Below are 49,015 nucleotides of genomic sequence, written 5' to 3' on the forward strand. Positions count from 1 at the left end.
GGGGGAAGGGGTTAGGCAGGGGTTGGTGATGGGGTTTACCAATGTGGGCAGTGCGGAGCAGGCGTTGACGGTGGCGCTGCGGTTGGCTCGGATTATTGGGTGAGAAAGGGCAGCGGAAAAGCGGGGGCATATCGGCGCTGCGGGCCCCTTCGACAAAGTGCCCTTACTGCTCAAGGCAAACTTGTCATCAAAGCGGCTGAAGGCATTCATATTGATATGGAAATTTTGATCGAGGAGGGTAGATGACGATTATCCGGAAAGGAGTTGTTGTATCTGGGGAGTATTCTGGATGGAACATATCTATTGATGACGATCGTGAAGGGGGAACAGGTGGGTATTACTTGTTTTTGACTAGTAGCGATGGTCGAGCTTTTAATTTTTGGTTTGAGCTAGAGTTGCATCTTGATAATCACCTTTCTGAGTTTGATATTGGTTGGTTGAGTTGAAGTAAGTTTATTTTGGATTGACTTTTGCAAGATATTACTCCTATCCGCACACGCATACCTACGAATAGGTTGCTGGCTATGGATTCGAGGGGAAGGGGCGAGGATAAATAATGATTGAAGTTCCGCAGTTGAATGAGTTACTTGTCGCTCATAATTGCTTGCACGCGATTGGTATTCAGTTGAACGAAGATGGGGTGGCTTATGATTTGTCTCTATCGATTTCGGACTCTGAAAAGGCAGGGGCTGATGTCGTGTGTATCAAATTTATTGATGTCAGCCATTTTACGACCAGTGGTATTGGCGGCGGGCTGACTCAGTTGATGCACATGAACGTGAGTAAGTTGGGTTCGGGTTTTGACAGAATGCGTTATCAATTGGTCGATCTTGAAGATAATAAGCTGTCATTTTACTTCTCATCATTTTCGGTTGAGTAGAGGGGGCCAAAGAGAGCTAGCCCGTGGTTGGAACTGTGGTGTAACTGGTCGTCTCAATGCAGTCAGGTGATGCAGGCATTTGGCAGGCCACACCCCCTGTGGCGAGGGAGCTTGCTCCCGCTTGGTTGCGCAGCAACCACAACCGCCCTCACACCGCTTGGCCTGCTCTCTGGAGCCGCTTTCAGCGCCCGAGCTTTTCCATCGTGGCATCGGCCAGGAAGGACGACCGGCTCTTGATGTTGTGCTCGCGGACAAAGCGGCCGATCTGCTGAATTACATAACCCAGCAAGGTAAGGTTGGGCTTCTTGGTCTTGCCCAGGTAAGGCGTGATGCCGATGTTCAGCATGTCTCAGACCATGCCTGCGAAATCGGGGTGGGGGATGGGTACATATCCGTTGCTGCGGTCACGGCGGCATATGGTTTCGCTCTTACAGCGAGTCACTTTGAAAAGCCCAAAGTAACCAAAGGCTTCTGCCCCTCCACTCGGTGCCTCGCCTAGGCTCGGCATGCCCGAACTCCGGCATTGATCCGTGGGCCGCCGCCACAGGCCATCCATGGCCTGGGGCGGCTAACCCGGCGTCCTGCCGGGTTACCCACGGCTCAATGCCTGCGTTCGGCCATCGTGGTTAAAGGGGCAGGAAGATCAAAAGCAAAAGCCAGATCAAAGGCCAAAGCAAAGCCGAGCGCGTTTTACGCGCTTCTTGAGTTCAATGGCGTTCAGGATCCTTGCGCTGTTCGCCACTGAATCACCTCCAGCACCGCGCAACCCTCCCGGGTGAGCAGCTGCACCCCTCGGGTGACCCGCGTCAGGTTGCAGTCGGCAATGTCTTTCAGGTTAAGCGTGGACAGCGTGTCCATCAGATCCCGTACCACGGTGAAACGATGGGCCGCACTGCTGGCCAGATCGCTCAGGGAGGCTTGGGTGTCGAGGTAGAAAACGGCTTGGTTGGCGTCGTGGGTGTCGACGGCGGTAAAGCGCGAAAGTGGCTGGTCAATCATCGGTACAGCTCCTGTGCAGGGAGCAATCACCTGGGTTGCCGACGACGAAGAAAATGACCGCTGTGCGCGCCTATGACGACCGGAGAATCACCGCGCACAGCCGTCATCACATTCTGTCGCGGGCACCGGAAAGGCGACTGCAAAGGTGTTTGGGACGCTGATGCTGCGTTGTAATTCGACCGGCTAAGGTCGTCGCGGATGTTGCTGCGAGGGAGAACTATAGGAGCGGAGGTTGGGACAGGCAACGGGATGCTGGAGGGGATATTTGAGTGAGTGTGTCCAGCGGCAGCATTGGCTCCGGTAAGAAAGTAAAGAGAGTTTAAATCGCGCCCTGCTTTTTAGGGAGGTATGAGAGGCAGCTATCGGCCAGAAGCAGACCTCAAAATGAGCCTATGAAATTAGGGGCGACTCAGCATTGGTGCCCCCATTAGAAATGGCTAGACACCTAAAGAGCTTATTTCAAATAGATATGTTGACGATACGGCTCTCTCACCTAATATTAAAAAACACTGTTTTGGTCTCAGTTCAGTTGCTAGAGGAGAAGATATTGGAATGTTTAGCTTCCAAACCTCAAAGCGAATGCCTTCGCCGTGCTTGTTCGTACTAGGACTGATCCTCGTTGCACTTTTGACTCAAAATTCGTACGCATCCAATCAGGGCACGAATGCCTTCTCAAATTTATTTCCGCTGCTGGCGCAGATATCCGATCAGAATCACCCTGTTAATCAACCACTTGAAACTGAAATAAATAAAATTGCTACTATTTTTTCGGCAATTGCCAAGGAACTGGATGGCATGGGCAAACCGGTACCTGCTCCTTTCCTGTCTTCCATTGATGCCTACCGGGAACAACTTCTGCGATCGCTTAACTTCACCAGCGCAAATGAGACCACGGCGCTGCTTAAGGAGGTCAGCGAGGACGCTGAAATCAAAAGAAGATATCTGGTAGCGACTTCTGGATTTTCCGCATTCGATCGACCGATGTTGGTAGTGGTTAGCGTTTTGACATTCCGTGGAGAAAAAAGCGAACCTGGCTATACAGTTACCTGTAATTCATTTCGTGATGTCATGGCGAAGGGGGACGCGCGATTCCCCTTCTCTTCAGACACTAACAATGCTTCTTTGCCCTTACCACCAGGCCGTTATCGGCTGCAAATTTATAAAGGACAGACATTGGTACACAGTCGAGACATTCGTGTGGGACTAAGTTCGAATACATCAGAGGAGGTAAAAATAGATGTCTCGAACTTCTAACGCCCCTCAGCCTGATGTCAAGCGTGTATGGATGCCACTTCTCTCCCTGTCGGCATGGATAGTAGCTACTTTCTGCTCAGGCTTCAGCTTTGCGATAAAGTTATCATCTCGCTCTGATATCGACGGGACCATTCTGCTCTGCGCAAATATATTAGTCGCCTTACTGGTTGGACTTCTAACCCTGTTTGCATACAAAAAGCGTGACCAGAGGGGCAAAAATATTTGGCTGCGGCTTTCCTACATAAGTGCCACGATATTTCTTATCACCTTTGCTTTATTCCTAATCCTTCGAGCGACCTGGACCTGCCAGTACACTTCGGATGTTCGACTTGTGACCGGCCCAACTCCTACCCTTGACTTATCAAATTACCTATCAACTTTCGAGCCTGCGAGCCAACCTTCCTGTTCTGACCTTCTTTCCGACTATGGTGGCGCTACCGATCGCATGTATTTTCAAAATGATTTGACTATACGCTTCGTTACTCTGGTACTCACTTTCTTCGCAATGTGGTGCTCATTGGCTTGTGCCGTTGTTTCAATAGCTTATGGCCTCGGCGCGAAAAAAACCACGTCGTACAAAAAACGAGGTGTGCCTTGATCGGTATAACGCGTTTTCCGATAGCGCCATTCGCCGTTCTTTTGATGCTGCTTTTGTCGATAAATGCTCGTGGTGATGATATTGGCGAAGCATTCGCACAAGCCCAGCGCATTGGCGCGCAACGCTGGAATGTTTCAACGGTAACCCTGCAGTCAGTAGAGGGAGAAAACGTCGCTGCTGGAACGGATGGCAACGTACTTGTGGGCCGCAACTTTGCTACACGATTTACGCGGGCTATGACACCCACCAACAGGGCTTTGGCCCTTGAGTTTGTCATGCTTCACGAAATGGTTCATGTGGCACAAAAAAAGGACATGCCGGACACGTCACCGGCCGACCCCGCACGTAAACCTTTTGAATGCCAGGCTGACATGCTGGCGTCCATGGCCATTCTTGATTCGATGTTTGAAGACAAGTCGGAAAACCCGGAAAAAGGACCAAAAGCAGTTTTGAGCACTGCGCGATTGCTTAAACAAGTTGGAGCTGGTGAAGAACCGAGTTTGCCAGTTTCCGCCAATGAGTCTGGCCATCTGAATAAACGTGAGCGTGCACTGGCTGTTCACTTCGGCTTTCTAAGAGCGTTGCTCAAGTGGTTAAATACTTCCGGACAACAAGGTGATCGTGTAGAGAAGTTACGCGCGACAACGCTCAGACTGCTAGGCCCGAAAAATAGCGAGGACGAGTACGACTGGAGCTTAGGTTTGTGCAATGCCATTACACGTAGCACTAAGGACGCTGTCGATGCAATTTCCTTGAATACAACCTTTGACTTAAACAATGATGTCAAGACGGCCGACTTCGACAAAAGCGAAAATCTTGTTTTCACAAACAACACATCCAGGACGTTGATCGTTCAACTTATTGCACTAACAGGAGGTTACCCAAAGGAATCTCCTGAGAAATATGAAGATTATATATTCACGGATGCCTCTTACGGCTCAGTAGAAATCGCCCCCCATTCAAAAGGCAAAATATCCACTGGATATAACTTTTCATCGCTAGACTCGGAACGTTACACTCCAATATTCTGGGACTATCCATTCGACAAAAACACCTTGATATCTGCCTCGTATACAGGCAGCGAAGTGCCAGATCCGAACTGCAATAGCGGCTGGAAAAATCTTGGGTCTAGCGAAATAGAGCAAATGGCCGCGGCGATGGTTAAAATCGGACTCGCAAGTAAAGATGGGTTTGCGTCTATTCTCGCAGCCCCGGTAACTCCAGGGCTAGATATTGCCGCCTACTACTCGACCACTAAAGTCCCTGGGGCTAAAGAGGTTATCATCTACCACAAATCATCCAATCCGTTTACATCAGCGGAACTCTATGATGGTGACGATTTCAAACAGGCAACACGCCTCTTCGAACAGACCGCTGAGGCCTTTAAAAAGCTATGTAGCACAGAAGGGGTAAAATTCTCATCCAAAGATACTGCGGACGGTTCCTCTCGACGTTTGCAGGTCGCCAATCTAACCGGCTACACCGAAGCTGACTTGATATTACATACACGTGTATACACTGAAAAATCCGGAAATATAACAAAAACCTATCAAGTTTCATGGAATATTTACGCCAAAGATTAACGAGTAGCATTGGCTGGAGAGGATCATGAAGTACAGGCTTGCGTTGCTTGACGACCATCCGACTACCCCTCTCTGCGGCCTCTATTGGCAATTTTTACGCATCCTTTTCTTCATATTCTATGGATCATCCATCTCGCTCGTGTCCTCCGCACAGGAATCAGAATGTAAAAATCCTTTGCTTATAGAAGAGCCGAGTACCTTGGGTATGCAATTTGCTGTTTCGTCGGACGGTACTTTGGTTGCAACCGATGCTGTAGACGGTTCTGGCGCTGTCATGGATATCACTGTCCGAAATTTAGCCTCTGGTGACGCTATTCGACGCTGGTCTTTCCCCAAGGAACACCTGCAGAAATTGTGTTTCGTCGATAAGAGCCGACTTCTGGTGGCCGGTAACAACTCAGGCACACTTCGTGTGCTTAATCCAGATACGGGCGAGGTTGTGACCAAAACTAGCGAAGCCGTGCTGTCTCCGATACTCGGTTTTGACTGTCCTGCGAATGGCGGTACTACGCTTACGCAATTTGCCGTTCCACGCGGAACGATAGAATGGCTATCGGCAAAACTGGAACCATCCGGAAAATTCGAGATCGGTCCCGGGACAACGCTGATAGCGTCAGCCACCCTGCAAAATCGAGCGCTAGTCCTAACAAAAACCGAGCTATCAGAGCAGCCTCCGGACTTACAGGATGTACTGAACGGCGAGGAAAAACCCACCACACGCTATGCACTACTCATGGTAAGCGCACAAAACAATGCGGTGTTGTGGCGCAATGAGTTAAACGTAACGCCGTGGGATACCGTCATGCTGGATTCGTCAGGCAGTGTGGGCGCATGGATGGATGAAGAGGGATATCTTCACATTATTAATGCACTCAACGGTGAAGAAACCGCGCGGTCACAACTTGCACCACTTTCATCCCCACGTTTTACCTTCAGCGAACAGGGGCGATTTCTCGCTATTTCAGAGTTGGGTGAATGGCATTCGTTTGTCGTTGATACAAGCTCCGGCAAAGTAATTGACCAGACACAAACGGAAGAGATTCTGGCCCTTCGAGAAGATGGTAGCCCCCGCTTACTGCGGAAGTCGGGAAACGAGGGTATTGAGATTTCCTCCAGCGGGACAGACGGCGCCGACGCACAGAGCATTCAGGGTCGCTTGCAGATCCCTTCGCTTGTTCCCCAGCCACCAGGCCGCCTCTTCCTCAGTGGCCAAAAGTTTGATTACTTACTCAAAATGAAGGACCGCAAAATTACGCAGCTTGTCAAGCCTTCCGAAGTGATTGTCACGCTTGCGGCGAGTATGACGTCAGAGAACATCTTGCGGATATACGAGCGGTCCGACGGTAATTGGTCTATCGGAAACCAAGATGGCAAGGATGAACCTGTGCGTCTCCCCCCAGACTCCAGAGGTCTGTCAGTCGCTACCCTAGGCGAAGGCTCTGGGCTATTGATGGCGTCCGTCAAGGCAGACGATCTTGAGCGAATCAAAACGGCCTTGGATGCGTGGTCCGATACGATAGGGAATGATGGTCAATTGTCTGAGCTGAGCAGCGTACTGGTCTCAACCAATACCACGCTCTACCAAGTAGAATTTACGGGCGCAGTCAAGAAAATTAAATCATTCAAAGGAGCTGTTTCGGCTATGCAAATTAGCGATGATCAGAAATCAGTCGCTAGATTCCAACCTCCTCATTTACAAGTCTTCGATTCCCAAAGTGGCCGAAGCGAGTTCAAAACAGTCATTTCCGACGTCACGACTACTATCAAATTTTCCCCCTCCCATCCATGGATAGCCTTTACCCGTGACTCGAACATTGAAGTTAGAGACTGGCGCAACGACGTTTTGGTGACCAACATCACTCGTGACCGGGCACTGGGAAATGGCTTCGAATTTTCCACCGACGGGCAATCGCTCATTTACGCCGATGGAGCGACGGTACACATTACTTCGCTACTACCGCCCCGCCCCCCCAAAAAATCCGAGCAAAGCCAAAAAATCATCAACTACACGGCCGATGGCGCAGTTGAGTCAATAGCTGCGCTTAACGACAAGTTCTTTGCTGGCATATCTAGTTCAGGGGCAGTCAATATCTGGAAAATTGGGCAGCCTTTGCCCGTAGCGCGGTTGGTCTTTGAAAAAAATGGAGCATGGACGGTAATTGACGACAAAGGTCGCTTCGACACGTCCTCTATCGAGACCAATCACGCGGTCCACGTTTTCAGTAAGGGAAGTGCAGCGAATCGACTGACACTACGTGATTGTCGCAACATCGCTTGGGTTCCAGGGTTGCTGGACGAGGTACTCGGAGAAGTTATACCTGAAAAATGAACTGATACATCGCCTTAAGTTCATTCGCGTACATTCTCTGTTTGGAGAACCCCGTGATGGTGTAGTGGCCTAATACCCATATTACCGGCCTGACAGTTCGCATCTGGCCGGTAGTAGCCTGTGATGAACCGCTGCTATCGGCCGTTCTCTGCCTGTCATGTCTCCACTAATCTTGCTGCTCAAAAAGCGGGCACATGAATGGTTAAGTCGAATGCAAATAGGTGTGAGCCCCCCGCAATTACCCACCTGTGACCTGAAGATGGCCAAGAGCAAATTGTGGCTCTAAGGCATCCATTCAAAGTATCTGGTCAACCCATGTAACTGAGTGGTGATATGCAACGCAAAAGGGGTGGTTAGGTAGTGTGCAATTTCCCACTAGAGCGCCGGTAGTCGGTCCAACGCACAAATGCGGTCCATTTTCGGCGCATCAGCCATGGGGACGCGCGCGCCCGAATCGACATTGAATATGTCAATGTAACAACCGCTCAGCGCGCCCGGGTTGTCGACAATTCCTCCTTTGATCACGTAACGTGAGCCCGGCGTAAATTCGCTGACGAACGCTACGTTGCATGAGCGATTGGCGTTGGCCATGCCGCGCATTATCAGGTGCAGCGGTTTGCCGGCTTCAATCGGGAAAAAGCCTTCTGGCGTCGATACATTCTTGTAAACGGAAACCAGTTGCCGTCCCTGCCCACCCTGCGCAGTCGCCACGGCTCTGCCGTATTTGCAGCTGATGGCAGGCGCCTCGTCCAGAGACACGTGGTTTCGATGATTCTCCATCGACACCAATTCGCTGCGGATAAGTGCCTGAGGCGCCCCTGCAGGCACAAGGTATTTCGGCACTGGGGCACAGCCTGCAAGCAGCAGAATTGAACACAGGTAAAGAGGTTTCATAATTTCCTTATTGATGTGGGAGCAGGGCGGTATTAACTAGCCTGATGAAGCTCCCTAGTTTATTAGGTGGGGGAGCGGCCGCTCTTGGCTGATTGTGTTGAAAAGTTCGGTCCTTCCAGACTGCTCGCGTACAGACTGCTGAAAAAGCCTTTTTTGCTCGCACCTACGCGAAGTTTGAGCCTGGAATTCTCTGTTCAAAGTAAAGATTTCAAACTCAAGCCTGTACTTTTCTGTCTTGGCACACATGGCCGATTTTCTCAACAAAATCGGCCGAAATCTGTCCATCACGAATGTTAGTAAGATGGCTGTTTGCTGTTTGCGGTGATCATTGCTGTACGCAATATTTTCGCATTCGTTGATTTGCCCTTTTGTTCAGTCAGGGCGAAGGCGGCATACGTGCGTCGGCCAGTATTTTCAAGCCGGACCTCGATTCAACGTTGCCAGCAGGCCGTGAAACGCTTGCACACCTCAAAGCGCTGATCCAGATCGGCCATGCGTGCCTGATGTGCGCTCAGTGTTTCCTTCAGCAGTGCTTGCTGGGTTCGGTAGTAGTACTCGAGCATTTCATTATTGGTCGACATTGCCTTGCTACGGTCGGCCGCTTCGCTGTCGGGCAGCAGTTCCTTGATCGCCGGGGTGTCGAGCAGACCCAGACGGTTGCCGTAGTAATCCTTGTACAACTGCAATGAACGGGCCTTGGTGCTCCTCATCTCATTGGCGAACTGCTCCAGGTTCTGCTGATACTCAGTCCAATAGGCATCGGGCAGGCTGAAGGCGAGGCGCTGTTTGCGTTCCGCTATCGATTTGTCGAGCAGTGTTTTCTGGACCGAAGGGGAATCGTCGGCGTCGGGCTTCATTTTCGCGACGACACTCGCGTCGACGATCTGCGCGATCAGCGCTGCACGTTCCGCTGACTGCGGTTGTGCTTCGGCGGGCTTGGGGAAAATAGGGTTGTGGCCAGCGCAGGCGGGCAGGCCTTTGTTGGTCAGCACGATCGGCGAGCGCACAGTCTTGCCATCGATCTGGCGCAGACGGCTAAGGGTGACCTGGCAAGTGCGACCTACTTGGCGGAAGTCCGCTTCGTACTCGCCGCCGCTCTGCGGGGTAAAGTTGAACCCCACGGTGCACACGCTGCCGGTGCTCAAGGTATTGGCTCGCGCGAATAGCTCATGACCCGGTTGCAGCCGCACCTCCAAGTAGGCCTTGGCATCCTCGGGTGCAGCGGCACTCATGGCTGCCCGTCGCCGGGTATTGGCGCTGAACAGGTTATTGAGCAGCCCCGTGGTTTGGCCGCCGCAGTGTTCGGCATCGAACAAGTCGAGCGTCGAGCTGTCACTGCTGCTGATAAAGCGCAGCTTCGCCGCATCGGGTGCACTGGCGTCCGGGTAGGAACCGTTGAAACTGCACCCGCCAAGTAACAGCGCGGCAATGCTTACAGCGCCACGCACGCGCCATTGGGAAAAACAGAACATGTTGATAGATCGTCCTTGATGCACGGGTGGGCGAAAGGCCATCATGCTAAAGAAGGCAGTCGCCGCCGTCCAGCGCGCCTGTCGTCCCTGAATTTTTTTGGGGATTTTCTTTGTCTCCCACCGAGGTAGCGGAATGCTTGACTCGCGCAACATCTTTGCAATCGGCCTGATCGGATTACTGGCTGGTTGTTCGTCGATGCCAGCTCAAATGGCGTTGAATTCGCCTGTTTATAACGCGCAAAACGCGGGTCTAGTGGTCGGCACGCTGCTGGAAGGCGGCCCCTACGGAACCTACCTTGAATTTCGCGATATCAAGAGCGACAAGACTTATGGCTGGGGACCCAAGGATGATTACTCGGCATGGCTACCTGCCGGTGACTATGAAGTGAGCCGCCTGGGTCACCGTCGCGGGGTCATGGGGGCTTACTCCAAACCGCTGCGTTTCACCGTCACCCAAGGGCAGCTCAATTACCTTGGCGAGATGGTCTACGGCTGCTCGGCCGTCGCGCAACCGGCTGCGGTGTACGGCGTATTGAACTGCGGGGTCCTAGCGCTTGGCGAATGCACCGTCCCCAGCCCTAACGTGAACGTATGCGTGGTGGATCGCCAGGATCAAGCGATCAGGCATTTTTTGCAGCAACACCCCGAGCAAGCCCCTTTGCCCGTGCGTAACGCGGTCATGTCGGCAGCAGCCTCTGGATCGAGCGTCCGCTTTCCCTAGGTTTTGTGCGAAAAGTCGGTGTGGGTGGAATTACCGCCATGATTGGCTGAAGGCCCACATGACAAGGCTCTACGAACTCCCCGACGCATCGTGGGAATTGATCAAGATCTGGTTTCTCCAGAGCAGAAACTGGGTCGTCCATGTAGCGATGATCGTCTAGTACTCCACTGTGGGTTCTGTGCTCGGGCGCTGCTTGGCGCGACGACGGTACGTTTGACCGGATACTGGAGCGCTTGCACATCCAATTGAACCGGGAAGGGCTGATCGATCTGGACACCTGGATGATCGACTCTACTGCGGTACGTGCAACCCGAGCCTCTTCAGGAACCGGAAAAAAGGGGGGCTGAAGAACCACTGGATCATGCGTTGGGCCTAGTCGAGGTGGCCTTACTACCAAGATGCACATGATCTGTGACGCCAATGGCGTGTCGTTACGCTTCATGCTTTCTTCAGCCAAGCCAGCGATATCGCCCATGCACAACCGCTGCTGGATCAGGTACGAATTCCCGGTAAGCCGGGGCGACCACGCAAGTGCAGTCGCTGGTTACTGGCTGATAAAGGCTATGACGCAGAACACCTGCGTCACTACTGCGACCGGCATCGAATGCAGCCGGCGATCCCACTGCGGGCTATGCCACGCAAGCCCCGGCTCTTTGATCGTAGAAAGTATCGGCAGCGGAACATCATTGAGCGGATGTCTGGTTGGCTAAAAGAGAACCGCAGGATAGGCACCCGCTACGACAAATTGGCCAAGAGCTTTGCAGCTATGGTCACCTTGGCTGCAGCCTGCGTTGTATGCGGCAGTACTTTCGTACAAAACCTGCATCGTCCCTTCACGCGGACGGCCACGAGTGAGCAATGGCAACCGCTACTCAGAATGGCTGTTTCGAACGCTGAAATACTGCTCGAAACGGCCCAAGGATGGCTTTGCAAATTTCGACGCCGCTCGCAGCCGGGTGCGAGATTTTATCCGCTGGTACAACCATGAGCTCCGCCACAACTGCATCCGCTTCGTACCCCCTTGCGCAGCGTCATCGCGGCGAGGATCAAGAGGTGCTGGCCATGTAGCAGCAAGTCCCTTATCGACCTAAGCATCGCTGGTCAGGTGCGACGCGTAATTGGCAGCCCATCGGCGCCGTCACACTCAATCCAGAACGGAAGTAACAGGCCCTGAAAACAGTGACATAACAATACGACTGACGTAATAACAAACTTGCAAAGCGCTGGTGGCGAGTGTAGAAGGTGGAAAAATTTCTGGAAGTGCCGAAGTACATTTAAAAAATTAGTAATAGATGGAGATGATGATGGCTGAAGGGAATCAGGCTATTGGGGAAGTGTGGGCGTTAGTTGGTGGTGGTAGTGGCAGGCGCGGAACTAATGATCGCCTTGTTTGCCCCCGTTTACTTGCCGATCAGCACGGCATGAGTGCTCTCTGTTACGCCCGTGTGTACAGGGTGGCGTATGCGTGAGTTCATGAAATTCGATGCGGCGGAACCTGCTTTAGTTGCCCGTAGGCGCACCGCCCGTGCTTTGTGTTCCACCATCAGCAATAACCCTGATGGTCGGGAGCCGCTTTATAAACTCCTGTTTGGATCAGTGGGTGAGGGGTTTGAACAGTGGGGCAATTTCTTTTGTGAGTTTGGTTCGAACATAAACATTGGTGACGGTGTTTTTATTAATGCCAATGGGGTGTTCCTCGATGCGTTTGAAATAAACATCGGGAACCGTGTGTTTATCGGGCCTCATGTCGGTATTTATACCTCTAACCATGCCAAGGATCTTGAGCAGCGGCGTCGTTATATAGAATTGGGTGCACCTGTAGTCATTGAAGATGATGTATGGATTGGCGGCGGCGCAACAATCTTGCCGGGCGTCACAGTGGGTAAGGGGTCAATTATCGGTGCGGGTGCTGTCGTGGCAAAGTCGGTTCCGCCACACAGTAAAGTGCTGGGCGCTGGTTCTCAGGTTTATCCGATCTAATCAATAGAGGGCATAAAGGGATGTTTGTCTATCAGTCACGCGTGAAAGACCAAATTGTTGGCTCTGTTAAAGATGTCAGTGTTCATGCAGAGGGTGGCATCTACACGGATGCGATTTCGGGCATGTTTAACGTACCGTTCGGGTATTCGTGCGACCCCATCAAGCAGCATATTTCCAAAACGTTGACGGATCTGCCTTTCCACCCCAAGGATCATTTCTATTCGTCCGAGCTGTTTGAAACTTCAGAGCTGCTGCTCAAACGCGCCAAGATGGAAGATGGCGGCTTGCTGTATGTCAACAGCGGCTCGGAAGCCATCGAGTCGTCGATTGCCATGGCCTTGGAATATCACCAGCGCAAAGGCAATACGTTCAAGAAGAAAGTGATCTGCCGCAAGCACTCCTATCACGGCGCCACCTTGGGGGCCCACAGTATTACCGGCAGGAACGATTTCAAGGACCTGCGTTGCAGCGGTTACGACACGATTCGGATCAACCCGCCATTCCCTGTCGTTCACGAAGGTCAGGCGTTGGAAATGCACAGCGTGGCGGATGTGGAGAATATTATTCTTCATTATGGTGCGGAGCAGATCGCTTGCATTATTTTCGAGCCGGTCAACCATTTGAAGGGGATGCGGCAAACTCCCCGCGAGTACCTGATCGGTATTCGTGAACTGTGTGACCGTTACGATATTGTGATGATTACTGATGAAATCGTGACCGGCGCCTCTCGAACCGGAGAGTTCTTGAATACCCATCAGTTTGGGGTTTCTGCCGATATCGTCGCGCTCGGGAAAGGCATCAGCGGTGGTTATTACCCGGCATCCGCTATGGTGACATCCCATAAAATCGCCTCGGTGTTTGACAAGCCAGAGCCGTGGATCCCGTTTTCCTACTCGCATACCTATGCAAGCAACCCGGTTTCGATCGCGGCCATCAATGCGTCGATGCGCGTGCTGGAACAGATAGAGGCCGCAGGGCAGTTACAAAAACTCATTACAAAGACTCAGGCGCTGTGTCAGGAAATCGCCGGGAATGAGCGGATCGCCCGAATTGAATCCCACGGCTTGCTGATCGGCATAACCCTGGACTCAAGCCTTGGGGAGCAGGCAGGCAAGAAATTGGGTGGGCTGTGCTTTGAAAGGAAGTTGATTATCCGAGGTGAGGAAGATTGGGCTTGCCTGGCGCCCGCCTACATCATGTCAGAAGAAACGCTAAGTGACGTGTTCGAGGTGTTGAATGAATCAATTAGTCAGTTATGACCTCGAGCCAGTTGCCAGCCTGTTGACGCCGTTATATGGCATTCGTCAAAGCGTGCATAAACGGAAGGCGTACCTGACGGCCGATGAGTATGTGCGTGCCAATGAGGAAATTGAAGTCGGTATTGCCGAGTCGTCGAAGTGCCAGACGATCAACGAACTGTCGGTAGCCATCGCCAGACAATTTACGCCGTTCTATTCAGACGTAAGGGTCTGCCTGGAGCGGATTCATGAAATTGCCGGTTACGGAACCCTGGCATCTTGCCTGTCGTCACTGAACATTGCCGAAGCACTGTTTGCATTGGAACTCTGCAATGCGGCAGGGGTGGCCAATCAGGATCTGGTGATTGGCAGGGGGCATATTGCGCCATTGTTTTATGCTTATCGTCATGTGCTCAACGGTATGCCTTTGGCTTTTTTGGCTGCGGTTCACGACAAGATTCCGGCTGTTGTCAATAAACACTACGGTTTTGCCTACAGCATGCGGCATAGCCTGGGCGAGGGAGTGGGCATTGCGCTGGGGCGGGCGAATACCAATCGTGATGCACGTGTTATCTGTGTGGCGGGTGACGGTGAGTTGAACGAAGGGGTGTCTTTCGAGGCGATTCGCCTGATTGGCGAACTTGAGGTCAAGAACCTGACGTTGATAGTGGACAACAATGGCAGAGGGATTGACCCACTTCCCGGGAAGTTGAGGCCGGAGTATTTGGCCGCCTACTTCTCTGATGTTTATGAAGTGGATGGACACGACACCCAGGCGATCAGTGAACACATTCGCCAGGCAGAGAAGGACCATCGGTCGGCCGCGATCATCTGTCATACCGAAAAAGGCGTTCACTCCTTCAAACGTGCCAGCCATCAGAGTTTGATGACGTCAACGGACGATCAGCAGAAGAATGATCTGAGGAAAGCTTCCAGTTGCAGTCGAACGGCCGACATTATCGAAGAAGTTCGGTCAGGGGCACCTGTCCATGTATTCACCGCGGATCTGGCCGCTCGGTTTGGCCTTAAGTCATTGTCCGGTTATTGCAACACCGGCCTGGCCGAGTCAGCGTTGCTGACCTGCGCGATGGGGTGCCCGGATGATGAACTGAAGTTTGTCCTGACCGATGACAAGTATTACCTCAACGCGATAGATGTACTGCACTCTGCTTTGATTGCCTGTCGTAATTTGCATGTCATTGGCGCTCGGAAGAACGGTGTGTGGGGCGGCGCTACGTACGCCTCAACCGTATTCAGCTTGCTGACGGAAGAAACCGTATACGAACTGACAGACCCTCTCGATCTGTTGGCCTGTATTCATCGGCAGAAAGCACTGGGTGGAAACGGCCTGTACTTAATGTACGACCAGCCCATGGAAAGAGTGTGTGCCCTGAGAGAGAAGTACCGGAAGCTGTCTGAAGATATCTATATTTTTCAGCCCGAGTTTGCCGCCGGTTCATTGATAGTGTCATCGGAGTCGATGGCGTACGAAGCCTTTCAGGTCGCCACGACAAAAAGATGCACACATATTCGTTTTCTGTCCGTTCGGCCGGATCTTGAGTTGGTTAAAGAGATGCTGAGCCAATGTGCCGAAATTATTGTCGTAGAACATAACAGTGGTCGCTTCAACCTGGCTGAATACATTGAGTCCAGGTTGCTGGTTCGAGTTCGCAAGGTCTTCGGTGATGCCTATGAGTGGCCAACAATCGAGACTTTCCAGGCAAATGTTGCACCTCAAGTACTGGGTGCATTGTTGGCTGACCCGCCGTACGCATTAGTTAATTAGACTCCGCACGTTTAAATGCAGTTTCAACTATTTATTGGTTTTTCGAACCCTGTATAGGGTTCGGCAGGCTTTCTATGGATTCAGGAGCAGTGGTTCATGACGCAGGGAAATAAAGCGCAAGGCAAGTTGTCCGGTAAAACCATGATCGTTGTGGGCGGTGCCAGAGGCATCGGCGCCGCGATTGTTGAAGTACTGGCCAAAGAAGATGTTCATGTCTACATCTTTGATACTGACCGGACACCCAATGCAATCAACCACTATCAAACTCAGGAGGTCAGTGGTTATCAGGCGGCTCGCACGCTGGCGGCGGATCTTGTGGAGCAAGGGCTTTCGGTAAAGGCCATTGCAGTCGACGCAACGTCTGAAGCCCAGGTCATAGAAGCCGTAGGTGGCGTTGTCCATGAGTCAGAGCACTTTTACGGCCTGGTCAACGCCATTGGCAGCAGCCATCTGATCAACACGGTTGAATCATCGCTGAGCGAGTTTGACGCGATCGTGCAAACCAACCTTACAGCACCTTACCTGACGTCACGTGAAGCTGCCCGCGCACTGATCCAGAGAGGCAAGGGCGGCGCGATCCTGAACATCAGCTCCATTGCCGCAAAAGTCGCCTTTCCTGGAATATCTTCCTACTGCGCCGCGAAAGCCGGGTTGCAGGGCTTCTCTGGCGCCTTGGCGCTGGAGTTGGCCACTCACAATATCCGGGTCAACTGCGTTTGCCCCGGCATCGTCAAAACCAATATGTGGAAGTACCTGGAGAACCGCCTCATCGCGCCCAACGAGTCGCTGGATGACTTGTGGGCTCGCATGGAGGGCCTGATCCCGTTGGGTCGTACACAGATCCCGGAAAACATTGCCCGGTTCTGTCTGGCGGTGCTTGAGAACGAAGACATCACGGCTCAATCCCTGTCGGTCGATGGCGGAATGAACCTGTATGGATGACGCCGTTGGCACTACGCCTCTTTTGCGCGAAGACCCGAACACCGTACTGAGGATCAGTGATCGTGTGTTCGCTGCCGAGCATTGCGCACAGCTGCGTTATGTAGCGCCGGTTCTGAAAATGCGAAGCGAACCCGGTAGCGATTCGTTCAATATTCCAGGGCTTCATACGGTGGACAGCTTGGGCACTTTGCTCACATCCGTGACGGGAGAGTTTGCCCTTGGCGCTGACATCAAGTTATTCAGCCTGGCCAAGTTTGATGCTGCAGGGCTCTTTCTTGAAGTCGGGCTGCACAAGCTGAAGTTCGGTGTTGAAGAGTACGGCAGCAACAAGAAGATCGTATCGGTGCATTCATCGCCCTATAGCGATGAAGTCAATGGCATCGAGGTAAACGATGAGCCTGTGCGGCTGTTCATTTCGCGAAGTGGGGATGTGTTCTCGTGTTATCTGAGTGGCTCTGAGGGTGCCGTGGTTTTTCATCGGGCGTTCTATGTGAGCAACTGCCCGGATGAAGTGCGCGTCGGGTTTAGTGTGCAGTCGCCCTTTTCCGAGGGAGCGGTCGGGGAGTTTTCCCGGATTGAAATATCCTCACAGTCCATGGGACTCATCAGAGAGTGAGCAGGTATGACGAGCAAAGACACCTGGTTGATAGTTTCTGATTTTGACGAGACGTTTATGCCGGTCTTGTCGTCTCGAGAGGCGGATGCCGGGATAGACAAACTGGAAAGCTGTTTGAATCAACTGAAACGCAAGCACCACCTGTTATTTGGCTGGGCCACGGGAAACAGTCAAGCGGTGGTCCTGGACAAGATGAAGAGATACCCCGAATTTCCCTGGGACTTTGCACTGACCAGTCTGGGAACCGAGTTGTACTGGAATCACCCGGACCGTGTTCTGGAGGATGAGGGTTGGCCGTTACAAGGCGCAGGCACCTTTCCAGAGCGGGTCATAAGGCTGAGCGCCCTGTTCGAGCAAGAGGGTATTGAGTTGACGTTGCAGTCGGAGGCTTTCCAGCAAAAACGCATTCGGGGTTATTACTTGAATGCCGATGGCAATGAAGCGATCGCCATCGAGCAGATCCATAGACTCTGTTTGCAGGTTGGTCTTGAGGCCTCGATTACCTACGCCAGTGCCGCCGCCGGCGACCCTGAGAATGTCTACGATGTAGCCATCATGCACCCGGGGTGCGGAAAGAAGCAGGGGGTCGATTTCATCGTCAAGAAACATGAGATTTCCCCCGCCAGGGTCATCTCGTTCGGGGACAGTTGTAATGACATCGAGATGTTGAAGGCCTGTTCACATGGTTACCTGGTGGGCAACGCTTCGCATGAGGCCAGGCAGGCGTTTGATCGTGTTGTTGAGGGTTTCTATTGTCATGGCATCGTTGATGGTCTTCAACGGCATTTTTGAAATGGGATATGCATCTACATGGACAGTACAGTGCACACGGAGCATCACAGTGATAAACAGATATTTGATATCTACTTCGGGTTTATCAATACCTACACCTTGTTTTTTGCGGATGAAGTAAAACTGTTTGATCTGCTTGAAGGCAAAGCGCTGAGGCTGGGTGAAATCGGCTCGGCATTGGAACTGGCACCTCGGGCGGCACAGGCGCTTGTGGCTATGTGCACCAGTCAGGGGCTGCTTGAGAAGAGTGGGGAGTGCTATGGCCTGACGTCTTTGGCGCAAGCGTTTCTGACCCGAAAGTCGGAGACCTCGTTCAGTGGGGTCCTGCAATCCGCACGCCACAAAGAAGATGCGTTCTCTTATGCATTCTTCAAAGAGTCGATGCTCAGTGGAGAGTCCGGGTTGTTCGGTGAGACGGATCTGTTTGAGAACAATGCGCAGGACCAGTTACACAGCGAAATTTTCACCAAGGCGATGCACAGTAAAAGCAAAGGACCGGCTCGGGCCTGGTCGGGTCGGATTGATCTGTCCGGGTATACCTGCCTTCTGGATGTGGGCGGTGGTTCGGGTGTTCACTCTATTTGTGCGTTGGAGAAATGGCCTGAACTGAATGCCGTAATCTTTGATCTTCCCTATGTCTGCGATATTGCCGATACCTACGTCGAGCAGTACCGGATGGCGGGGCGCATCACAACCCATAAAGGAGACATCTGGGCGTCTGAGTATCCAGCCGCCGATGTGCATCTTTACAGTGATATCTTTCATGATTGGCCGCTGGACAAGTGTCTGTTTCTGGCCAAAAAGAGTTTTGATGCACTGCCCAGCGGCGGCCGTATCATTCTTCATGAGATGTTTTTTAATAAAGACAAGACCGGCCCACATAATGTCGCGGCTTATAACGCGAACATGTTGCTGTGGACCCAGGGTCAGCAATTGTCAGAGACCGAGATAAGGGAGTTGCTGACGATCGCCGGTTTTCGCGATATTACAGTTTCCCGCACGCAATACGGTGACTGGAGCCTGGCAACCGGAATCAAGTATTAAGGTTGCTGACAACCAATGCCCTATGAGGGCGTTCTGATTGCACAGTGTGAACTCAAGGTCCGGCGCATTCGCCCCGGACTTCACTTGTGTCTTCTTGCGGGAGATTAAAGTGATCCCAGTACGTTACCGTATTCTTTGTATTTACTCCGGCATGCTGGCGTTGACCCAGTATGAGTGGATGCGTTTTGCGCCTATCACGGATCAGGTGTCCACCCAGTACGGTATTACTTATGGGGAAGTCGGTTCACTGTCTTTGGCTGTGACGGCACTTGCATTACCGCTGGCACTTCCCAGCGGTGGCCTGATTGACCGGATATCGGTGCAAACAGCCTTGCGTATCACAGCCATTGCCATGTTGTTGGCGGCATTGATCCGGGTGTTACAACCCCATTATGAATACCTGCTTGCCGGCCAACTGTTGTTCGGGTTTGTTCAACCGTTGACCATGTCGCTGCTCGTCAAGTTGATGATCACCTGGTTTTCTGAAGATGAACATGTGCGGGTCACAACGCTGTTCAGTACGGTGATTTTCCTGGGTATAGGCTCCGCGTTCATGATTGTCCCGTTGACGGAGGAGGGGAACGTCAGCAGTTCGTTGTTGATTGACGTCGCGATCCTGGGGCTGATTGCGCTATTGACCTTCATTTATGTCCCGCGAGATGGCCCTCTTGTGCAAACAACGTCCGCCCCGACCAAGTCCGGCGGCCGTTTACTGGCGGAGGGTATCGATTTATTGCGCACGGCTCCGTTCACGGCTGTTTTGCTGATGATTTTTTTAACCAACGGCTATTTCTCCGCCATTACGACATGGCTGGAGCCGATCCTGTTGCGTCAGGGGATCGATGCCCAGGTTTCAGGATTTATCGTTGTTCTGATGTTGGCCGGTGGTATCGCGGGTATGACGTTCATGCCTTTACTGGTGCGCAGCGGTGCAAGCGTGGGGGGCATTCTGTCCGGGGTTTCATTGTTGGCAGGGGGAGGCACGGTACTGCTTTTCACCTCTGGTTCCCCTTGGATATTGAGCCTGGCAGGGATCGTGATCGGTGCCGCGCTGTTATCTCCGCTGCCTCTTTTGCTGCAACTGATAGCCGACACTGCCGGACTCTCCAGGTCTGGGACGGCGACCTCAATTTTCTGGTTAGTCGGCAATATTGGCGCCACGATAATGATCGCGACGTTGGGGGTTATCGCCGACCACGGTGACTGGGGAATGGCAGCGGTATTGCTGTGTCTGGTTCTGGTCGTCCAGATAACGATTTCTCTCATGGGCTTTCGAATGGTCGGTGCTCGTACCACCTGACTTCATACGGTTCTGTGTACATATCCGTTGCTGCGGTCACGGCCGCTTAGGGTTCCGCTCTTACAGCGGGTCACTTTGGATAGCCCGGAATGCCGGCCAACCCAAAGTAACCAAAGGCTCTCTGCCCCCGCATCCGGCGCCTCGCCTAGGCTCGGCGTTCCCTCACTCCGGCATTGCTCCGGGGGCACGCCGCCACAGGCCATCCATGGCCTGTGGCGGCTAGCTCGGCATCCATGCCGAGCTGCCCCCTGCGCAATACCTGCATTCGGCCTCCTGAAGGGGCAGGAAGATCAAAAGCCAGATCAAGAGCCAAAGCAAAGCCAAGCGCGTTATACGCGCTGTCGTAGGAGCCGGCTTGCCGGCGAATTGGCCCGTAAGTCATACATCGCCCTTGCTGACGCTTGCACAATGCCTGCACTCGGCTTCCTGAGGAGGCAGGAAGATCAAAAGCCGGAGAAAACCCATGCGCGTTTTACGCGCTTATTGAATTCAATGGCCTTCAGGGCTCCTGCCCAGTTCGCCACTGAATCACCTCCAGCACCGCGCAACCCTCCCGGGTGAGCAGATGCACCCCTCGGGTGACCCGCGTCAGATCGCAGTCGGCAATGTCTTTCAGGTTAAGCGTGGACAGCGTGTCCATCAGATCCCGCACCACGGTGAAACGATGGGCCGCACTGTTGGCACCTAAGGGATGCGAATGCCCAATGCGTTTAATGTTGGTGTGTCCATCTGCCCGTTCACGGTCAGGCCGTTGTCCGTTTGAAAAGACATCAGCGCTCCTCGAGTCCCTTTACCCATCACTCCATCGATTGCTCCTTGGTAGTACCTGCGCACCATTAAGGCCGTTTGCACTCGTATGACCAGGTTGCTTTTCTGTACTTCGCTAGGTCGTGTTCGAGTAGTCGTTGAGGTCGTGCCTGTCGATGTACCAGATGATTGGTAAAAAGAGTTGCTGGTTGATGAGCCGGAAGAGCTGCTTGAACCGTAATTCGAGCTGCTTGGTGTGTTGTAGCTGCGAGTGCTCGTGGCAGGAGGGTTGTAGTAGCGAGGCGCGCTATAGCCACTTGATCCACTGTAATGAGAGCTATGGGAGCTGTGCGAGCGGTGTGAACTATGCGAGCGGTGAGCTGCGTACATATTGGTCGCGTCAGGGGCATTGAGCGTGTCGGCAAAGACTGGTGGCTGACTCTTCTCCCGTGGCTCCCAATTTGCATCGGCAAGTGGCATTGGGTTGGCCTGGGCAAGGTTGATACTCGCGACCGGCAACAGGGTTATGCCCCCAATCAGGATTTTCCAGCGATCAAGCAGTTTCACTGTGCGCTCCTTGCGTAGGCATTGAATGCCTCAGTTGATAGTTTTTTTATCCCACGGCTTTGCCAGCGCGCGGTATGAGATTTGAAAAAGCCCGAGCATTGATGAGCTGCGGCGCATTGTTGGCAGGTGTCGATGAACAGATTCTTCCAGTCTGAGATGCTCTGGCGTGCAAAGCGTGAGAGATGCGCAGGCACCAGGCACAGAGGGAGGTTATAGATTGAGACCGGCAATCCTCGGTTGTGCAGAAAGTAGATGGCCTGACTTAGCGACTCCTGGTAATCCAGAGGATCAATCCACAGCTCCTCATAATGCTTTCGTGCTAAGCCAGTACTCTCTATACCCATCAGTGCAATATGTCGTACGAAGGGCAAATTACGGAAAATGTAGTGAGCGAGCTCTGGAAGTCGTGGCGTGGTCAGTCGGTTGAGGACGACGCGAATCTCGATGATCTGGTTGGCTCGAGCGAGGTTGTACAGCCCTTGGAGTGTTTCGCTAAAGGCCCCTGGCGCCTGCACTACGTGGTCATGATCTCTTGCGTTGTCGGCATACAGTGGGATGCCCCAACTTAGTTGCGGATGTTGGATATGAGCAAGTGACTCTATCCAACTCGGATCCTTGAACAGCCGGCCATTACTCAATACATGAATAGATTTTTGTCGAAGCACAGTTTTGCACTTGGATAAGATTTCCAACAAACCGTCGCGGTAGAGCGTGGGCTCCCCGCCGCTGATGCCTAGGTTCTCTTCACCAGGATCCATTAGATCGATCAGACGAAGGTTCTCCTCAATGTGCCAACGATCATCAATATCCTTAGGTGGTTGGGAACACATCAAGCAGAGGCTGTTGCAACGATCAGTCATGAACAGCAGGTTACTGTCGGAGCCGCGTCGATAGAGAACTCGGACGATCGGGCTTCCAGGTGTTATGGCAATTACGTCACCAGGGCGAACGACATCTGGATCTTTTGGGGAGTGAAGTTGCAGCTTGCCTACCTCTGCATTCCCGCTAAGTTGTTCCGGAGTAAGGAAGCCTCCAACGGGTAGTGATAGTAAGCGCGGGTTACGTTGAAGCTCGGCATCTGGCAGCCACAGTATTAGATCGTCGAAGCTCACGTCCCCAGCGCAGATGGATACGCCTTGTTCAATGAGTTCGTCCACGGTGACGACCTTCAACAGCTTAGGTTCAATTAGATGCTGGATCTCGAAATGGGTATCTTTTCTTAGCATCGTTCCTACCCTCGATACCCAGGGAAGAGGACTTCGGAGTAGGCGCGACGATTTAGCCAGGAAAGCAAGACGCGTTGGATATCATCGTCGCCATCTCTCAATAGTTCGAATAGATGTTGAAGTAGTCCTAGATTTTTCTTACAGAAGCTACTGAAGGCACGGTGACCAATCGGATCGCCTTGGCGTGCGAAGTGTTCCACAGGGTCGGCGCCGCAATAGGGGACGAGTGCGCAATCCACGCAGCCCGGTAGTGTTTCGGCAACACCACTTGTTAGTAATGCCTCCATGACTGGTGAGCGTAGTAGCTCGGCTAACGGCTGATGCACGCTGCCCAAACGCAAACCATCCTCACCCATTTCCAGCAACATTCTTGCTTCGTCAGATGGGTACACGTAGCCATCGTAGTTATAAACCAAGGCTGCGGTGCCGGCACCGGCAGGTGAGCGCAGATCGACATAGCCAGATGAGAAAGGCGTGAGGATGTTCTTTAGCAGTAGACTTGCGTAGCTCTCTGATAAGTACACACCTTGTTGATTGATCTCCAGCAGGTAAGCCAGCGCTTCCTTGTAGAACGCCAAATAACGTTCCATCGAGTAATCCAGCCGTTGTGCACCCTTCGAGGCGAAACCGTAGGGACTTAAGGGGCGAAGGGAGATACTGGAAAACCCCTGGGCTACATACTCGTCGATGATCGCTCTTGGTTGCTCAAGGCTCTTGGCCGTTAACGTCGTTAGAGCCGAGACAGCTTCATGGCCGAGGTGTTCGCGGACGCGACGAATGCCGTCGAGGGTTCGTTCATAAGAATCTCGGGAGGGAGTGGGGCGGTTAGCGTTGTGTAATGACGCTGGCCCATCGAGCGAAGTAGAAAACTGGATGTGATGCTTCTTGGCGAAGACGATAACTTCTTCGGTCAAGTGATGGAGTGTGGTTGTGATGACGAATTGGATATCGCGCTGTTCCACGACGTTCCGTTCCACTATCCATTCGATGATCTGGCGGACGCGTTCAAAGGCCAATAGAGGTTCGCCACCTTGGAACTCTACCGTGAGGGCTCGAGCGTTCGACTCGAACATGCGGTCTACGGCAGCACGTGCATCTGCTTCGGAAAGGTCATGTCCAGAGCCACCCAAAGGTGCACGTGATACTTGGCAATACTGACATGTATGGTTGCAACGCAGAGTCACCACAAACAGGTGTAATGCAGGACCTTGTAGGAGGAAGTCTTTCCGACTGCGGTACTGCGCCGCCATCTCCGGAATTGGATCGTGTTGATCTGGCTCGTAAATAAAATGACGAGCGAGTAGATCCTTGTATAGAGAGGTTCCTGGCTGTACGCGCTTAAAACTTAGATCTCGAAGTTGTGGATCGGTGACATGGAGGTACTCGCCTGTTTCGGAAGTAAGCAGAATGTCCCGTTCATTTCCTGAGTTCATACGCATGAAGCGAAATGGCAGGAGGCGATAACCTTGGGTTTCGGTGGCTATCAAGGTCACTGAGGCAACCCACATCCAGTGAGTGCGGCACGTGCCAATACTTCTCGCAATCCAGCCGTTTCACTATGGATATGGTCACGTAAAGCAAAGTCATTCAGATGCTGGAGAACTAGCGCTCGTGCGTGATCAATAGATAGGGCTGTTTGGGCGCTGGAAGGGTAGATCGTGAGGTTGATAAAGCCAGGCTCAGGAGTGATCTGAATAGCCAATTCAGCGGCCAAGCTATAGGCGGTTCTTTGCGCTGTGCTGAGAGGGTATGCGGTGTCGCTGAGGTGCAGAGTGACTGGCCATGTCATCAATATCAATCCTTGAAAGCCCTGAAGAGTGTGCGGATTTTGCCGAGTTCCTGGGCGATTGGCCATCATTCGTCGCAGCTTTCTTTAAAATATTTCTGTGCTCGCGTTCTTGACTGCAATCGATTGGATTTAATGAAGTCCCGGCCAGGCGGTCCTGCGAGCGGCAGCTGTCAAATCAGCGATTTCCCTGTGGGTGTCGGCTGCCAGCAAAACTCGTCAACGATGACGCGGAGTTACCTTCTTACCGAATGCACTTGGGGCGCTTGGCGTACAAATCCGTTGCTGCGGTCACGGCCACTGGCGGTTTCGCCCTTACGGCGACTCACTTTTGAAGAGCGCAAAAGTAAGCAAAACGCTCCTGCCCCCGCATCCGGCGCCTCGCCTAGGCTCGGCGTTCCCTCGCTCCGGCATTGCTCCGGGGGCCCGCCGCCACAGGCCATCCATGGCCTGGGGCGGCTAGCTCGGCATCCATGCCGAGCTGCCCCCTACGCAACGCCTGCGTTCGGCCTCCTGAAGGGGCAGGAAGATCAAGAGCCAGATCAAAAGCCAAAGCCAGATCAAAGGCCGAAGCAGAAGCTAGAGCAAAGCAAAGCGCGTCTTACGCGCTTGAATTCAATGGCGTTCAGGACTCTTGTCCAGTCCGCCACTGAATCACCTCCAGCACCGCGCAGCCCTCCCGGGTGAGCAGATGCACCCCTCGGGTGACTCGCGTCAGGTCGCAGTCGGCAATGTCTTTCAGGTTAAGGGTGGACAGCGTGTCCATCAGATCCCGCACCACGGTGAAACGATGGGCCGCACTGCTGGCCAGATCGTTCAGAGAGGCTTGGGTGTCGAGGTAGAAAACGGCTTGGTTGGCGTCATGGGTGTCGACGGCGGTAAAGCGCGAGAGTGGCTGGTCAATCATCGGTACAGCTCCTGTTTGTGGAGCAATCACCTGAGTTGCCGACTACGAAGAAAATGACCGCTGTGCGCGCCTATGACGACCGGAGAATCACCGCGCACAGCCGTCATAACATCCTGTCGCGGCACCGGAAAGGCGACTGCAAAGGTGTTGTGGACGCTGATGTTGCGTTGTAATTCGACCGGCCAAGGTCGTCGCGGATGTTGCTGCGAGGTGGAACTATAGGGGCGGGGTTTGAGGGCTACAACCGTGCATTTGGTGAGATGTTTGAGCGGTTATGTCGTAACAATTAGCGACTGTTGAATCAGGTGAGTTGCCCCTGACCTTGTGGACAGACTTAAAAGGCAGCTTTCGGCCAGAAGGAGCCAGTCAAAAGCGCCTAGGAAGGCAGTGGCGACTCATCATGCTCATCCGTGGGGAGCGAAAGCTTTCCTCTTTGCGTCCTCCGCCCCGCCTTTTGAGGTCTAGGGTTTGAGGTGCAGCGAGTTTTCCGATTAGTAGTCTGCAGCTTGAAGATCCCAGCGGCGCGAATCAAAAGTTCGCGCACTTGTCCCTCGTTGCCGGTTCGTCCGGGCCAATTGACCAGCTATCAGCGCCTTGAAGAACGCTCCACTCTTGGCCAATCACCCGCGTTATAGGGCCATTGTCTTCACTAGGGGCACATGCTTGTTTATTAAAAAATAATTTACAGACCGTAAGCATTGCTGGACAGGGTTTGGTTGTTTAGGTATTTTCGGGGCACAGTGCCAGCATAGAGAAAGAACTAAATGGATTTTGACTTTTCGGTTGTCTATGACTCAGACGAGAATGAGTTTGACGGCCTTGATATGTATTACGGCTCTCGCTCAATGCAGGGCATTTCGGAGGCCATTGCCATTGCAACTCATGGCATAGTAAATGAACGCTTCATCAGTAAATCCACTGCTGCAAAGGGGTTCAAGAATCGATTCAAGACAAGTTTTGAGGGATCGTTTAAACAGCGATTCCGGATTACGTTTACTTCACCGGAAACAATTTCGAAAATTACAAATATGGGCGCTGCAAGCTACATTCAATTACTTAAGCACACAATCAATCAAGTCACTGGCAATGATGTAGAGCTTACGAGGCGCACTGCTAGATCAACAGCTAAAAAAATGTATTTCAGTGAGGATATAACCCATCGCCTCACAACATCTTTGAAGGAAGTTCACACCCCAATCAAACACCAAGGATACAAAGCAACGCTGCTCGCAGGCCAGACAGCGCTCGCGGTGTTTGACCAAAAATCACTAAGCTACTTAGAAGAAGAGGTAGTAAGCCCCGAGCGGGAGACTCTTGTTGTCGGAATCAGCCGCTTTAACGCCCGTACTGGCACAGGAAGATTAATATTTGACTTAGATGAAGAATCGTACAGCTTTATTCCAGCGATACCATTTACACGGGCAGTAAAGCGCGACCTCATCGCCAGTCTAAGGGGAGTGGCAGATAACGAGTTTGTTGCGTTGAGGGCTGAAGTCACACGAGTCACTTCTAACGACGAGTCGACAAAATACTTCCGGCTTCATCAAATCCAAAAAATCCAACCTGCCAATGAAGGCTAATATAACAGTTACAGTAAGCACCTTGTTAGGCTGCCTATACTTCATCTATTTCTATCTCCTAGATGAACCACTTACTAGTGGTAGCCTAGGAACGTTAGGTGACTTTATTGGGGGGAACATAAACCCCATCCTGACCTTTATAACCACTGTACTACTGATTGAAACCCTTGCACTACAGAGGAAGGCTACAGCGGTTGCCGTAAAACAGGCAGATGACGCCAAAGAGAGCTTCGAAGATCAGCGCTTAGTTGCGAAAATTCAGATTTTCGAAAGCTCTTTTTTTAATCTCATCAACCTTTGCCTTGATACGTGCAAGAGCGCCGAGATTACTCATAGTTCAAAAAATATAACGGGGCTCAAAGCATTCGAGTTCATCGAAGAAAAGTTCACGAGAATTAGAGAGCAAGGGGAACCTCCCAGTGATGTGTTCAAAGAGCTAGACGATGAACATGGTGATATATGCTTTAATGCTATAAAAAGCTTTGGAAATCTTTTTGCCTTCATTGACGAGAGCGCACCTGCCAGCGAGAAAAACAAGTACATATCGATTGCCACGCGTATGCTGCCAACCTGCATAATTTATTTGATATGCATCGCAAAACTCCATACGAAGTGGGAAATCGTCAAGCCGTTCGACAAATGTGGCTTTTTCGAAAAGAAAGGAATTACCGACCTTCTGGAAGGTTTCAGCTAACTTTTAGTCAGGACTCTGCTTTAGATCATACACTTCGATAGAAACCTTTTGCTCTGTTCCTCCGACCGGTTCTTTCAGGGGAAATGGCAATGTAGGCAGGTGCACAGTTGCGAATGTCTGCTTCTGGCCGATAGCAGTCTTTCACTAAGTTCAGCAATAAATACCTCTACTTAAACTAAACAGGCGCCGCACAATACGCGGCGCCTATCCACTCAATGCACAATCTGCGCAAGAAACGCCTTCGCCCTCGGACTCTTTGGCGCCCCAAAAAACTCCTCCGGCGGCGCATCTTCCACAATCCGCCCCCCATCCAAAAACAACACCCGCTCCGCCACCTGCCGCGCAAACCCCATCTCATGGGTCACGCACAACATCGTCATCCCACTCCCTGCCAGTTTCACCATCACATCCAACACCTCACTAACCATCTCCGGGTCCAGCGCCGAGGTGGGTTCATCGAACAACATGATCTTCGGCTCCATGCACAACGCCCGGGCAATCGCCACGCGCTGTTGTTGCCCACCGGAAAGCTGGCTCGGGTACTTATCCGCCTGATTCTCAATCCCCACCTTGGCCAGAAACCCCCGGGCCAGTTCTTCAGCTTTTTTCCGCGACAACCCGCGCACGGTCATCGGTGCCAGGGTGCAGTTGTCCAGCACGCTCATGTGCGGGAACAGGTTGAAGTGTTGGAACACCATGCCCACTTGGCTGCGCACCTGGGCGGCTTCGCGGGTGTTTTGCGAGAGGTCGGTGCGGTCCACCAGGATCCGGCCTTTTTCGGCAATCTCCAGGCGGTTGATGCAACGGATCAGGGTCGATTTGCCGGAGCCGGAAGGCCCGCAAAGGACGATGCGTTCGCCCTGGCGCACTTTGAGGTCGATGTCGTGCAGTACATGGAAAGCACCGTAGAACTTGTTCACCCCGGCAATATCGATCACCACTTCACGTGGGTCGGCAGCAGGGCGGGCAGGCGCTTCGGAAGCGGCGGGAAGCGGGGCGGTCTGGGGCTGCATGGCGGTTCTCCGTCGGTCAGTTGAAGCGCTCGGCGCGGTAAGGGGTGGGGTCGGTAAACGGGGTTTCGCCGGTGACCATCTGCGCCAGCAGTTGGCCGCTCACCGGGCCCAGGGTCAGGCCGTGGTGGGCGTGGCCGAAGTTGAACCACAGGCCAGGGTGGCGCGGGGCGGGGCCGATCACTGGGCACATGTCCGGCAGGCACGGGCGGCGGCCCAGCCAGGGTTCGGCGTCGAGGCGCTCGCCCAGGGGGTAGAAGTTTCGGGCCAGGGCTTCGCAGCGGCGCAGTTGGATTTCGTTGATCGGGTCGTCGCGGTCGGCGAATTCGATGCCGGTGGTCAGGCGGATGCCGCCCACCATCGGCGCCAGGACGTAGCCACCCACCGGGTCGAGGATCGGGTGCTGCAGGCGGGTGCCGGGCAGGGCAGCGTAGTGCATGTGGTAGCCGCGCTTGATCGCCAGGGGAATGCGGTAGCCCAGGGGCTCGAAGATGCCGCTGGCTTGCGGGCCGAGGGCGACTACCACTTCCTGGGCGGTGATCGGGCCGAGTTCGCTCTGCACCTGCCAGCCGCCTTCGATCTGGGTCAGGGTCAGGGCATCGCCGATGACGAATTGGCCGCCGCGCTGCTTGAACAGTTCGGCGTAGCCCCGGGTCAGGCCGCCGGGGTCGCTGACGGTCTTGGGGTCGAGCCAATGCAGGCCGCCCACTATGTCGGGGTGCAGGCCGGGTTCCAGGGCCAGCAGTTCGGCGCGGTCCAGTACCCGGTAGTTGAGTTCGTAGTCGCGCAGGTCGGCGGCGGCGCGCTGGGCGAAGTCGAAGGCCTGCTGGTCGTTGAAGGCTTCGAGCCAGCCGCCGTCGGCGATCAGCTCCAGCATGTTGGCCGGGCGGGCCAGGGCCAGGTGTTCGGTGACGCAGCGTTCGATCAGCGGCAGCATGGCGCGGGTGGCGGCAGCCAGGCCCTTGGGCGAGGAGTGGCGCCAGTATTGCAGCAGCCAGGGGCCGGCCTTGGGCAGGTGGCGCAGGCTGTAGCGCACGTCCGATTGCTGGTTGAGACCGTAGCGCACCAGCTTGGTCACTTCCCGGGGGAAGGCGTAGGGAATCACGCTGGCGCGTTCGATCAGCCCAGCGTTGCCGTGGCTGGTGCCGTTGCCCGGAGGCTGGCGGTCCAGCAGCACTACTTGGCGGCCGCGGGCCTGCAGGTGCAGGGCGCTGCTGACGCCGACGATTCCGGCGCCCAGAACTAAGGTTTGGCAATGCATGGTTCAGTCCTTATGACAGGGGCCGCGCGGCGGCCCGCTAAAGGGTTCAGTTCAGGTGCCGGCCCAGGCGGCCTTCCAGGTATTTGAGGCTGCGCCGCACCACTTCGACGATCAGCAGGTAGAGCACCGCGGCCCACAGGTAGATCTGGAAATCGAAGCTGCGGGAGAAGGCCAGTTTGGTCACTCCCATCAGGTCGTAGATGGTCACCAGGGAGGCGATGGCGCTGGCCTTGATCATCAAAATCAGCTCGTTGCCCAGAGGCCCGATGGCGATCAGCAGCGACTGCGGCAGTATCACTTTGCGAAACGCGGTCCAGCGCGACAGGCTCAGGGCCTTGCAGGCTTCGCGCTGGCCCTGGGCCACGGCCAGCAGGCTGCCGCGCAGGATCTCCGCCTGGTAGGCGGCGGTGTTCAGGGTGAAGGCCAGCAGGGTGCAGAACCAGGCGTCGCGGAAGAACCACCACAGGCCCACGTCCTGCCAGAAGCCTTTGAACGAGCCCAGGCCGTAATACAGCATGAACAGCTGGGCCAGCAGCGGCGAGCCGCGGAAGAAGTACACATAGGCCCCGGTGAAGCGCCGCAGGAAACGATTGCTGGACAGCCGCCCGAGGGCGATCAGCAGGCCGAGCACGGCGCCCAGGCTGAAGGAAATCGCCACCAGCTTGGCGGTCACCAGCAGGCCGTCGATAAAGCGCGGGCCGTAACGTTCCAGCAGTTCCTGGTTGAGGAACAGGTTCAGCAGGTCATCCAGGTTCATGGCTGCAGGCTCCGTTGCGCACGGTTGAAGCGCCGTTCGAGAAAGCTGAACAGGTGCCCCGACAGCGCCGAGAAGAACAGGTAGCCAAAGCAGGCCACGCTGTAGAACAGCATGGGTTCCTTGGTCACGCTGACCGCGAGGTTGGTCTGGCGCATCAGGTCCACCAGGGAAATGGTCGACACCAGGGAGGTGTCCTTGAGCAGCGACAGCCAGTTGTTCGAAAGCCCCGGCAGGGCGATGCGCGTCAGTTGTGGCAGCAGCACCCGGCTGAAGGTGGTGCGCCGCGACAGGCTCAGGGCGCTGGCGGCTTCGTACTGGCCCTTGGGCAGGGTCTTGAACGCGGCCAGCCAGATCTCGCTGGAGAAGGCGGCGAACACCAGGCTGAAGGCGATCATCGCGGCGACGAAGGTGTTGATCGCCACTTCACCGGGGTAGCCCAGGGCGCCGAGAATTTTTTGCGCGGCGATCTGGCAGCCGTAGTAGATGATCAACAGCGTCAACAGCTCCGGCAGGCCGCGAAACACCGTGGAAAAGGTCGTGGCCCAGGCCCGCGCCCAGCGGTTTTTCGAGCGTGCGGCCAGGGCCACCAGCAAGCCCAGGGGCAGGCCGATGGGCACGCAGGCCAGGGCCAGGGCGATGGTCACCAGGGCCCCGGCGAGCAGGGCCGAGCCCCAGCCGCCGCTGGCGAAGGACAGGAGTGACAGCTGTTCGAACATGCGCGAACCCTCTGGAAGAATGAACCGTGCAGGGCGCCGCCGCGTTCAAGGGAACGCGGGGCTTAGGCAGCGTCAAAGGCGGCCGGTCAGTAGATGTCGAAGGCGAAGTAGCGGCTGGAGATCTGCTTGTAGGTGCCGTCGGCGACGATCTCGTCCAGGGCCTTGTTCAGGCGCTCGCGCAGGGCGTTGTCTTCCTTGCGCACGGCGATCGAGGCGTCGGCGGTGGTGCCATTGACGTCACCGATGATCTTGCAGCAGTCCTTGCCGGCGCTTTCGGCCCAGGCCAGCAGCGGGAACTTGTCGGCGATCACCCCATCCACGCGCCCGGCCGCCAGGTCGCTGTTGGCTTCGTCCAGGGTCGGGTAGAACTTCACGTCGGCGCCGGCCGGGCCGTAGTGGTCCTCGGCGTAGATGGCCTGGGTCGAGGAGGCCTGGGCGCCCACGGTGCGGCCCTTGAAGTTGGTCTGGGCGTCGCTGATGTCCGAGTCCTTGGCCACCGCCACCGACAGCGGGGTGCGGTAGTAGTGGTTGCTGAAGGCGATCTTTTTCTTGCGCTCGTCGGTAGCGATCATCGAGGCCACCACGGCGTCGTATTTTTTCGCCAGCAGCGCCGGGATGATGCCTTCCCAGTCCTGGGCGACGATCTGGCACTCGACCTGCATCTGCTTGCACAGGGCATTGGCGATGTCCACGTCGAAGCCGTGCAGCTGGTTGTTGGAGTCCACGTAGTTGAAGGGCGGGTAGGCGCCCTCGGTGGCGATCTTCAGGGTTTCAGCCTGGGCGGTGGAAGCGCCGATGACCAGGGCGCAGGCGCCGGCGAAGCGAAGGACGTTGTTCATGGAGCACCTCGGTTATTTATTGTTTTGCGCGGGTGGACGATGTGTAGCCAACAAATTCGTTATGCAGGGCGGCGGTGGCTTCCAGGCGTTTTTCCACCTCGGGTCCCAGGTGCTTGCACACCTCGTTGATCAAGAGGTGCACCAGCGACAGCATGGCCGCGGTGGATTCCCAAAACAGGTTGAACTCGGTGGGCACGCGGAACACCTCGTCGGCGTTCTGCTCGGCCCAGTCGCAGAAGGTGTCGGTCACCAGGGTCACCGGAATCCCCGCCTCGCGGGCCTTGCGGCACAGGGTCAGGGCGTGGCGCGAATAGCGCCGGGCCTCGAACACCACCAGGGCGCAGTCTTCGGCGGGGCTCAGCAGCACGTCGGCGAAATGCCCGGCGGAGCCGTCCACCAGGTGCACGCCGTCGCGCAGGTATTGCAGCAGGTGGACCATGGAGGCGGCGATGCCGCGCTCGGTCTGGAACCCCGCCACATACACCCGGCGCCGGCTGGCCAGGCGCTGGACCACGGTCTGCCAGGCCGGGGTCAGGCTGTATTCGTAGACCTTGACCAGCGCCGCCACTTCCAGCTCGAAGCTGCGGGGCAGGCCCTGGGCCGCCGGGTTGGGCTGCTGGCGAAATTCCTGCAGGCGGTCGCCCACCAGCCACGGGCCTTCGCCGAGGTCGTTCTTCAGGTCGTTTTTCAAATCCTTGAAATGGCTGTAGCCGATGGCGCGGCAGAACCGGCCGACGCTGGACTCGCTGACGCCGAGTTTTTCAGCGATGTCGGCGGCGGTCTGGAAGGGCAGCTCATAGAGGTTGGCCAGCATGTAGCTGGCAATCGCCCGGCCCGACGCGGTGGCGCTGGACAGGCTGCTTTCAAGGCGTTGTTTGATGGATTGGCTCATGGTTTTTCATTGTTATTGGCCGTTGACAATGGAAAATGAATGTTTTCTGTCATTAAGTCAATATTTGACAGTTAACTGGCGTGACGCGATAGTCAGGCGCCTTCCAATAACAATTCCAATGGAGCTGCAATGATCGAAGCGAACCAGGCGACCCTGGCGCAGGCACCCGTCGAGTACCTCGACCTGCCTGCCTTGACCGACTTGCTGCAACGGATTTTTCTTCGCCACGGCACCTCTGCCGAGGTGGCCCGGGTGCTGGCCGACAACTGTGCCCGGGCCCAGCGCGATGGTTCCCACAGCCACGGGGTGTTTCGTATTCCCGGTTACCTGTCGTCCCTGGCCAGTGGCTGGGTCAACGGTCAGGCCGTGCCGCAAGTGGAAGATGTGGCCCCCGGCGTGGTAGCGGTGGACGCCGCAGGCGGCTTTGCCCAGCCGGCCCTGGCGGCGGCCCGCGAGCTGCTTTTGAGCAAGGCCCGCAGCGCCGGGATCGCGGTGCTGGCGATTCGTAATTCCCATCACTTCGCGGCCCTGTGGCCGGATGTCGAGCCCTTCGCCGAAGAAGGCCTGGTGGCCCTGAGCCTGGTCAACAGCATGACCTGCGTGGTGCCCCATGGCGCCCAGCGCCCGCTGTTCGGCACCAACCCGATTGCCTTTGCCGCACCCCGCGAGGGCGCCGAGCCCATCGTCTTCGACCTGGCCACCAGCGCCATTGCCCACGGCGATGTGCAGATCGCCAAGCGCCAGGGCGAACAACTGCCACCGGGCATGGGGGTGGACCGCCACGGCCAGCCCACCTGCGATCCGGCAGCGATTCTCGACGGCGGCGCCTTGCTGCCCTTTGGCGGGCACAAGGGCTCGGCGCTGTCGATGATGGTGGAGCTGCTGGCGGCGGCGCTGACCGGTGGCAACTTCTCCTTCGAGTTCGACTGGTCGCAACACCCGGGGGCGCAGACGCCCTGGACCGGGCAACTGCTGATCGTCATCGATCCCAACCACCTGGGCGGCGGGCGTTTTGCCCAGCGCAGCGGCGAGCTGGTGCGGCAGATGCAGGCCGTGGGCCTGGAGCGCATGCCGGGGGATCGGCGCTACCGCACCCGGGCCAAATCCCTGCAAGAGGGCATTCCCCTGGCCGCTGCCGAGCTGGCACGGCTGCGGGCCCTGGCGGCCGACGACTAAGGGCTTTATCGGGTGCAGTCCTCAGCGGGTAACCCCAGCGCCGGCCCTACCGAGGGGCGTTCCGCATTCCCGATCTTTCGCGTACCTGCGCCTTCCCCGTAGGAGCCGGCTTGCCGGCGAAGAGGCCCGCCAGCCTTGCACCAGGCCGGCCGACGCCTTCGCTGGCAAGCCAGCTCCTACACGGTGGTCGGGCATTCAGGCGGTCACGCACCTACACCCATGGAACCGGCTACCCGCTACCCAAGTAGCATTCGTGCCCCGGGGCCGGCTTCGTACACTCATTGCTCAGACAACCCGCGCCGGAGGCGATGATGCAACAAGCCCAGAGCGAGGGTGTGGTCAGTGCCATGTCCCAGGCGGTCGACCCGCAGCAGGTGGCTCAGGACCTGGCCAGCCAGTTGCTGCATCCGCACCTGGGCTTCGTGCTGTTCTTCTGTTCCGCCGAATACCCCCTGCACACCCTGGGCCCGGCCCTGCAACAGAGCTTTGGCGGCATCCCCCTGGTGGGCTGCACCAGCGCCGGGGAAATCACGCCCCTGGGCTACGGGCGCAATTGCGTGACCGCCATCGGTTTCGACCATCGGCACTTTTCCATCGCCGCTGAATTGATCGACCAGATGGAACACTTCAGCCTGATCGACGCCCAGCAGATGGTCGAACGCCTGGTGGGGGATTGCCGCAGCAACACCCTGGCGCCGATCAAGGGCAACAGCTTCGCCCTGACCCTGCTGGACGGCCTGTCGAGCCGCGAGGAAATGGTCCTTGCTGCCCTCAGCGCGGCCCTGGGGGACATCCCGCACTTCGGCGGTTCGGCCGGCGACGACAACTACCTGACCCACACCCACGTCTACTTCGGCGGCAAATTCCACAGCGGCGCGGCGGTGCTGGTGCTGGTCAATACCTGGCTGGATTTCGAGGTGTTCACCACCCACCACATTCAGCCCCGGGAAGAAAAACTGGTGGTCACCGGCGCCGACAGTACCTTGCGCCGGGTCTATGAACTGAATGCGGAACCCGCCGCCGAAGAGTACGCGCGGCTGATCGGCGTGCCCCTGGCGCAGCTCGACCATCGGGTGTTCGCCGCCCACCCGCTGGCGGTGCGGATCAACCAGCACTACTACGTGCGCGCGGTGCAGCAGGTGCACCCGGACCTGAGCCTGAGTTTCTACTGCGCGGTGGAAAACGGCATCGTCCTCACCGCCATGACCCCCGGCCCCTTGCTGCCCAACCTGCAACAGCTGTTCGACGGCTTGCAGCAGCGCCTCGGCGGGTTGTTGCTGACCATTGGCTGCGACTGCTTTTTGCGCCGCCTGGAGCTGGAGGGGCAGGGCAGCCTGGAGCAGATCGGGGCCTTTTTGCGGGAACAGCGGGTGATGGGTTTCAACACCTACGGAGAACAGTTCAATGGCATGCACATCAACCAGACCTTCACCGGGGTCGCCATTGCCCGCAGTCGCACTCCGGCCCGCCGCTGAGCTGCAAGCCCAGCTCGACTGCCTGCAACGCGAGAACCGCAAGCTGCGGCGGATCAACAGCGCGCTGATCGAGCGGGTCGAATCCGGCATCACCCGCGGCAACGATCCTTATGCGGCGTTCCAGCATTCGGTGGTGCTGGCCGAGCAGGTGCGCGAACGCACCGACGCCCTGAACCAGGCCATGGCCGAGCTCAAGGCCGGCAACCATTTGCTCAGCGAAGCGCGGCTGCGGGCCGAGACTGCGCACCAGCATCTGATCGACGCCATCGAGAGCATTTCCGACGCCTTCGTGCTGTTCGACCAGGAGCAGCGCATCGTCCTGTTCAACAGCCGCTTCCGCGCCTTCTGGAGCCACAGCCGGGTGCGGATCATGGCCGGCATGCGCCTCGCGGAAGTGCGCCGGCTGATGACCAGCACCGGGCTGTTCAGCGAAGAACCGCGCAGCGGCGCTGAGGAGCAGTTGCTCTATCGCCTGCACAACGGCCGCTGGCTGCAGGTCAGCGAGCGGCCGACCCGGGAAGGCGGGCGGGTGATCCTGTTCACCGACATCACCGAGGTCAAGCACAGCGAAACCCTGCGCCGGGAACAGGCGGTGGCGCAAAAGTCCCACCTGCTGCAACGGGCGGTGGACAACCTGTCCCAGGGCGTGGCCATGGTCAGCGCCGAGGGCGTGCTGGAGTTGTGGAACCGGCGCTTCCTCGAACTCAGCGGGCTGGCCCCAGTGGCCGCGCATCGCTTGTTTGCCGAGGTCATCGGCGACAGCGAACTGCGCCTGCTGAGCCCCGACAGCCGCGACGCCAACGGCCGGCCGATCCACGAATGCGAACAGCGCCTGAGCGATGGCCGGGTGCTGGAGATCCGCACCCATCCGCTGCCCACCGGTGGTTTCGTCAACACCTTCACCGACATCACCGAACGCTACCAGCACGCCGAGGCCCTGAGTGAAAGCGAACGCTGGATCCGCCTGATCACCGACCATGTGCCGGCGCTGATCGCCTACCTCAATGCCGACCTGGTGTACGAGTTCACCAACAAGGTCTATGAGGAGTGGTACTGCTGGCCGCGGGGCGTGATGCTCGGCCAGAGCCTGCGCGAGGTGCACAGCGAGCAGCACTACCAGCGCCTGGAAAGCTATGTGGAGCGGGCCCTGGCCGGGGAGAGCGTGACCTTCGAATTCGCCGAGACCAACATCAACAACCAGGAGCGCTACATGCTGCGCTCCTACGTGCCCAACCGCCTGGCCAATGGCGAGGTGGTGGGGATCTTCGTGCTGATCCGCGACATCACCGAGCGCCGGCGCACCGCCGAGGCCCTGCATCAGGCCTACCAGAACCTGGAGCTGCGGGTGCGCGAACGCACCGCCGAGCTGACCACCCTCAACCAGCAACTGCTGCGCGAGATCGAAGAGCGCAGCCGGGTCGAATCACGCTTGCGCGAAGCCAAGGCCGAGGCCGAACGGGCCAACCTGTCGAAGACCAAGTTCCTCGCCGCGGTCAGCCATGACCTGCTGCAACCTCTGAACGCCGCGCGGTTGTTCACCAGCGCCTTGCTCGAGCGTCGCGACCCTCAGGCCAGCAGCGCCTTGGTGCGCAATGTCAGCAACTCCCTGGAGGATGTGGAAAACCTGCTGGGCACCCTGGTGGACATTTCCAAGCTCGATGCCGGGGTGATCAAGGCCGATATCGCACCCTTTGCCTTGAGCGAACTGCTGGAAAACCTCGCCGCCGAGTACGCCCAGGTGGCCCGCAGCGAGGGCCTGGAACTGCACTTCGTGGCCTGCTCGGCGCTGGTGCGCAGCGACATCCAACTGCTGGCGCGGATTCTGCGCAACCTGCTGAGCAACGCCATCCGCTACACCCGCCAGGGCCGCGTGGTGCTGGGCTGCCGGCGCCAGGGGCACTGGCTGTCGGTGGAAGTCTGGGACAGCGGCATGGGCATCGCCGCCGAACGCCTGGAGGAAATCTTCCAGGAGTTCAAGCGTGGCGAAGAGCAGCGCCCGGACCAGGATCGCGGCCTGGGCCTGGGGTTGGCCATTGTCGAGAAGATTGCCGGGATTCTCGGGCACCGCATCGGCGTGCGTTCCTGGCCGGGGCGCGGCTCGGTGTTCAGCGTGCAAGTGCCGATCAGCGCCAGCGCGCCGGTGCCAGCGCCGCGTCCGGAGCTGGGGGAAGCCCTGCTGGAACGTTTGCAGGGCGCGCGGATCTGGGTGCTGGATAACGACGCGGCGATCTGCGCCGGCATGCGCACCTTGCTTGAAGGTTGGGGCTGCCAGGTGATCACCGCCTTGTCCGAAGAAGACCTGGCGCGCCAAGTGGACGACTACCGTGCCGAGGCCGACCTGCTGATTGCCGACTACCACCTGGACCAGCAACAGAACGGCATCGATGCCGTGGCACGGATCAATGCCCGCCGCGCCCTGGCGATCCCGGCGATGATGATCACCGCCAACTACAGCAACGAGCTCAAACAGCAACTGCGCGAACTGGGCCACACCCTGATGCACAAACCGGTGCGGCCGATGAAACTCAAGACCGCCATCAGCCACCTGCTGAGCCCAACGCGCCATCCCTGACAACCGTAGGAGCTGGCTTGCCAGCGAAGGCGCCCGAGAGATCGCCTTCGCCGGCAAGCCGGCTCCTACGGGCCCCCCACGAAATCACTGACTGCTTTAGGAGCTGGCTTGCCAGCGAAGGGGTCCGCAGACCGCCTTCGCCGGCAAGCCGGCTCCTACGGGGCCCCCCACGAAATCACTGACTGCTGTAGGAGCTGGCTCGCCAGCGAAGAGGCCCGCAAGATCGCCTTCGCCGGCAAGCCGGCTCCTACAGGGCCCCCACGAAATCACTGACAGCTGTAGGAGCTGGCTCGCCAGCGAAGGGGCCCGCAAGATCGCCTTCGCCGGCAAGCCGGCTCCTACAGGCCCCCCCACGGAATCACTGACTGCTGTAGGAGCTGGCTTGCCAGCGAAGGGGCCCGCAGACCGCCATCGCCGGCAAGCCGGCTCCTACGGGCCCCCCACGGAATCACTGACTGCCGTAGGAGCTGGCTTGCCAGCGAAGGGGCCCGAAAGACCGCCTTCGCCGGCAAGCCGGCTCCTACAGGATCTGCTGCACGCTCACCTGAATTCACCGGCGCAGGTACGCGCCGAAATCAATATCCCCAGCACTCAGAATCGCCTGCACTCGGTTGTGCACATTGAGCTTGCGCAAAATCGCCGAGACATGGGCCTTCACCGTGGTTTCGGCAATGTCCAGGGTGTAGGCGATCTGTTTGTTCGACTCGCCCTTGGTCATCCGTTCCAGCACCAGCAGCTGTTTGCGGGTCAGGGCCTGGAGCAGTTCCGGGGGGAAGCTCGGGGTCTCGCTGTTGCGCCGCCCCGGCTGGCTTTTCTGGGTGCGGATGATGTCCGGCGGCAGGTACACGTTGCCGTTGAGGATCTGTTCGATGGCCTCGGTCATCTGTGAACGCGGCGAGGATTTGGTGATGAAGCCGACGGCGCCGTAGGTGATGGCCTGGAGCACGATCTGTTTGTCCTGCTCGGCGGAAACGATCACCACGGGGATGGTCGGCGCTTCGTTGCGCAGGGTGATCAGGCCGTTGAGGCCGTGCATGCCGGGCATGTTCAGGTCCAGCAGTATCAGGTCCAGGTCGTCGTGTTCCTGGGTCAGGGCCAGGGCGCTGTCCAGGTCGGCGGTTTCCATTACCTCGCTGCCGGGGAAACCGTCGCTGATGACGTTGTGGATGGCTTCGCGAAACAGTGGGTGATCGTCGGCTATCAGAATTCTATACATGGCCTTTCACCTCGTTATTGTGTTTGTGGGAGCGCAGGCTCAGGGAAAGCTTTCCGGCCGGGCCGCTACCACGGGCAGGCTGGCGGCCTCCCAGGCATCCAGGCCGTCGCGGTACCAGTAGATGTTTTTATAGCCCAGAGCTGCCGCGCGTTTTACCGCGTTCCAGCTCAGCCAGCAATCGGCGCGGCAGTAGAACACCAGGGCCCGCTGCGGGTCTGCGTTGCTGAGCCGTTGCAGGTTGCCGGTGAAATAGGCTTGCCACTCGGGGTTCAATTCGCCATCGCCGGTATTGGCCAGCCAGTGGCTGCCGGGGAGGTTGGCGTGGGGCTCGCTGTCGATGAAGCGGCCTTGCAGCCATTGCCGGCGATAGACGTCGATCAGCAGGGGGTTGGGCTGCTGCTGGAGCAGCGCTTGCAGGCCCGGGGTGTCGATGATCTGCGCGGCCTCGATCCGCGTGGGCGTCGGGCTGCGGTAGAGGCTGGTGCGATAGCCCTCGGCGGAAAACAGTGGGGTCTCGGCGTGGGCCATTCCCAGGGTCAGGCTCAGGGAGAGCAGGGCCAGGGTCTGCAGGGCGCGGGGCATAAGGCTTCTATCCTTTTTGTTATGGGCCTATTACATGCCAGGGCAGGGGCACTTGGGAATGCGACCATCGACAGCAAAAGCAGTACCAAAGTCGTAGCCGCCGGCGTGCCGGCGAAGGGGCCATTGGGGGGAGGCAGGGCTTGCGGGCCTCTTCCCTGGCCAGCCAGCGCCTGCAGCGGGTGGGGGTATGCAGAAAGTAGGAGCAGAGCGGTACCAAGGTAGTAGGCCGGCACTCTTGCGCGGGCCTTAGCATGGGTGCAGCGGCCATGGCCACCCGGAGGACTTCCCATGCGCATCCTGAAAGTGCTGCTCTTGCCGTTGCTGCTGATCCTCAGCCTGATCGGCGTCGATCGCTTGCACGGCTCACGGCCGGCACCGGTTGCGGGCCAGCCTGCGGCGCAGGGGCGCTAGGCATGTCGGCCCTGTGGCGGATCAACCTCTGGGTCACCGCCTGTTTCGCGCTGCTGACCCTGGCCTGCGCCGGGTTGTTGCTGCGCCAGGCGGCGGACGATGTCGAGCGCGAAGTGCAATCCGCCGAGGCCCTGGTGCAGTACCTGGGGGACAGCGCCGAACGCCATCCCGCCAGCCTGCAACCGGCACTGACCCGCAGCCTGCGGCATGTGCGGGTGCACTGGCTGGCACCCGGTGAACAGCCACCGCTCGCCGCCGAGCCTGATGGCTGGCTGGGGCGCCTGTTGCTCGGCGATAACCGGCCGAGTGCTCGGCTACTGGAATTGAATGATGGCCGGCGCGTGCTGATTGCGGTGAATGCCGCCGCTGAGCTGGGGGAAGTGCGCCAGGCCCTGCAGCAATGGCTCGGCCTGTGTGCGCTGGCGCTGCTGCTTTGCCTGCTGAGCATCGGCTGGGCGGTGCGCCGTGGCCGGGCCTGGCTTGATGAAGTGCTGCACGCCCTGGCCCAGGTCTCCGACGGCCAGATGGCGGTGCGCCTGCGCAGCACCGCGCTGCCGGAAACCCGCCAACTGGCCGAGCATTTCAACCGCATGGCCAGCGCCCTGGAGCAGGCCCATGCCGACAACCAGCAACTGACCCAGACCCTGCTGGCGGTGCAGGAGCAAGAGCGCAACCACCTGGCGCAGACCCTGCACGACGACCTCGGCCAATACCTGGCCGGCATCCGCGCCCAGGCCTGCCTGCTGCGCCTGGTGGTGGACCAGCCGGCCCTGGTGGCCAAGACCGCCGAATCCCTGGAGCTCAACTGCGAGCACCTGCAACAGGGCTTTCGCGCCATGACCCAGGACCTGTACCCGGTGGTGCTGGCCCACCTGCCCCTGGCCGAAGCCCTGGGGCTGCTGGTGCAACAGTGGCAAGCGCGCCAGGGGATTGAATGCCGGCTGTGGGTTGGCGAACGCCTGCCGGCATTGCCGGGGGCGAGCAAGACCCACCTCTATCGCCTGTTGCAGGAAGCCCTGACCAATGTCGCCCGGCACGCCGGCGCCAGCCAGGTGCGGGTGCGCCTGCAACGCCGCGGCCCGGGCCTGCGCCTGCTGATCCGCGACAACGGCCGCGGCGCGCCCCAGGCCCGCCGCGCCGGAGTCGGCCTGCATTCCATGGCCGAGCGGGCCCGCAGCCTGGGCGGCGAACTGCGCATCATCAACCGCCCCGGCGCCGGTTGGGCGCTGGCCCTGAACATTCCCCTGGAGGCCTGATGAATATCTTGTTGGTGGATGATCACGCGGTGGTCCGTCAGGGTTACGCCAGCCTGCTGCAGGCGGTGTTGCCGAGCATGCAGGTGCGTGAAGCGGCCAATGGCGAAGAAGCCCTGGCCCGGGTGCAGGAAGAGGTGCCGCAACTGGTGATCATGGATTTTGCTTTGCCGGGCATCAGCGGTTTGGAGACCACTCGGCGCTTGCGCCAGCGTTTGCCGCAGTTGCGGGTGCTGTTTTTCAGCATGCACGATGAGTTGCCCCTGGTGCGTCAGGCTTTGGAAGCGGGGGCTTCGGGGTATCTGACCAAGAGCTCGGCACCCCAGGTGCTGATCGAGGCGGTGCACCGGGTTCTGGCCGGGCATGCGTATATCGAACAGGGGTTGGCCACGCAGTTGGCGTGCACGCCGTTGCGGGATGAGAGCGATCCGCGGTTGCAGGGGATGACCCAGCGCGAGATGGAGATTTTCGTGATGCTGGCCAAGGGCACACCGGCACGGGTGATTGCGCAGCAGTTGTGTATCAGTGGCAAGACGGTGTCGAACTATCTGACCTTGCTCAAGAGCAAGTTGCAGGTGAGTTCCCATGGGGAGTTGGTGCATTTGGGGATTGATATGGGGGTGGTCAGGGTGGCGGGGTGAGTTTGTTTTTTTTGGGGGTGGGGTATATATCCATTTTTGCGGTAACGGCGGTTTATGGTTTTGAGTGCATATCCGTTGCTGTGGTCAGGGCGGCTGATGGTTTCGCCTTTATGGCGAGGGGGTGAGTACATATTCGTTGCTGCGGTCAGGGCGGCTTATGGTTTTGCCTTTACGGCGAGGGGTTGAGCACATATCCGTTGCTGCGGTCAGGGCGGCTTATGGTTTCGCCTTTACGGCGAGGGGTTGAGTACATATCCATCGCTGCGGTCAGGGCCACTTAGGGTTTCGCCCTTACGGCGACTCACTTTTTTCAAACGCCAAAAAAGTAAGCAAAAACGCTTGCCCCTCCATACGGCCCCTCGCTGGGGCTCGGGGTGCCCTCGCTCCGGCATTGCTCCGGGGGCACGCCGCCACAGGCCATCCATGGCCTGGGGCGGCTAGCTCGGCATCCTTGCCGAGCTGCCCCCTACGCAACGCCTGCGCTCGGCCTGCTGGGAAGGGGCCTGAAGATCAAGATCAAGAGAAAAAGCCAAGCGCGTTTACGCGCTCTTCGTAGGAGCCGGCTTGCCGGCGAAGGGGCCCTCAAGTCATGCATCGTTCTGGCGGACGCCTTCGCTGGCAAGCCAGCTCCTACGGGGCGTTACACACGGCCTCATCTTCAGGCCGGCCGCAAGGCCGCCGTCAGATTTTGATCTTGATCTGCCTGCCCCCTTAGACACGATGGCCGAACGCAGGCATTGAGCCGTGGGTAACCCGGCAGGGATGCCGGGTTAGCCGCCCCAGGCCATGGATGGCCTGTGGCGGCGGCCCACGGATCAATGCCGGAGTGAGGGCATGCCGAGCCTAGGCGAGGCACCGAGTGGAGGGGCAAAGCGTTTTGCTTACTTTTGCGCTGTTCAAAAGTGAGTCGCTGTAAGAGCGAAACCGCCAGCCGCCGTAACCGCCGCAACGGATATGTACTCACTCTCTCAGCCACAAGTGGCTGCTACCGCAGCATCGGATATGTACTCAATCCCTCAGCCGCAAGTGGCGGTTACCGCTGCATCGGATATGCACTCAATCCCTCCGCCACAAGTGGCCGCCCCCGCCACACCGGATATGCACTCACCCCCCTACTTATCCCACGTCCGAGGACACCCCAAACACCCCTCCATATTGGCATCCTGAAAATTCCCATAATGCTGCCGTGCCCCCCGCAGATCGGCCCCTTGCAGATTGCTCTCGCCAAACTTCGCTTCCTGCAGATTGGCATCACTCAGGTCAGCCCCCTGCAGATCCGCCTTGCTCAACCAGGTCATCTCCAGGTCCGCCGCCCGCAGCTTGGCCTGGTGCAGCTTGGCCCCGGACAAGCGGGCAAACTGCAGGTAGGCCGCGCTGAGGTCGGCTTTTTCGAATTGCGCGCCCTGGGCAAACAGCCCCCAGCCCTGGATCGCCACCAGTTTGGCGTTGCTGAAATCCGCCAGCCGCAAGTTGCTCTGTTGCAGGCTGGCGCGGGTCAGGTTGGCGCCCTGCAGGCGGGCTTGTTCCAGGTTGGCCAGGTCCAGTTGGGCATGACGCAGGTCGGCATCACGCAGGTCGGCGCCGGCCAGGTTCATCTTGCGCAGGTCCTGGTTGGCCAGGTTGGCGCCCCGCAGGTTGGCCCCGGGGCACTGGCTGGATTCGGCAATCACGCAGCCGTTGACGGTCAGCGGTACGTCGTTGCCGTCGTCGTCGACGTTCACCGCGAGCGCCGGGGAGAGGATCAACAGCAGGGCCAGTGGCAGATAGTTCATGGTGCGGTTCTCCAGGCTGGAGTGAAGGCGGGTGGGACGAGAATGCGGGCTCCCGGTCGACCGGCGCCCTGGGGCCACAGCCGTCCAGAACCCGGCCCCGGGGTGTGTCTGGCACCTCCCGGGGGCTGGCTTCGGGGGCGCTGCGCGACACAGCCGAGCACGCTCCCTCGCCACAGACAGGACGGTGACGGTCAGCGCTGGGCGCTCTTGTTATCCCAGCTCGGGATCTTGAATACCCAGAACGAGCCACCCTGGGCCACCGGCTTGGTCAGCTCGGCCATGTCGCCACCCCACAGCGGCACCGCGCCGCCGTAGCCCACGGTCACGCCGATGTACTGCTCGCCATCCTGCTCCCAGGTGATGGGCGGCGAGACGATGCCGCTGCCGGTCTGGAATTTCCACAGCTCCTTGCCGGTCTTGGCGTCGAAGGCCTTGAAGAAGCCGTCGCCGGTGCCGGTGAACACCAGGTTGCCCTTGGTCGCCAATACCCCGGCCCACAGCGGCAACTGTTCCTTGTGCTCCCACACCAGCTTGCCGGTGCTCGGGTCCATGGCCCGCAGGGTGCCGACGTGGTCGTCGTACATGCGCTTGATGCGGAAACCCATGCCTAAGTAGGCCGAGCCTTTCTTGTAGTTGACTTCCTCGGTCCAGTACTCCTCCTTCCACTGGTTGCCGGGGATGTAGAACAGCCCGGTGTCCTGGCTGTAGGCCATGGGGTTCCAGTTCTTGCCCCCCAGGAACGGCGGCGAGACTTCCACCGGCTTGCCCTTGGTTTCACCCGGCAGCGGCTTGGCCGGACGCTGGCCTTCGTTTTCCACCGGGCGCCCGGTCTTCAGGTCGATGTGGCTGGCCCAGGTGATGTTGTCGACGAAGGGGAAGGCGTTCTGCAATTTGCCGTTGTTGCGGTCCACCACGTAGAAGAAGCCGTTGCGGTCGGCGTGGCCGGTGGCCTTGACCACTTTGCCGTCCTTGCCCTTGTAGTCGAACAGCACCAGTTCGTTGTTGCCGGAGAAGTCCCAGGCATCGTTCGGCGTGTGCTGGTAGAACCACTTCACTTCGCCGGTGCTCGGGTCGACGCCGACCTGGCCTGAGGTGTACAGGCTGTCGAAGTCGTGGGGGTTGCCGTCTTTCGAGGTGCGTGCCCAGGTGTTCCACGGGCCCGGGTTGCCGGCGCCGACGATGATGGTGTTGCTCTCGGCATCGAAGCTGGCGCTCTGCCAAGGGGCGCCGCCGCCATGGCTCCAGGCCTCGACCTTGCCGGTTTCGGTGGTCTTGTCGTCGGGCCAGGACGGCGCCTTGACGTCGCCGGTGGGGGTGCTGTCCTTGCCGTTCAGGCGGCCCATGTGGCCTTCGACGAAGGGCCGCATCCACACCTCTTCACCGGTGTCCGGGTCGCGGGCGAACAGTTGGCCGACCACGCCGAACTCATCGCCGGAGCTGCCGTGAATCAGCAGCACCTTGCCGCTGGTCTTGTCTTTGATCAGCACTGGGGCGCCGGTCATGGTGTAGCCGGCGCTGTGGTCGCCGAACTTCTTGTTCCACACCACTTTGCCGGTGTTTTTATCGAGGGCGATCAGGCGCGCATCGAGGGTGCCGAAGTAGATCTTGTCGCCGTAGATCGCCGCGCCGCGGTTGACCACGTCGCAGCACGGGCGAATGTTGTCCGGCAGGCGGTGGTTGTAGGTCCACAGGCGCTTGCCAGTCTTGGCGTCGAGGGCGAACACCCGCGAGTAGGAACCGGTGACGTAGACCACGCCGTCGCTGACGATGGCCTGGGATTCCTGGCCGCGCTGCTTCTCGTCGCCGAAGGAGTAGGACCAGGCCGGGGTCAGCTTGAACACGTTCTGGTCGTTGACCTGGGCCAGCGGGCTCCAGCGCTGGGCGTTGGTGCCCATGCCGTATTGCAGCACGTCCTTGGTGGTCAGGTGGTCGTTGGCGATGTCTTCCCAGGTGACGTTGCGGGTGCTCGGCGCGGCTGCGGTGGCGGCACTGGCACCGGCGCTCAGGGACAGGCTGCCGGCGAGCATAAAGGCCTGCACGGCCAGGGTCAGCGGGGCAAGGGTGGGTAGCGTTCTTATTCTCATGGTGGCAGTTCCCAGTGGAGGTTTTGTCCTGACTAGGGTGTGCCGGGGCGTGGCCTGGAGATACGGAAAAAGTCCCGCGCTTGCCGGGAAAATTTCCCAGCCGGCACCTGATTTAGACCCGCACCACAAGCCCTACTACCAAGGGAGTAAGGCCCGGCCACCAAAGCAGCATACGGCTGCCCCGCGGGCTGTTTCTAAGATGGCGCCACGGCCTCTGTCGAGAGGCCTCGCGTGCAATCTTGAGGGCATGACAATGATAAGAAAACACAACGCCTGGTTGGCCGCCGGGCTGCTGGCCGGCCTGTTGAGCAGCGGTGCATGGGCCCACGGCAACGTAGTGCCCCAGGCGGTGGAGACCAAGGGCCTGACCCCGGTCAAGGACGCTGGCGTGACCCTGGACGGCGACGGCTGGGCCGCGGTCAATCCGTACCGCACCAGCCCCGAGCGGGACAAGGCGGTGGAAATCGGCGCTTCGGCCTACAACCAGAACTGCGCCGCCTGCCATGGCCTGGAAGCCAAGTCCGGCGGCATTGCCCCGGACCTGCGCATGCTCGATGTGGGTGACGCTGGGGACGAGTGGTTTGTCGAGCGGGTGCGCCACGGCGCGGTGCGCGATGGCCGGGTGTACATGCCGAAGATGGCCGACTACCTGAGCCAGGAAGCCCTGTGGGCGGTGCGCACCTACCTGGACAGCGTGCACGTCGAGGAGTGATGGCCATGGGCCTCTGGCGGCTGTACCTGGGTGGCCTGCTGCTGATGTCGCCGCTGGCCTTTGCGGCCCGCATCGAGCCCGGCCCGGACCCGGTGCCGTCGGTGATGTGGGCCTACTACCAGCGGCAGATCCTGGCGGACGCACCCTTCGTCTTCGATGAACGGGTCAAGCTGCTGGCGCCGCCGTTTGCCGAGGATGCGCGCCAGGTGCCGCTGGAAATCGACGCCCGGGCCTTGGCCGGCGAGGTGGTGAAGATCCTCGCCTGGGCCGAGCTCAACCCGTTGCCGCGGATCGTCGATTTCGAGCCCGGGGCCGGGGTGCAGCCCTGGCTGTCGATCCGAATCCGTATCGAACAGGCCACACCGCTACGCGCCGCGGTGCTGACCCGCGATGGCCTGTGGCACGTCGGCTCGGCCCTGATCGACGCCGCCGGCGGTGGCTGCACCGCCCCCAGCCTGGTGCGCAGCCAGCCCGGCTGGGAAGATCACGTCGGCGAAGTGCTGGGGGCGCGTTATCCCCGGGGCAGCGCCAGCCGTTTGCGCCTGCAGGTGTCGCACCCGATGGACAACGGCCTGCTCGGCGGCATCCCCGAATTCTTTCTCAACCAGGCGCAACTGCTGGACGCCGACAACCGCGTGCTGGCGCGCCTTGAGCTGTACCCGGCGGTCAGCGAGAACCCCAACCTGGGGTTCGATATCCAGGCCCCCGGGCAGACCCGCCTGCTGTTGCGGGACAACAACGGCAATCAGTTCGAAGCGACCATTCCCTGAGCCGAGGAGCAAGCCATGCGCTGGATACTGCTGCTGTGTCTGAGCCTGAGCCTGCCGGCCTGGGCCGAACTGGACTACCGCCTCAAGCCCCGGCAGATCGCCGAGGGCACCTGGCTGCTGGAAGGTGGCACCGAGAATTTCTCCCGGGACAACGGCGGCAATATCGTCAACACCGGGTTCATCGTCACCGACGCCGGAGTGCTGGTGATCGACACCGGGCCGTCGAAACGCTACGGCCAAGCCCTGCGCCAGGCAATTGCCGCCACCACCGAGCAACCGCTGGTCCAGGTGCTGCTGACCCATCATCACCCGGACCATGTGCTGGGCAACCAGGCCTTCAGCGACGTGCCGATCGCGGCCCTGGCCGGCACCACCGACCGGCTGCGCGAGCAGGGCGATGCCATGGCTGAAAACCTCTACCGCTTGGTGGGCGACTGGATGCGCGGCACCGAGGTGGTGCTGCCCAACCGGACCCTGGAACCCGGGGTACTGGAGATTGGCGGGCACCGCCTGCGGCTGCTGGCGCTGGCCGGCCATACCGGCGCCGACCTGGCGATTTTCGACGAACGCACCGGGGTGCTGTTCGCCGGCGACCTGGTGTTCTACCAGCGCGCCTTGACCACCCCCAACAGCCCGGGGCTTGAAGTCTGGCTCGACGACCTGCAGCGCCTGCAAGCCTTGCCCTGGCGCCTGATCGTTCCCGGCCACGGCCCGGTGGCCAGCAGCGCGGCGCCCTTTGCCCAGATGCGCGACTACCTGGGCTGGCTGCACCAACTGCTGAGCGCCGGCGCGGCCCGTGGCGACGACATGGCCGAACTGATCCGCGCCCCGATTCCCGAGCGCTTTGCCGCCATCAGCCTGACCCGCTACGAACTGATCCGCAGCGTCAGCCACCTGTACCCCTGTCTCTTATACACATCTCCGAGCCCACGAGACATCTC

41 protein-coding genes and 4 pseudogenes are annotated in these 49,015 nt (G+C 57.9%); 26 read left to right on the top strand and 19 right to left on the bottom strand.

From position 1 onward, the window contains the following. Positions 1-242: 242 nt before the first annotated feature. Together GV819_RS30585 and GV819_RS30590 are read left to right on the top strand one after the other, a co-directional pair. Entirely contained in the window at positions 243-446 is a 204-nt protein-coding gene (locus GV819_RS30585) for a hypothetical protein (RefSeq protein ID WP_161759759.1), read from the top strand. 110 nt (positions 447-556) lie between these two features. Further along, entirely contained in the window at positions 557-880 is a 324-nt protein-coding gene (locus tag GV819_RS30590; protein ID WP_161759760.1) for a hypothetical protein, read from the top strand. A gap of 181 nt (positions 881-1,061) precedes the next feature. Here the strand turns inward: GV819_RS30590 and GV819_RS30595 are convergent. Further along, positions 1,062-1,226: pseudogene (locus tag GV819_RS30595) on the bottom strand (type II toxin-antitoxin system HicB family antitoxin); the annotation flags it as partial. Positions 1,227-1,597: 371 nt separating this feature from the next. Then, positions 1,598-1,879: a hypothetical protein gene (locus tag GV819_RS30605; protein WP_161759763.1), complete on the bottom strand. Its 282-nt coding sequence runs from the start codon at positions 1,877-1,879 to the stop codon at positions 1,598-1,600. A gap of 552 nt (positions 1,880-2,431) precedes the next feature. Between GV819_RS30605 and GV819_RS30610 the strand changes: the two genes are divergently transcribed. From GV819_RS30610 to GV819_RS30620, 3 genes are all read left to right on the top strand, one after another. Next, positions 2,432-3,133, top strand: coding sequence for a hypothetical protein (locus tag GV819_RS30610; protein WP_161759764.1), 702 nt, complete (start codon positions 2,432-2,434; stop codon positions 3,131-3,133). A gap of 594 nt (positions 3,134-3,727) precedes the next feature. Next, on the top strand, positions 3,728-5,314 hold the full coding sequence (locus tag GV819_RS30615; RefSeq protein WP_161759765.1) for a hypothetical protein: 1,587 nt from the start codon (positions 3,728-3,730) through the stop codon (positions 5,312-5,314). Positions 5,315-5,339: 25 nt separating this feature from the next. After that, the gene (locus GV819_RS30620; RefSeq protein WP_161759766.1) at positions 5,340-7,643 is read left to right on the top strand and encodes a WD40 repeat domain-containing protein; all 2,304 of its coding nucleotides are present in this window, start codon (positions 5,340-5,342) and stop codon (positions 7,641-7,643) included. A 375-nt stretch (positions 7,644-8,018) separates the two neighbouring features. On the opposite strand, the gene GV819_RS30625 is transcribed toward GV819_RS30620, so the two are convergent. After that, a complete protein-coding gene (locus tag GV819_RS30625; RefSeq protein WP_178126137.1) occupies positions 8,019-8,537 on the bottom strand; it encodes a hypothetical protein in 519 nt (172 codons plus the stop codon). A gap of 431 nt (positions 8,538-8,968) precedes the next feature. Next, positions 8,969-10,162, bottom strand: coding sequence for a hypothetical protein (locus GV819_RS33385; protein WP_256667670.1), 1,194 nt, complete (start codon positions 10,160-10,162; stop codon positions 8,969-8,971). On the opposite strand from GV819_RS33385, the gene GV819_RS30635 reads away from it, so the two are divergent. The 11 genes and pseudogenes from GV819_RS30635 to GV819_RS30685 all read left to right on the top strand — a co-directional run bounded on the left by GV819_RS30635 (position 10,143) and on the right by GV819_RS30685 (position 20,428). Further along, complete coding sequence (locus GV819_RS30635; RefSeq protein WP_161759767.1) at positions 10,143-10,730, top strand: hypothetical protein; 588 nt, start codon at positions 10,143-10,145, stop codon at positions 10,728-10,730. The genes GV819_RS33385 and GV819_RS30635 overlap by 20 nt on opposite strands. 58 nt (positions 10,731-10,788) lie before the next feature. Continuing rightward, positions 10,789-11,585: pseudogene (locus GV819_RS30640) on the top strand (IS5 family transposase). After that, positions 11,543-11,894 (top strand): annotated as a pseudogene (locus GV819_RS30645) (integrase core domain-containing protein); the annotation flags it as partial. The pseudogenes GV819_RS30640 and GV819_RS30645, both read left to right, overlap by 43 nt. Positions 11,895-12,191: 297 nt before the next feature. Next, the gene (locus GV819_RS33500; protein WP_161759768.1) at positions 12,192-12,710 is read left to right on the top strand and encodes a sugar O-acetyltransferase; all 519 of its coding nucleotides are present in this window, start codon (positions 12,192-12,194) and stop codon (positions 12,708-12,710) included. A 20-nt stretch (positions 12,711-12,730) separates the two neighbouring features. After that, a complete protein-coding gene (locus GV819_RS30655; RefSeq protein ID WP_161759769.1) occupies positions 12,731-13,969 on the top strand; it encodes an aminotransferase class III-fold pyridoxal phosphate-dependent enzyme in 1,239 nt (412 codons plus the stop codon). Further along, on the top strand, positions 13,947-15,734 hold the full coding sequence (locus GV819_RS30660; RefSeq protein WP_218579785.1) for a 1-deoxy-D-xylulose-5-phosphate synthase N-terminal domain-containing protein: 1,788 nt from the start codon (positions 13,947-13,949) through the stop codon (positions 15,732-15,734). The genes GV819_RS30655 and GV819_RS30660 overlap by 23 nt, the downstream gene beginning before the upstream one ends. A 96-nt stretch (positions 15,735-15,830) precedes the next feature. Then, a complete protein-coding gene (locus GV819_RS30665) occupies positions 15,831-16,676 on the top strand; it encodes an SDR family NAD(P)-dependent oxidoreductase (RefSeq protein WP_161759770.1) in 846 nt (281 codons plus the stop codon). After that, positions 16,669-17,292, top strand: coding sequence for a DUF1349 domain-containing protein (locus GV819_RS30670; RefSeq protein ID WP_161759771.1), 624 nt, complete (start codon positions 16,669-16,671; stop codon positions 17,290-17,292). The genes GV819_RS30665 and GV819_RS30670 overlap by 8 nt, the downstream gene beginning before the upstream one ends. Positions 17,293-17,298: 6 nt before the next feature. Beyond that, positions 17,299-18,084: an HAD-IIB family hydrolase gene (locus GV819_RS30675; RefSeq protein ID WP_161759772.1), complete on the top strand. Its 786-nt coding sequence runs from the start codon at positions 17,299-17,301 to the stop codon at positions 18,082-18,084. 18 nt (positions 18,085-18,102) lie between these two features. Beyond that, positions 18,103-19,128: a methyltransferase gene (locus GV819_RS30680; protein WP_019095725.1), complete on the top strand. Its 1,026-nt coding sequence runs from the start codon at positions 18,103-18,105 to the stop codon at positions 19,126-19,128. A 109-nt stretch (positions 19,129-19,237) separates the two neighbouring features. Continuing rightward, the gene (locus GV819_RS30685; protein ID WP_258028659.1) at positions 19,238-20,428 is read left to right on the top strand and encodes an MFS transporter; all 1,191 of its coding nucleotides are present in this window, start codon (positions 19,238-19,240) and stop codon (positions 20,426-20,428) included. Between the two features lie 499 nt (positions 20,429-20,927). Here GV819_RS30685 and GV819_RS30690 read toward each other — a convergent pair. The 5 genes and pseudogenes from GV819_RS30690 to GV819_RS30710 form a co-directional block, all read right to left on the bottom strand. Next, positions 20,928-21,110 (bottom strand): annotated as a pseudogene (locus tag GV819_RS30690) (hypothetical protein); the annotation flags it as partial. A 2-nt stretch (positions 21,111-21,112) separates the two neighbouring features. After that, the gene (hxsA, locus tag GV819_RS30695) at positions 21,113-21,742 is read right to left on the bottom strand and encodes a His-Xaa-Ser repeat protein HxsA (protein ID WP_161759774.1); all 630 of its coding nucleotides are present in this window, start codon (positions 21,740-21,742) and stop codon (positions 21,113-21,115) included. Beyond that, positions 21,739-22,968 (bottom strand): His-Xaa-Ser system radical SAM maturase HxsC, encoded by a 1,230-nt coding sequence (hxsC, locus tag GV819_RS30700; RefSeq protein ID WP_161759775.1) that lies wholly within the window; start codon positions 22,966-22,968, stop codon positions 21,739-21,741. The genes hxsA and hxsC overlap by 4 nt, the downstream gene beginning before the upstream one ends. 5 nt (positions 22,969-22,973) lie before the next feature. Then, a complete protein-coding gene (gene hxsB / locus GV819_RS30705; protein ID WP_161759776.1) occupies positions 22,974-24,461 on the bottom strand; it encodes a His-Xaa-Ser system radical SAM maturase HxsB in 1,488 nt (495 codons plus the stop codon). Between the two features lie 918 nt (positions 24,462-25,379). Next, positions 25,380-25,661, bottom strand: coding sequence for a hypothetical protein (locus tag GV819_RS30710; protein WP_025130072.1), 282 nt, complete (start codon positions 25,659-25,661; stop codon positions 25,380-25,382). Positions 25,662-26,425: 764 nt separating this feature from the next. On the opposite strand from GV819_RS30710, the gene GV819_RS30715 reads away from it, so the two are divergent. Both GV819_RS30715 and GV819_RS30720 read left to right on the top strand, forming a co-directional pair. Beyond that, positions 26,426-27,241 (top strand): hypothetical protein, encoded by an 816-nt coding sequence (locus GV819_RS30715; RefSeq protein WP_161759777.1) that lies wholly within the window; start codon positions 26,426-26,428, stop codon positions 27,239-27,241. Continuing rightward, positions 27,231-27,935: a hypothetical protein gene (locus GV819_RS30720; RefSeq protein WP_161759778.1), complete on the top strand. Its 705-nt coding sequence runs from the start codon at positions 27,231-27,233 to the stop codon at positions 27,933-27,935. The genes GV819_RS30715 and GV819_RS30720 overlap by 11 nt, the downstream gene beginning before the upstream one ends. A gap of 212 nt (positions 27,936-28,147) precedes the next feature. Here GV819_RS30720 and GV819_RS30725 read toward each other — a convergent pair whose 3' ends face one another. From GV819_RS30725 to GV819_RS30750, 6 genes are all read right to left on the bottom strand, one after another. After that, complete coding sequence (locus tag GV819_RS30725; protein WP_256667673.1) at positions 28,148-28,948, bottom strand: amino acid ABC transporter ATP-binding protein; 801 nt, start codon at positions 28,946-28,948, stop codon at positions 28,148-28,150. A 16-nt stretch (positions 28,949-28,964) separates the two neighbouring features. Further along, positions 28,965-30,206, bottom strand: coding sequence for an NAD(P)/FAD-dependent oxidoreductase (locus GV819_RS30730; RefSeq protein ID WP_161759779.1), 1,242 nt, complete (start codon positions 30,204-30,206; stop codon positions 28,965-28,967). A 46-nt stretch (positions 30,207-30,252) separates the two neighbouring features. Then, positions 30,253-30,963, bottom strand: a complete 711-nt coding sequence (locus tag GV819_RS30735; protein WP_011060496.1) for an ABC transporter permease — start codon at positions 30,961-30,963, stop codon at positions 30,253-30,255. Continuing rightward, positions 30,960-31,679 (bottom strand): ABC transporter permease, encoded by a 720-nt coding sequence (locus GV819_RS30740; protein ID WP_015634996.1) that lies wholly within the window; start codon positions 31,677-31,679, stop codon positions 30,960-30,962. The genes GV819_RS30735 and GV819_RS30740 overlap by 4 nt, the downstream gene beginning before the upstream one ends. An 86-nt stretch (positions 31,680-31,765) precedes the next feature. Next, on the bottom strand, positions 31,766-32,518 hold the full coding sequence (locus tag GV819_RS30745; RefSeq protein ID WP_161759780.1) for a transporter substrate-binding domain-containing protein: 753 nt from the start codon (positions 32,516-32,518) through the stop codon (positions 31,766-31,768). A 16-nt stretch (positions 32,519-32,534) separates the two neighbouring features. After that, positions 32,535-33,410: a MurR/RpiR family transcriptional regulator gene (locus GV819_RS30750; protein ID WP_161759781.1), complete on the bottom strand. Its 876-nt coding sequence runs from the start codon at positions 33,408-33,410 to the stop codon at positions 32,535-32,537. Between the two features lie 129 nt (positions 33,411-33,539). On the opposite strand from GV819_RS30750, the gene GV819_RS30755 reads away from it, so the two are divergent. From GV819_RS30755 to nahK, 3 genes are all read left to right on the top strand, one after another. Further along, entirely contained in the window at positions 33,540-34,586 is a 1,047-nt protein-coding gene (locus tag GV819_RS30755; protein ID WP_161759782.1) for an Ldh family oxidoreductase, read from the top strand. A 311-nt stretch (positions 34,587-34,897) separates the two neighbouring features. Next, positions 34,898-36,061, top strand: a complete 1,164-nt coding sequence (nosP, locus tag GV819_RS30760; protein WP_161759783.1) for a nitric oxide-sensing protein NosP — start codon at positions 34,898-34,900, stop codon at positions 36,059-36,061. Further along, complete coding sequence (gene nahK, locus GV819_RS30765) at positions 35,991-38,633, top strand: hybrid sensor histidine kinase/response regulator NahK/ErcS' (protein WP_161759784.1); 2,643 nt, start codon at positions 35,991-35,993, stop codon at positions 38,631-38,633. Before nosP ends, nahK begins: the two co-directional genes overlap by 71 nt. A gap of 550 nt (positions 38,634-39,183) precedes the next feature. On the opposite strand, the gene GV819_RS30770 is transcribed toward nahK, so the two are convergent. After that, the gene (locus GV819_RS30770) at positions 39,184-39,849 is read right to left on the bottom strand and encodes a response regulator transcription factor (RefSeq protein ID WP_161759785.1); all 666 of its coding nucleotides are present in this window, start codon (positions 39,847-39,849) and stop codon (positions 39,184-39,186) included. A 39-nt stretch (positions 39,850-39,888) separates the two neighbouring features. Continuing rightward, complete coding sequence (locus GV819_RS30775; RefSeq protein ID WP_161759786.1) at positions 39,889-40,431, bottom strand: PQQ-dependent catabolism-associated CXXCW motif protein; 543 nt, start codon at positions 40,429-40,431, stop codon at positions 39,889-39,891. A 288-nt stretch (positions 40,432-40,719) separates the two neighbouring features. Between GV819_RS30775 and GV819_RS33395 the strand changes: the two genes are divergently transcribed. The 3 genes from GV819_RS33395 to GV819_RS30785 are packed head-to-tail and all read left to right on the top strand — an operon-like array spanning position 40,720 to position 42,736. Beyond that, a complete protein-coding gene (locus tag GV819_RS33395; RefSeq protein ID WP_256667675.1) occupies positions 40,720-40,842 on the top strand; it encodes a hypothetical protein in 123 nt (40 codons plus the stop codon). Between the two features lie 2 nt (positions 40,843-40,844). Further along, positions 40,845-42,098, top strand: coding sequence for a sensor histidine kinase (locus GV819_RS30780; RefSeq protein ID WP_161759787.1), 1,254 nt, complete (start codon positions 40,845-40,847; stop codon positions 42,096-42,098). Further along, on the top strand, positions 42,098-42,736 hold the full coding sequence (locus GV819_RS30785; RefSeq protein ID WP_161759788.1) for a response regulator transcription factor: 639 nt from the start codon (positions 42,098-42,100) through the stop codon (positions 42,734-42,736). Before GV819_RS30780 ends, GV819_RS30785 begins: the two co-directional genes overlap by 1 nt. 1,112 nt (positions 42,737-43,848) lie before the next feature. Here the strand turns inward: GV819_RS30785 and GV819_RS30790 are convergent. Together GV819_RS30790 and exaA are read right to left on the bottom strand one after the other, a co-directional pair. Continuing rightward, positions 43,849-44,508 (bottom strand): pentapeptide repeat-containing protein, encoded by a 660-nt coding sequence (locus GV819_RS30790; protein WP_161759789.1) that lies wholly within the window; start codon positions 44,506-44,508, stop codon positions 43,849-43,851. 191 nt (positions 44,509-44,699) lie between these two features. Next, entirely contained in the window at positions 44,700-46,592 is a 1,893-nt protein-coding gene (gene exaA / locus GV819_RS30795) for a quinoprotein ethanol dehydrogenase (RefSeq protein WP_161759790.1), read from the bottom strand. A gap of 253 nt (positions 46,593-46,845) precedes the next feature. Here exaA and pedF point away from each other — a divergent pair, with 253 nt between their 5' ends. Beyond that, a complete protein-coding gene (pedF, locus tag GV819_RS30800; RefSeq protein WP_161759791.1) occupies positions 46,846-47,304 on the top strand; it encodes a cytochrome c-550 PedF in 459 nt (152 codons plus the stop codon). Continuing rightward, complete coding sequence (locus GV819_RS30805) at positions 47,304-48,074, top strand: quinoprotein dehydrogenase-associated SoxYZ-like carrier (protein ID WP_434738447.1); 771 nt, start codon at positions 47,304-47,306, stop codon at positions 48,072-48,074. The genes pedF and GV819_RS30805 overlap by 1 nt, the downstream gene beginning before the upstream one ends. The last annotated feature ends 941 nt before the right edge of the window (positions 48,075-49,015 follow it).

Origin of the sequence: Pseudomonas sp. Fl5BN2 (assembly GCF_009908205.1) — a bacterium.
GTDB lineage: Bacteria > Pseudomonadota > Gammaproteobacteria > Pseudomonadales > Pseudomonadaceae > Aquipseudomonas.

Coding starts and splice junctions, on each gene's coding strand:
- GV819_RS30735 (WP_011060496.1), bottom strand. CDS start 30,963: ATGAACCTGGATGACCTGCTGAACCTGTTCCTCAACCAGGAACTGCTG.
- GV819_RS30680 (WP_019095725.1), top strand. CDS start 18,103: ATGGACAGTACAGTGCACACGGAGCATCACAGTGATAAACAGATATTT.
- GV819_RS30710 (WP_025130072.1), bottom strand. CDS start 25,661: ATGATTGACCAGCCACTCTCGCGCTTTACCGCCGTCGACACCCATGAC.
- GV819_RS30605 (WP_161759763.1), bottom strand. CDS start 1,879: ATGATTGACCAGCCACTTTCGCGCTTTACCGCCGTCGACACCCACGAC.
- GV819_RS30725 (WP_256667673.1), bottom strand. CDS start 28,948: ATGCAGCCCCAGACCGCCCCGCTTCCCGCCGCTTCCGAAGCGCCTGCC.
- GV819_RS30635 (WP_161759767.1), top strand. CDS start 10,143: ATGCTTGACTCGCGCAACATCTTTGCAATCGGCCTGATCGGATTACTG.
- GV819_RS33500 (WP_161759768.1), top strand. CDS start 12,192: ATGCGTGAGTTCATGAAATTCGATGCGGCGGAACCTGCTTTAGTTGCC.
- GV819_RS30620 (WP_161759766.1), top strand. CDS start 5,340: ATGAAGTACAGGCTTGCGTTGCTTGACGACCATCCGACTACCCCTCTC.
- GV819_RS30625 (WP_178126137.1), bottom strand. CDS start 8,537: ATGAAACCTCTTTACCTGTGTTCAATTCTGCTGCTTGCAGGCTGTGCC.
- GV819_RS30585 (WP_161759759.1), top strand. CDS start 243: ATGACGATTATCCGGAAAGGAGTTGTTGTATCTGGGGAGTATTCTGGA.
- GV819_RS30660 (WP_218579785.1), top strand. CDS start 13,947: ATGAATCAATTAGTCAGTTATGACCTCGAGCCAGTTGCCAGCCTGTTG.
- GV819_RS30720 (WP_161759778.1), top strand. CDS start 27,231: ATGAAGGCTAATATAACAGTTACAGTAAGCACCTTGTTAGGCTGCCTA.
- GV819_RS30745 (WP_161759780.1), bottom strand. CDS start 32,518: ATGAACAACGTCCTTCGCTTCGCCGGCGCCTGCGCCCTGGTCATCGGC.
- GV819_RS30740 (WP_015634996.1), bottom strand. CDS start 31,679: ATGTTCGAACAGCTGTCACTCCTGTCCTTCGCCAGCGGCGGCTGGGGC.
- GV819_RS30665 (WP_161759770.1), top strand. CDS start 15,831: ATGACGCAGGGAAATAAAGCGCAAGGCAAGTTGTCCGGTAAAACCATG.
- GV819_RS30775 (WP_161759786.1), bottom strand. CDS start 40,431: ATGCCCCGCGCCCTGCAGACCCTGGCCCTGCTCTCCCTGAGCCTGACC.
- GV819_RS30805 (WP_434738447.1), top strand. CDS start 47,304: ATGGCCATGGGCCTCTGGCGGCTGTACCTGGGTGGCCTGCTGCTGATG.
- GV819_RS33385 (WP_256667670.1), bottom strand. CDS start 10,162: ATGTTGCGCGAGTCAAGCATTCCGCTACCTCGGTGGGAGACAAAGAAA.
- nahK (WP_161759784.1), top strand. CDS start 35,991: ATGGCATGCACATCAACCAGACCTTCACCGGGGTCGCCATTGCCCGCA.
- GV819_RS30770 (WP_161759785.1), bottom strand. CDS start 39,849: ATGTATAGAATTCTGATAGCCGACGATCACCCACTGTTTCGCGAAGCC.
- GV819_RS30590 (WP_161759760.1), top strand. CDS start 557: ATGATTGAAGTTCCGCAGTTGAATGAGTTACTTGTCGCTCATAATTGC.
- GV819_RS30730 (WP_161759779.1), bottom strand. CDS start 30,206: ATGCATTGCCAAACCTTAGTTCTGGGCGCCGGAATCGTCGGCGTCAGC.
- GV819_RS30715 (WP_161759777.1), top strand. CDS start 26,426: ATGGATTTTGACTTTTCGGTTGTCTATGACTCAGACGAGAATGAGTTT.
- GV819_RS30790 (WP_161759789.1), bottom strand. CDS start 44,508: ATGAACTATCTGCCACTGGCCCTGCTGTTGATCCTCTCCCCGGCGCTC.
- GV819_RS30655 (WP_161759769.1), top strand. CDS start 12,731: ATGTTTGTCTATCAGTCACGCGTGAAAGACCAAATTGTTGGCTCTGTT.
- GV819_RS30610 (WP_161759764.1), top strand. CDS start 2,432: ATGTTTAGCTTCCAAACCTCAAAGCGAATGCCTTCGCCGTGCTTGTTC.
- nosP (WP_161759783.1), top strand. CDS start 34,898: ATGCAACAAGCCCAGAGCGAGGGTGTGGTCAGTGCCATGTCCCAGGCG.
- exaA (WP_161759790.1), bottom strand. CDS start 46,592: ATGAGAATAAGAACGCTACCCACCCTTGCCCCGCTGACCCTGGCCGTG.
- pedF (WP_161759791.1), top strand. CDS start 46,846: ATGATAAGAAAACACAACGCCTGGTTGGCCGCCGGGCTGCTGGCCGGC.
- GV819_RS30785 (WP_161759788.1), top strand. CDS start 42,098: ATGAATATCTTGTTGGTGGATGATCACGCGGTGGTCCGTCAGGGTTAC.
- GV819_RS33395 (WP_256667675.1), top strand. CDS start 40,720: ATGCGCATCCTGAAAGTGCTGCTCTTGCCGTTGCTGCTGATCCTCAGC.
- GV819_RS30750 (WP_161759781.1), bottom strand. CDS start 33,410: ATGAGCCAATCCATCAAACAACGCCTTGAAAGCAGCCTGTCCAGCGCC.
- GV819_RS30755 (WP_161759782.1), top strand. CDS start 33,540: ATGATCGAAGCGAACCAGGCGACCCTGGCGCAGGCACCCGTCGAGTAC.
- GV819_RS30675 (WP_161759772.1), top strand. CDS start 17,299: ATGACGAGCAAAGACACCTGGTTGATAGTTTCTGATTTTGACGAGACG.
- GV819_RS30670 (WP_161759771.1), top strand. CDS start 16,669: ATGGATGACGCCGTTGGCACTACGCCTCTTTTGCGCGAAGACCCGAAC.
- hxsC (WP_161759775.1), bottom strand. CDS start 22,968: ATGCTAAGAAAAGATACCCATTTCGAGATCCAGCATCTAATTGAACCT.
- GV819_RS30780 (WP_161759787.1), top strand. CDS start 40,845: ATGTCGGCCCTGTGGCGGATCAACCTCTGGGTCACCGCCTGTTTCGCG.